A 57,671-nucleotide genomic window follows, 5' to 3' on the forward strand; every position below is an offset into this window, starting at 1 on the left:
AAGATCGGCGTGCCGCCCGACCACCACCTGCCCCTGACCCCCAAGGACGCGGCCGCCGGGCGCGACCCCGCACTGGCCAAGGCCCTGGCCTTGCTGCACAAGTGAAGGGACCTCTCCATGAGACACCTTTTGGCAGTGGCCGCGAGGCTGGCCGCGGGACTGGCCGTCCTGGCCGCGTCCGCCTGCTCCGCGCCCACACCGCCCCGGGCCGACGCCGGCCCGTCGGCCACACCGACCGGCCCCGCCACCCTGCCCGCCCCCGCCGGCCCCCACCCGGTCGGCACCACCGTTCTGTATCCGACCGACACCTCCCGCCCCGATCCCTGGGACCTCGACGCCGGCACCAGACAGCTCAAGGTCACCCTGTGGTATCCGACCGAGCGGCGTGACGGGCGGCGGGCACCCTACATGACACCCACGGAATCGGAACTCCTGCTGAAAGGAGGGAGGATCGCGAGCGCGCCGTACGACACGCTGAGCAAGACGCGCACCAACGCCGTCAAGGACGCCGCTCCCTCCGGGCGCAAGCTCCCGCTGGTGGTGCTCTCTCCCGGCTTCACCAAGCCGGTGAGCACCCTCACCTCCCTGGCCGAGGACCTGGCCGGCCGCGGATATGTCGTGGCCGGAATCGACCACACCCACGAGAGCCACGCCACCACCCTGTCCGACGGCCGGGTCGCCGAATGCCTCGCCTGCGACAGCGACACCGACCCCGGCTTCGGCGCCAGAGTGGTCCAGGGCCGGGCGGCCGACGTCTCCTTCGTCCTGGACCTGCTGGCGTCGGAGTGGAAGCATTCCGGCCTGATCGACCACTCCCGCATCGCGATGGCAGGCCAGTCGATCGGCGGGGCCGCCGCCCTGGCGACCATGGTGAAGGACCCCCGGGTGCGCGCCGGGATCGACATGGACGGCACCACCTACGCCCGGATCCCCAAGAACGGTTTCACCCGGCCGTTCATGTTCGTCGGTACGCCACAGCACGTCCCCGGCGGGCGCGACACCTCCTGGGACCGCGACTGGAAACTGCTGACCGGGTGGAAGCGCTGGCTCACGCTGTCGGGCGCCGAACACCAGTCCTTCACCGACCTGCCGCTGCTGGCGGGCTCACTCGGCATCAGGCCCGCCACCGGCGTCCTGCCCGCGGCCCGAGGCGCGGAGCTCACCCGCACGTACGTGGCCGCCTTCCTCGACCAGCACCTGAAATCACAGCGGCAGCCCCTGCTGGAGGGGCCGTCATCGCGCCACCCCGAGGTCGCGTTCTGCCCCGCGACGTGCGCCACCCCCTGAAAGCCGTACGGCGGAGCGCACGGCACGAGGGCATGTCATCCCGCCACTCGTCACGGCGTCCCCGGTGATCGCTCCTGGTGCGGCGTGCACCGGATCGCCATGCCGGTGGGACGCCGGGACCCGGTCGCGCCTCCGTGACCGGCGGTGCCGGGACGGTGGCGGGGGCCCGCCCTCATCCGGGCAGGGGGCGGTCGCGGAGTTCGGACTTGCGGATCTTGCCCGATCCCGTCTTCGGCAGCGCGTCGACGATCTCGAAACAGACGGGGATCTTGTACTTCGCGAGCCGGGGACGGAGGAAGGCCGTCAGCTCGCCGGAGGTGACGGCGGCACCGGGACGGAGCACGGCGAAAGCGCGGCCCACCTCGCCCCACCTCCGGTCCGGCATCCCCACCACGGCGACCTCCGCCACCGCCGGATGCGCGAAGAGCACGTTCTCGACCTCCGCCGGGTAGACGTTCTCCCCGCCGGAGACGTACATGTCCTTGACCCGGTCGACGATGGTCAGATGGCCCTCCTCGTCCACGATCGCGATGTCGCCGGAGCGGAACCAGCCGTCCTCGCTCAGCGCGGCGGCGGTCGCCTCCGGGTCCCGCCAGTATCCGGGGGTGACGTTCGGCCCCCGGACGAGGACCTCGCCGGGCTCCCCGACCGGTGCCGGAGTGAGATCGGGACGGACCACGCGCACCTCGGAGAAGAAGACCGGGACCCCGGCCGAGCCCATCTTGCGCACGCTCTCGCCCGCCTCGAGGAAGGTCGCGCCGGGTGCGGTCTCGGTCAGTCCGTAGCCCTGGCAGAAGACCAGGCCCCTCTCCTGGTAGGCGCGGATCAGCGTCACGGGGACGGCGGCGCCGCCGGACATGAGAATCCGCACCGACGAGAGGTCGGCGCCGGCCCAGCGCGGCGACCGGACGAGGTCGGCGAACATCGTGGTGACGCCGAACATCCACGTCACGCGGTGCCTCTCGATGAGGTCGTAACAGAGCTCGGCGTCCCAGGACGGCATGATCACCGAGGTGCCGCCCTTGAGGAAGGTCGGCAGCATCGTCTGGTTCAGGGCCGCGACGTGGAAGAGCGGCGCGCTGATCAGCGTCACCTCGGTACTCGTCACGTCCACGCCGATCATCATGTTGAAGCAGTTCCACACCAGGTTGGCGTGGCTGAGCATCGCGCCCTTGGGACGGCCGGTCGTGCCGGAGGTGTAGAGGATCAGGGCGACGTCGTCGAGCGCCACCGGGACGTCGACGGGCTCGGGACCGCCCTGCGACACCCAGGTCTCGAAGTCGTGCTCCCCCGGGGCGGGAGACCGCAGGGCCACGACCGTGTACGGTCCGGGCAGGCCGCGCACCGTCTCCGCGCGGCCGGGGTCGTACACGAGGAGCGAGGCGCCCGAGTGCCGGAGCATGTAGGCGACCTCGGGCGCGGCCAGCCTGAAGTTCAGCGGGACGAAGACACCGCCCAGCATGTGGGTGGCGAACATGGTCTCGGCGAAGGCGACGTGGTTGGGGCCGAGATAGGCGACCCGGTCCCCCGCCCGGATCCCCGCCTCGCGCATCCGCGACGCCAGGCGGGTCGTCCGCTCGTGGACATCGGCGTAACTGACCGACCGGCCCGCGAAGACGAACGCGGTGCGGCCGGGGCTCATCAGGGCCCGGCGGGCGGGCCAGCCTCCGAGCCCGGCGTTACGCATCGGTGGCGGCGGGGACCGCCGGGGCGTCCGAGGCGAGGTCGTCGGCGCTGGTCTCGCGCAGGGCCAGTACGCAGACCACGGTCAGCAGGCAGCAGACGGCGATGATCACCGAGATCGTCGTCGTGCTGCCGCCCCCGGACGACGCGTCCAGCTGGGCGAACAGCAACGGGCCCAGGCCGGCGCCGAGTCCGGCGACCTGGTAGCCGAGCGAGGCGCCGGTGTAGCGGTTTCTCGTGGGGAAGAGCTCGGCGTACAGCGCCGCGAGCGGACCGAACATCAGCGGGTGGATGACCGCCTGGCCCAGCACCAGAGCGATGACGAGCACGGTGACGCTGCCGGTGTTCACCATCGGGAACAGCGCGAAGCCGAACGCGGCCATGAGCAGCGCTCCCGCCAGCACGACCGGGCGGCGTCCGACCCGGTCCGAGAGCGCCGCGCAGGCGACGATGCCCACCACGGCCAGCGCGGAGGAGAGCGTGAGGCCGTTCAGCACGGCCTGCCGGGTGAAACCGGTCCGGACGCCGTAGGCGATGAGGTAGGTGGTCAGCGTGCCCTGGGCCACGAACGCGGACAGCCCGACGCCCACCCCGAGAAGCAGCGCCCGCGGATGGTGGCGGAACACCTCCAGCAGCGGCACCCGGGCGGCGCGGCCGCCGGCCGCCTCGAACACGGGGGTCTCCGCGACCCGCAGCCGGACGAACAGGCCGACCGCCAGGAGGAGGATGCTGAGCAGGAACGGCACCCGCCAGCCCCAGCTCAGGAACGCCTCCTCGCCCAGGACGGCCGCGGTGCCGCTGAGCACCCCGGTGGAGAGCACCATGCCGAACGGGGCGCCGGCGTTGGTGAAGCCCGCCCACAGGCCGCGGCGGCTGGTCGCGTGCTCGGCGGACATCAGCACGGCGCCTCCCCATTCGCCGCCGATCGCGACGCCCTGCAGCACGCGAAGGACGACGAGGGCGACGGGGGCGAGGGCGCCGACCTGCTCGTAGGTGGGGAGCACGCCGATGAGGAAGCTGGCGAGGCCCATCAGGGTCATGGTCAGGACCAGCATGCGCTTGCGGCCGAGCCGGTCGCCGAAGTGACCGAAGATCACTCCGCCGAGCGGCCTGGCGAGATAGCCCGTGGCGAAGGTGCCGAAGCTGGCGACCGTGGCCGTGAGCGGGTCGAGCGAGGAAAAGAAGATCTTGCTGAAGACCACCGCCGAGGCCGTGGCGTACAGCAGGAAGTCGTAGTACTCGATGACGCTGCCCAGGAAGCTGGAGGCCACCGCGCGGCGGAGCTGAACCTGGTTGGGGGGGAGGGCCGACGGGGTCGTCATGACCGAGCTCCTCAGTCCGAGAGCGAACTGCTGCGCTTACCTGCCCGGAGGTTAGGCACACTCATGACGAACGTCAATACTCTGCCCGATATTAGGGGGTGCCGAGCCCGAGCAGGCGGACGGCGTTGTCCTTGAGGATCTTCGGGCGGACCTCGGGCTTGATGTCGAGGGCGTCGAAGTCGGCGAGCCACCGGTCCGGCGTGATCATCGGGTAGTCGGACCCGAAGAGCACCTTGTCCTTCAGCAGCGTGTTGGCGTACCGGACGAGCAGCGGGGGAAAGTACTTCGGCGACCATCCGGACAGGTCGATGTAGACGTACGGCTTGTGCGTGGCGACCGCCAGAGCCTCGTCCTGCCAGGGGAAGGACGGATGGGCGAGGATGATCCGCAGTTCGGGGAAGTCCACGGCGACGTCGTCGACCAGCATCGGGTTGGAGTACTTCAGCCGGATCCCGCCCCCGCCGGGCAGGCCGGCGCCGATGCCGGTCTGGCCGGTGTGGAACAGCGCCGGCACGCCCATCTCCTCGATCGCCTCGTAGAGGGGATAGGCCGCCCGGTCGTCGGGCGCCATGCCCTGGAGGCTCGGATGGAACTTGAAGCCGCGCACCCCGTGCTCGGCCACGAGCCGGCGTGCCTCGCGAACACCGGCCCTGCCCTTCCACGGGTCGACGCTGGCGAAGTGGATCAGCACGTCGGCGTGGGCGGCGCAACTCGCCGCGACCTCCTCGTTCGAGATGCGCGGATGCCCGGTGGCGTGCTCGGCGTCGACGGTGAACACCACCGCCGCCATCCTGCGCTCGCGGTAGTAGGCGGCCATCTCGGGGACGGTGGGCCGGGAGTGCCCCTTGAAGTACTTCGCCGAGGCGCCGGCCAGCTCGTCACCGAGCGAGGCGTGCCCGTCGGCGGAGACCTCCGCGTGCGTGTGCACGTCTATGGCGACCAGCTCGTCGACGTTCATGCGCTCTCCTCGGGCGTATATATGACTTCCGTCAATTATGTGCATGACATCCGGCCCGTCTACGCTTTCGGTGTGACCGTCGGCGGCGAAGACGAACCGGCAGCGCCGGCAGTACCGGCAGCGCCGTCGCCGCGCCCGCAGTCCCTGGTGTTCAGCTTCCTCGGCATCTACGCGCTGGACCGCGGCACCGCCATCTCCTCGGGCAGCATCATCGAGGTGTTCGCCCGCCTCGGCGTCTCCGAGGAGGCCGTCCGGTCCACGCTCGCCCGCATGGTGAAGCGCAACCTCGTGACCCGGTACCGGGTGGGACGCAGGGCGTACATCGAGCTCACCCCGTACGCCGTGGCGGTGCTCAGGGACGGGCGCCGGCGGATCTGGGAGACCGGCGCGGTGAACCGCGACTGGGACGGCACCTGGACGGTCGTCGGGTTCTCCCTGCCGGACAGCCGGCGCAGCACCCGCCACGACCTGCGGTCCCGGCTCGTCTGGGCCGGGTTCGGCCCGCTGCAGAGCGGGCTGTGGATCGCTCCGGGCACGAAGGAGGTCACCGGAGTGTTCGACGCGCTGGACGTGGACGACCACGTCACGGTGCTGACCGCCAGGGCGTTCAGGCCCACCGAGGCCGCCGACCTGGTCGCGAAGGCCTTCGACATCGAGCAGATCGCCCGGCGCTATCGGGCGTTCCTCGCCAGGTGGGACGTCACCCGGCCACTTCCCGACGCGCCGGACGATCTCGTACGGCAGCTGTTGCTGCACACCGACTGGCTGCAGCTCGTCCGGCAGGATCCCCACCTGCCGGCCGAACACCTCCCCGCGGACTGGCCGGCGATCCGGGCCGAGCAGATCTTCCGCGCACGCGCCGAGGAGTACGAACGGCCTGCCCTGAAGGTGGCCGCCGGCCTCCTGGACGGGCTCACCCCATGACGCAGGAGGTCCCGTTCAGCGCGAACCCCGTCGGAGCCGGGTTCGTGCCGCTGTACGTGGCCTGGAACCCGAAACCGGCCCGGGCCTGCGGGGCGATGGTGCCGTTGTAGGAGAGGCTGCGCGCGCTGACCTGGGAGCCCGACTGGGTCACCGTGGCGTTCCAGGCACCGGTGACCCGCTGGTTCCCCGGCCACGTCCAGGTCACGGTCCAGCCGTTGACGGGGGTCGCGCCGGTGTTCGTCACGGTGACGTCGGCGGTGAAGCCGTTGTTCCAGGTGCTGGGAAGGTAGGTGACCCTGCACCCGGTGCCCGGGTCGGGAGTCGGGGTCGGGGTGGGGGTGGGAGTCGGAGTCGGAGTCGGAGTCGGAGTCGGCGACGGGCTCGTCCCGCCGGTGAGGCCGAAGAACTGGATCGCGGCCGCGGCCATCCCGCTCATCGGCAGGCTGTGGCCCGCCCCCTGGATGCTGTACGCCTCGACCCGCACCGTGCCGGAGGCGTCGGCGTAGCGGCGGCGGTTCCAGTTCGGCTGCGGCGTGTCCGAACTGGTGGGCGTCTGGCTCAGGCCGAACACGTTGGTCCACTGGTCGATCGCCTGCTGGTGGGTGGCGTAGTAGACGAGGTTGTCCGTGGTGCCGTGCCAGAGCTGGACGCGCGGCCGGGGACCGCTGTACCCGGGATAGGCGGCGCGGACCAGGTCCCCCCACTGCTGGGGCGTCTTGCTGATCCGCCCGGAGGCGCAGTTGCTCGCGCCGGGCGAGGGAATGTAGTCGGCCTCGTTCGCGAAGCAGCCGAACGGCACCCCCATGAACGCCGCCCCGGCCTTGAAGACGTCGGGATAGTTGCCGAGCATGATGTTGGTCTCCATGCCGCCGGCGGAGCTGCCGGTGACATAGATGCGGTCGGCGTCGCCGTTGTGGCGCTGCCGCGTGTAGGTGATCATCGACATCAGCGAGACCGGGTCGCTGCCCCCGTCGCGTACGTGCGACGCCGCGGACCAGGAGTCGAAGCAGTTGCCCTTCTTGGACGCCGACGGGTAGATGACGATGAAACCGTGCCGGTCGGCGAGAGACCGGAACTCCGAACCCGAGTAGAAGCCCGGGCCCGAACCGCCGCACCCGTGCATGGCGAGCACGATCGCGGGGCTGGGTTGCACGTTGTCCGGCACGTAGAGGTGCATCCGCAGGTTGCCGGGGTTGGCGCCGAAGCCGGTCACCTCGGTCAGGGTGGCCGCGGCGGCGGACTGTCCGGCCACCAGGATCGTGGCGGCGCACAGCACCGCGGAACTGACGCCCGCGAGCACGGCGGTCAATCGCTTCATCGGCTCTCCTCTGCTTGATGTTCGCTCGATGCACGAGGCCGCGGCGCCGCCGACTCGTCCTGACATCAGCCGGTATAGGGCGACACCGACGGACGGTCAAGCCGCACCCTTAATGGATCATGATGCTCCATCCACGGAAAAATGCTGCTTGCGCTGGTTATCAAGTGATTTGTTATCAAGTAGCTTGATATTGAGGGCGCGAAACTTACATCGCCGGTTATGGTCGTCCCGTGACCTCGCGCCGCACCCCCGCAGCCGACCAGACTGCCCCCCGCCTGAGCTACATGGTCTACCGGCTGGAGCGCCGCATCCGCGCCCGGCTCGACGAGGCGCTCGTCCGGTACGGCATCACGACGACCGAGTACATGGCGCTCAGCGAGCTGCGCATGCGCGCCGGGCTCTCCTCGGCCGAACTGGCCCGCATCGCCTTCGTCACGCCACAGGCGATGAACCTGGTCGTCCGCGAGCTGGAACAACGCGGCCTGATCCGCCGTGACGCGCACCCGGACGGCGGCCGGACGCTCCGCACCCATCTCACCCGTGAAGGACAGGCGGCGCTGCGGCACTGCGACCGTTCGCTCGACGGCATCGAGGAGGACATGCTCGCCGAGGTCGACGACACCACGCGCACCACGCTGATGGAGGGTCTCACCCTCTGCACGCGAGCCTTGCGCCCGCCCGCCTCCGGCCCCTGAGGCGGCCCGTGAGGCGGGCCGGTCGCGGGGGTCAGCGGGCGCCGGCCAGGCTGCCCGCGCGCAGCCCTGCCATCTCCAGCACCAGCTCGAACCACACCCTGTTGGACCCGGCCTCCCTGACCACGCCCCAGCGGTGGGCCAGCGTCTCCAGCAGGGGCAGGCCGCGGCCCCCCGTCGCGTCGGCCGAGGCACGGCACACACAGGGGGCCTCGGAGGAGCCCTCGTCCTGAACGGAGACCCGTACCCCCGTCCCCGAGCAGGCCACCGTGACGGTGAAAGCCCCGCCGTCCCCCGACCGGGAGTGGACCACCGCGTTGGTGGCGATCTCGCTGGTCAGCAGTACGCAGTCGTCGTGGAGGGGATGGTCTCGCCCCAGGGTCATCGAGACCAGGCGGCGGGCTCTGACCACCTGGTCCGGGGAACCCGCCAGGCGGAGAACCCATTCACTGCCGTCGTACTCCGACGAGTCCATACCGCCCCCTCCGATACCGTTTCACTGATGGGAAGACGCGGAGCTCGGCGAAGAAGATGTCGCGGAAAAGTAGGAATGCGATCACTTACCGGATAGACAGGTGAGGCTTGCCAGAGGCCGCCTCACCTGCGTGTCCGCACCTGGCGTACCGTGCGGCTCCATCCGTCACACGCGGTGCCAGCGAGCCTCGAAGAAACAGTAGACCGCGAACAGCAGCAGACCGATCGCGACGACACCGAGCAGCCACGGACCGGCCGGGGTCTCGGCCAGCGAGCGCAGCGTCGAGTCGATGCCCTTGGCCTTGTCGGGGTCGTAGGTGACCGCGGCCTGGATGACGAAGACACCGGCGACCGCGGCGATCACGCCACGGGCGATGTATCCCGCCGTGCCGAACTTCTCCGCGAGCTCTCGTGCCCTCGCGGGCATCTCGCCGGTGCGCAGGTCCTTGAGGAACTCCTTCTTCCAGCCCTGGCGGATCCAGTAGGCGCCCAGACCGATCAGGCCCAGACCCAGCAGGCCGACGATGAACTGCCCCAGGGGCAGGTCCATCAGCATGGCCGTGATGTCCTTCGACTGGCTGTCCATCGAGGCCCCGGAGTCACCGCGCAGCAGCACGCCGAGCAGCGTGGCCACGATCAGCGTGTAGACCGCCACCCGCGCGCCCGACTCCACCCGGTCCTTGGTCCGTCCGCGGCCCATGAGGGCCTCCGACAGCTGCCAGACCACCAGCGCGACGAACCCGACGACCATGAGCCAGAGCAGGAACGTACCGAACGGCTGCTCGGCCACCGTCTCGATCGCGCCGGTCTTGTCGGCTTGCTTGCCGCCGCTTCCCCCGCCGAAGGCGATCTGCAGGGCGAGGAAACCGATCAAACCGTAGAGGACACCCCGGCAGGCCAATCCAACCCGCGCCAGCCTGTCGAGCGTCTGACTGTTGGCCGCTCTGCGAGCGGCACCTTCCACGTGAGCCTGAGGGCTGTTCATGACTATGCGCTCTTACCTGTGAACGCTCTGGTAAACCTCACCGTTCAGGCATCGCGTCCAGCCGCCGCAGGATCACTCCCTCGCGCAACGCCCAGGGGCACACCTCCAGCTGGGCCACCCCGAACAGGTCCATCGCGGCGTCGGCGACGATCGCCCCGGCCGGCAGCTGCGGCGCCCGCCCCTCGGAGACCCCGGGCAGCTCGGCCCGCTCCCTGGTGCTCATCTTGATCAGCCGGTCGGTCCAACCGACCAGGTCCGTGTGCCTGAGCACCCGGCGCACGGAAGGGCCCTCGTGCGAGGGCGCCGCCCCGGCGATCCTGGCGAGCTGCCTGAACGTCTTGGACGTCGCCACCGCGTGGTCGGCCTGGCCGTACCGGGCCACGTTTCCCACGGTGCGGGCGATCTCGGCCCGTACGTGCCTGCGCAGCGCCCGCACCTCGTCGGCGGGCGGCGGATCGGCGGTGAAGCAGTCGCGGGTGAGCCGGCCCGCCCCCAGCGGGAGCGACACCGCCGCGTCGGGCTGCTCGTCGATGCCCGAGGCGATCTCCAGCGACCCCCCTCCTATGTCCAGCACCAGCAGCCGCCCGGACGACCATCCGAACCAGCGGCGCACGGCCAGGAACGTCAGCCTCGCCTCGTCCTGGCCGGACAGCACCTCGATGTCGACCTGCGTGTCGGCCTTGATCCCGGCAAGGATCTCCTCGCCGTTCACCGATTCCCTGACCGCGGACGTCGCGAAGGCCATGAGGTCCTCGACGCCCTTGTCCTCGGCGAGCCGCAGCGCCTCCTCGACGAACTCCCGCAGCCGCGCGGCGCCCCGCGCGGACAGGCGGGCGCCGTCCTCCATGTGCTCGGAAAGCCTCAGGTCCACCTTGTGCGAGTACGCCGGCAGCGGCCGGGCCCCCCGGTGCGCGTCCATCACCAGCAGATGAACCGTGTTGGAACCGATGTCGAGAACGCCCAGTCGCATGGGATGAAGTTACTACTCCCCCGAGGCCCGTCAGCCCGCGGTGCGAGTGTGGACGCTCACCGCGTATCCGCCGCCGTCGTAGGGCGCGCCGTCCCAGGTCGCCAGGCGCCGCAGCGGGGTGAGCCCCGACGTTCGGCACCAGTCGTCGTAGTCCGCCAGGGTGACCGTCGCCGAGGCGAGCGGGAGGTGCGCGGCGTCCAGCCCGAACCCGCTCACCAGCAGCCCGCCGGGCCGCAGCAGCGCCGCGAGCCCCGCGACGGTCCGCGCCTCGGTCCCGGGGGCGAGCAGGGGGATGACGTTGCCCGCGGCGACGACCATGTCGAAGCGCCCGCCTCTCCCGCCCTTCTCCGGCCTCTCCGCCTTCTCCGTCGAATCGCCCTGGCCGCCCCGGACGGCCCGGACGGCCCGGCCCGCTCCCGTCACGGGGTCCACGGGGTCGTCGAGCGCGTCAAGCACGTCGAGGTCGCCGAGATCGCTGAGGTCGGCCAGGATCCAGGGCAGCCGTGGCGCGGTCCGCCGGGCGACGTCGAGCATGGACGCGTCGAGATCGACGCCCACGCAGTCGTATCCCAGCTCGGCCAGCCTGATCGCCACCCGCCCGGTGCCGCACCCGGCGTCCAGCACCCGGGCGCCCGGCGGCAGCAGCTCCGCGCACAACCGCGCCTCGCCGTGCATGTCCGCCCCCGACTCGGCCAGCCGGGCGAACCTCTCCGCGTACCGCTCCCCGGCGTCGCCCCCCGCGATGTCCGTCCAGCGACTCCTCGGTTCCTTCATCGGATACCCCCGGTGTGCGGCCCCCGGCCTGAGCCGTGGGGCGGGATCGCGGCGTGGTGCCGCGGGTCGGCGGCGCACCCACCGGCCTTGACCGGTCGTGCGGTGGTCGTGCGGTCGTCCCGCGGTAGGAGGGACGCCGACGCATCAGGGTCTCATTCCCGCGGGAGCCTCCCGCGACGGCCCGGCGCGGGGGCGTCGCGGGGGCATCGCGCACGGCTCGCACCCCGGCGAACGGCAGGGCGACCGGGTCGCCGGGCTCCGGGCGGGTAGCGTGATCCACACCGCTCTCACGGGCGGCGATACCTGCGGGAAGAACGGCGAGAGATCGGGGAGAGTCATCGTGACCCTTATGCGGGCCATCAGCCAGGACACCTTCGGCGGCCCCGAGGTGCTGCGTCCGGTCCGCGTGGAGCGCCCGGAGCCGCTGCCCACCGAGGTGCTGGTGCGGGTCGTCTCGGCGGGGGTGAACCCGGTGGACCTCAAGACCAGGGCGGGCGCGGGTATGGCCGGGGTCCTGGGGGACCCGCCCTTCATCCTGGGCTGGGACGTCTCCGGCGTCGTCGAGGAGACCGGCTTCGGGGTGAGCGGCCTGGAGGTGGGAGACGAGGTGTACGGCATGCCGTGGTTCCCGCGCCAGGCCGGCGCCTACGCCGAGTTCGTGACCGCACCGTCGAGGCAGTTCACCCGCAAGCCGCGCTCCCTGGGACACGACGAGGCCGGCGCCATGCCGCTGGCCTCGCTGACCGCGTGGCAGGTCCTGGTGGACGCCGCGAGGGTCGCTCCGGGACAGCGCGTCCTCGTCCACGCCGCCGCGGGCGGCGTCGGGCACCTCGCCGTCCAGATCGCCAAGCACCTCGGCGCGTACGTGATCGGCACCGCCCGCGCCGGCAAGCACGACTGGCTGCGCGGGCTGGGGGCCGACGAGCTCGTCGACTACACGGCCGTCCGCTTCGAGGACGTGGTGCGCGACGTGGACGTGGTCGTCGACCTGGTCGGGGACGAGCACGACGCGACGAGCACGCGTTCCCTCGATGTCCTCCGCCCCGGCGGGCTGCTCGTCCCGGTGCCCTCGGGCGTCTCCCCCGACCTGCTGCGCGCCGCCGAGGCTCGGGGGTTTCGCACCCGCACGTTCCTGGTGGAGCCGGACGGGTCCGCCCTGGCCCAGCTCACCGAGCTGATAGAGGGCGGGTTGATCGCCCCCGAGGTCGAGGAGGTGTTCCCGCTCGACGAGGCCGCCGCGGCCCACGAGCGGCTCGCCGGCGGCCGCGCCAAGGGAAAGATCGTGCTGCGGGTGGCCCCCTGAACGCCTTTCCGCCTTTCGGCCCTTCCGGCTTTCCCGCTTTCCGCCGCGCGTACGGCGCCACCACAATGCCATCACGACGCCACCACGACGCGGGCGGACGGTGTGCCGCCCCTCGTGGACACGTGGCGGTGCCGGATCCGGGCGGGCGCGAATCCCGGATGAGCCGCGCCGGTTCTGCCGACACCACCGTGCGACCCCTGTCCAGGGATTGTCCGGATCCGGCCACGATAACTAATAGATCTTGTCAGTATGGTCTATTACTGCGAATACTTGCAATTTGTTCTATTCGCGAGGAAGGCCGATAATGAAGCGCGTCATTGTTCACAAGCCTGGCACCATCGCACTCAGTGGCACCGCGAGTCCTAAGCACGTCGGCTGAGACTGAATCACAGAACCGGCGTCCAGTGATGGGCGCCGGCTCCCCGGCATAGCCATATCATCAAATATCAGCTAATCGAGTTAAAGGAGTCCGGTGAGCCGGGGACCGTACCCGCAGGGCGACCCGTCTCGTCCCGCACCGCCGCTGCCCGTGGTGGACGCGGACCGGCGCCTGCGCGGGCCGTACACCGCGGGGGGCGCGATCGTCTCCGCCCTGCTTCCCGCCGCCCGGCCCGAGCTCGTCGCCCGCTATGACATCGAGCTGCGCGCCGTGGCGCCGGACCTGCGCGATCTGATCCCCGCCCGGCGCCGGTCGGTGGCCGCGAGCCTGCCCGGCGCGGAACGGATCCTGGTGCACGCGCCGCGCCGCACGTTGCGCCTGGCCAACGGCCTGGCCGAGTTCGTCCGCGAGCACCTGTCGCAAACCGGCCCCCGCACGCTCGTCGTCGAGAACGTCGACCTGGCCGACCCCACTGATCTGGAGCTCCTGACGGTGCTGCGGCGCCGCGTACCCGGGGAGCTGCTGACCGTGGTGACCCGTGAGCGGGCTGCCGCCCCCGAGGAGCCGCTCGGCGCCGAGCGGCACGACGCCCTCGCCGACGAGCTGGAGGGGGAGGGAACGGTCGGCGCGCGGCTCGGCGCGATCCCGTACCACCGCGAGCGCGGCGGCGACCCGTCGAAGGCGGTGCGGGCGTTCCTGTTCGCGGTGCAGTGGTGCCTGGACGAGGGTTACCACGACGCCGTGGTGGATCTCGGCGAGCGCGCCCTGCGCCTCGCCGGCCCCGAGGACGACCCCGCGACCTGGTGGCGGCTCCTGCACAGCACCGCGACCGCGCTGGCCGCGCTGGGCCGCGAGGACGAGTCGGAGGCGCTGTTCGACCTGGCCAGGCGGGAGAGCCTCTCCCCCACGGTCCACGCCTCGGCCGCCTACGCCACCGGGATGCTGAAGGTGCGCCACCGCGACCGGACCCGGCGCGACCCCGACGCCGCGCTGGCGCTGGTGAACCAGGCGATCGCCATCTCCTCGCTGCTGCCCGACCCGCGCGAGCGGGCGTTCAAGATGGGCTTCGACCTCAACGGCCGGGCACTGGTGGAGGTGCGGCGCGGCCGTCCCGCCAGGGCCCTGGAGCTGGTCGAGGAGGCCGTGGCCCTGGCCGACCGCGACCTGCGGCCCGACGAGCACCCGATACACCGGCTGGTGCTGCTGGCCAACAGGGCACAGCTCGCCGTGATGCTGGGCCGCCCCGAGGAGGCGCTGGAGGACCTGGACGCGGTGATCGCGGCCGATCCCGGCTATCCCGACTACTACATCGACCGGGGCAACCTGCTGCACCGGCTGGGCCGGATGGACGCGGCGGTCGCCGACTACGAGACGGCGATGCGGGTCGGCCCGCCCTTCCCCGAGCCCTACTACAACCGGGCCGAGATCCGCTTCTCCGCGGGTGACCACCGGGGCGCGCTCGCCGACCTGGACCACGCGCTGGAGCTGGACCCGGAGTTCGTGGACGGCCTGGCCAACCGGGCGGGGCTGCTGGCCGCGCTCGGCGAGTACGCCGCGGCCAGGGCGGACGCGGAGACCGGGCTCTCGATCGATCCCGCCAACCCGTACCTGCTGTGCGCGCTGGGCCAGGTGGAGACCGCGGAGGGCCGTTACGACAGGGCTCGCACCGCCTTCGACCGGGCCCTGGAGCTCGCGCCCTCGCTGGCGGCCGCCTGGGCGAACCGGGGGCTCCTGTCGTTCGAGACCGGTGACCCCGAGGGCGCCGTCGCGGACTTCACCCGGGCCCTCGGCTCCGGGGACGACCCGGCCCTGCTGTTCAACCGGGCGATGGCGCTGCGCGCCGCCGGACGCGACGGGGAGGCGGTCGCCGATCTCACCCGCGCGCTGGAACTGGCCCCGGACGACGAGGACATCAGGCGCGAGCTGAAGTCCTGACTCGTCTCGTCCCTGCGGAGGCCGGGCCGCGGGGGCCGGGCCGAGAACGCCGGAGAACATTCCGGATTCGGAAGGACTGCCGGGAAAGTCACGGCCGGTAAGGCGGCGGCTCCGTCCGGGAGAATCCCGTTATCCGAATATCCGTGGCGCACATGGTGATACGTACGACGTCTCGTATTCACCCTCCCCTATCCCCGGGATCTCAGGATTCCCGGGGTCCCAGGCGGATAGGAGTGATTTCCCGATGCGCGGTCACTGTGCGCCACGCCATCGGACGCCCCGGCGCGAATGCCGCGCCCGCCCGGAACGGGCGGAGCCGGAAGGAGACAGGCGGCGGCCGGCGGCGGGCGGCGGCGGGCGGGGTCAGCCGAGCGAGCCGGCGAGATAGCGTTCGGCCAGTTCGCAGCTGCCCTCAGTGTAGCCGGAGCCGAGTTCCGCGGCGATGTCGGCGCCGGTGTGGGTGCCGATCCAGGCGACCAGCAGCAGGCGGCGGAACAGGATGAACGTCCAGATCTCGGCCTCGTCCCCGGCCGGGAGGTCCAGGACGGTCCGGTAGCCCCGCACCCACGCGTCGACCAGCTCGGGAATCTCGGGGCGGTGCTCGACGAAGCTGACCGCCGCGGCCAGGTCGTAGAGATGCCAGCCGAAGCCGCAGTCGTCGAAGTCGATGACCGCGGGCGGGTTCTCGCCCTCCACGAGCAGGTTGGCGGCGCGCAGGTCGGCGTGGATCAGGCCGTATCGTTCCGGGCCGCGGCCGAAGCGGTGCAGCCGCTCGCGCAACTCCTTGTCCAGCCGTCCCAGCACGGATCGCGCCTCGGCCTCCACCCCCAGGCCGTCCTGCCAGCGGCCCCACCGCGACCCGGCGCCGAGAGCGGCCTCGTGGTCCCAGTGGAAACGGGTGAACCCGCCGGGCCGGGACCACCCGCGCGCGTGCCGGTGCATCCGCGCCGTGAGGGCGCCGAGCCGTTCGAAGCCGGGCACCGGGTCGTCGTGGGAGGGCTCGGCGCCGGGCAGGAACTCGAACATCACGCAGTCGCGCGGCTCGGGGCCGGGGACGGTCAGCACCCGGGAGCCGCCGGGAGCCGGGATCACCCTGGGGGTGCGGATCCCGGCCTGCTCGCGGAGCGCCTCCAGCCAGGCCAGCTCGGACAGGATCGCCGGCGTGGTGTGGTAGCCGAGCCGGTGCACCCGCAGGATGGACCGCGTCCCCGTGGCCGGGTCGTCCACCCGGTAGGTGGCGTTCTCGGACACGTTGACCAGGGTGACCTCGGCGTCGGTCAGGCCGTGGATCCGGGTCGCCTCGCGGGCCACGTCGTGCACGCGGTCCAGCACGTCGCCCCCGGCGGACAGGTCGTGGGCCCGCATCTGTTCCTCCAGGTCGGTCGCGCGAAGCGCCAGACTACATCCGGGACTCCTCCGCGAGATCCGGCGTCGCCCGCACCGCTTCGCGGCCGGGGTGTCCCTGATGGCCCGCTCCGGGCCGGACGCGGTCTCTCTCGCCCCCGGAGAGGGCGTGGTCCCGCCCGCTCCCGGACGGGTCGCGGTCCAGCGCGATCTCGGGCCGCCCGTGGTCCGGTACGGCCTCCGCCGGGCGGCCGGCGTCCCGCACGGCGTGCTCCTCGGCGGCCTCCCGCCCCGGGAGGGTGATGCGGATCTTGGACTGCCGGTGGGGAAGCCGCTCCCAGTCGTCCATGAAGGTCGCCTGCAGCCCGCACGCGGCGGCCAGGTCGACCAGCGTCTCGGTGCGGTAGTAGAAGTCCTCGCGCAGGACGTGGTGCTCCCTTCCCTCGGTGCGGTCGAAGGTGAAGTCGAACCAGCCCCCCGGCTTCATGATCCGGCCGACCCCGCGGAAGCACTCCTCGATCACGTGGAGCGGGGAGTGGGAGAAGACGCTGTGTGCGTGGACGACGTCGAACGCCTGGTCGGGCAGGGCGGTGAAGCGCAGGTCCCCGACCGGCAGAAGGTGCGGGAACCTGTCGCGCAGGTCGTAGGAGACCAGGGTGTCCTGGGCGGCGATCAGGATGTCCGGGGAGATGTCGATCCCGTAGTAGTTTCCGGGATCGAGGTAGCCGATGAACAGGCGCCCGGCCCGCAGGTTGCCGCAGCCGATCTCCAGCATGCGGTGCTCGGGCCTCAGCCCGTGCCGCACGAGATAGTCGAACTGCATCTTCCCCATGGCCACCCAGCGCCGGTACGACCTGCTGCCCACGGCCCCCCGGGGACTGCGCGCGGTGTCGGACCTCATGACCGCCCGGTAGTAGGCGACGTGGTCGCGGTGGCCCAGGCGCAGCCACAGGTCCCTGGTCAGCCGTCTCAGGTGCCGGGGGACCCGACCCGGATGGCCGAGGGCGTACCTGAGCTGGTGGACGACGTTCGCGCGGTTGTGACTGTGCATGCCTCTCCCCACGTCCGGACGACACCTCGACGATCCCGCCAGTGACAAGATCATAACTCTAAGGCAGAGAAACATCACTCTTGGTGAGCGTCGTCGGAATGTCGCCTCACGGTGCCACTTCCCTCGCGGGACGACGGTCCCGGCTCGCACCGGTCCTCCGAAGGGCTCGCGCGGGCGTCGCATCGTTATGACATCTCGCATCACCCGGACGGCGGCGCACGCGCACCCGGCCGCCCGTGCCGAAGACCGGCGAAACGGTTTCGAAGCGGTGAGGAGACCGGTGAACCTGGAACTCGCGCTGCGCATGTGTGAGGCCGCGGTGAGGCAGGCCGCGCGGGAGGGCGCGCTCATCTCGGTCGCCGTGGTCGACGCGGGCGGGCACCTGGTCGCGTTCCAGCGGATGGACGGCGCGCGGATCACCGGGCCCGTCCTCGCCCCCGGCAAGGCCTACACCGCGGTGGCCCACCGCATGCCCACCGCCGACCTCGCGCCGCTGGTCCTGCCCGGAGGCGAGCTGTACGGCCTGGCCGGTGACCGGTACGTGTGCTTCGGCGGCGGCGTCCCGCTCGGGGAGCCCGGCGACGAGCGCGGGGTGAGCGAGGTGAGTGAGGTGGCGGGAGCGGTCGGCGTCAGCGGCGGCACCGTTTCCCAGGACGTGGCCTGCGCCGAGGCCGCCGCGGCCCTCTGGGAAGGGGCATAGCCGGATATATCGATAAAAACAGGGTTAGCGGAAATCTCCTTCCGATGAAATCAGGGGTGCGACGTGTTACCTCCGAGGGTCGCGGGGCAGTGAGGGCTTGCCCCAGACGATGATCGCCTGGGGGTGACCCCTTGGAGGATTCTCGTGGACGTTCTCGTGCTGCTCGCCCTGGTCTGTTTCCTGGCCGCCACGATCTGGTCCGCCATCAGCCGGTCCTGGCCGATCGCGCTGCTCGCCGCCGGAGCCTTCCTGCTCACGCTGTCGGAGACCTCCCTGATCAACGGCTAGACGACCTCCGTTCCCGGCGCGCCGATGCCCCTGGGCGAGGGGCATCGCGGCCGCCCACGAACGGGAGATCGGCGTCGAGGGGCCGGGCTCGAGCGGCACCCCGAAGCCGGACGTCTCAGCGGCCGGGGGCCCGGCCGCCCTCGACGCCGAAAGGTGTCGCGCACCCGGTTGCTGTCATTTGTCCCCCGTCAATCACCGTGGGCGGCCCGCTGTCCATGCCGTCGCAGGTCGGCGGCGAACTCCTCGGCCCACTGCAACTGCGTGCGCAACGCCTCGCACCGCTCACGGGCGGCGCGCTCGAAGACCTCCAGCCGGCGCAGGCACGCCTGGCGCTCGGCCTCGGGCAGCGGCCCGGCATCGGTGCGGCCCTCCAGCCGGTCGGTGACCGCCAGCAACTCGCCCATCTGCTCCAGGGTGAACCCGAGCGGCTTCATCCGGCGGATCACCATCAGCCGCGCCACGTCAGCCGCGGTGTAGAGGCGGAAACCGCCCTGGCTGCGGGCCGAGGCCGGCACCAGACCGACCTCCTCGTAGTGCCGGATGGTGCGCAGCGACAGTCCGGTGCGCTCGGCCACCTGGCCGATGTGCATGTGACCTTCACCACTGCGAGGGACAGGCGGGATGGTGGACGCAGCTGCGGTATCGCCCAGAATGTCCATGATCGGGTGGCCTCACTGCTCGAGGGGTGGCTGAGGGACGACCACACCGGATCTCCCCTCACCAATCTCTACTCTAACGTTAAGGTAGAGTTGCCGCCGAGAGGGAGATTCCTGCTGGTTTGCCCCGATCGTCGCGGACACTGCTTCGCGGCCTGCCCGAACACGGCGCACCGGCGCACCGTGTGACGCTCCCGACGTAAAGGACTTCGGCCCGCGCATGCCCGCCTCGCCCGCCGCCTGCTGCCCGCCGTGACACTTCCGCTCCGGTAGCCGCGCCCCGGCCCCTTCGGTGGCTCGCTCGGCGCTCGCGCCCGGGATCGTCGATCTCGCCGACCGCCTGCTTGATGCGGGTGCCGCCCCCTCCGTTTCGCCTGTTGCCGCCCTCATGGGCCCGCATGCGGCCGCGTGCCGCCAGGTGGCTCCCTCATGCCCAAGGACGTTCTTTTGCCACGCTCGTTGTCCGCCGCCCGTCTGCTGCCCGCCTCCCGGCCGGCCTGGCTGTCGCCGAAGGTCGCCCGCACCGAGGTCCTGTCCGGCCTGGTGGTCGCGCTCGCCCTGATCCCCGAGGCGATCTCGTTCTCCATCATCGCCGGGGTCGATCCCAGCATCGGGCTGTTCGCCTCCTTCACCATGGCCGTGGTCATCGCCATCGTCGGCGGCCGCCCCGCGATGATCTCCGCCGCCACCGGCGCGATCGCCCTGGTGGTCGCCCCGCTGGCCCGCGAGCACGGCCTGGCCTACCTCGTCGCCGCGGTCATCCTCGGCGGCCTCGTCCAGATCGCCCTCGGTGCGCTCGGAGTGGCGAAGTTGATGCGGTTCGTGCCGCGCAGCGTGATGGTCGGCTTCGTCAACGCCCTCGCGATCCTGATCTTCATGGCACAGGTGCCCGAACTCCTCGATGTGCCCTGGGTGGTCTACCCGCTGGTGGTCGGCGGCCTGGCCCTGATGGTGTTCTTCCCCCGTATCACCACGGTGGTGCCCGCCCCGCTGGTCTCCATCGCGATCCTGACCGCCATCACCCTCGGCGCCGGCCTGGCCGTGCCGACCGTCGGCGACCGCGGCACCCTCCCCTCCTCGCTGCCGGCCTTCGGCCTGCCCGACGTGCCGTTCACCATGGCCACCCTCACCCTCGTCGCGCCTTATGCCCTGGCACTGGCGCTGGTCGGGCTGATGGAATCGCTGATGACCGCCAAGCTCGTCGACGACCTGACCGACACCCGGTCCGACAAGACGCGCGAGTCCATCGGCCAGGGCGTCGCCAACATCGTCACCGGCCTCTTCGGCGGCATGGGCGGCTGCGCCATGATCGGCCAGACGATGATCAACGTCAAGAACGGCGCTCGCACCCGCCTGTCGACCTTCACCGCCGGCATCTTCCTCATGATCCTGTGCATCGCCTTCGGCCCCTGGGTCTCGCAGATCCCGATGGCCGCCCTGGTCGCCGTCATGATCCTGGTCTCGTTCGCGACCTTCGACTGGCACTCGGTCGCCCCGGCCACCCTCAAGCGCATGCCCTGGGGCGAGACCATCGTCATGACCACCACCGTCGCGGTCGTGGTGGCCACCCACAACCTCGCCATCGGCGTGGTCGTCGGCTCCATCACCGCCATGGTCATCTTCGCCCGCCGGGTCGCCCACCTGACCAACGTCACCGCCGTCATCGACCCCGGCCGCAGGCAGGCCGTCTACGCCGTCACCGGTGAGCTGTTCTTCGCCTCCAGCAACGACCTGGTCTACCGGTTCGACTACGCCGGCGACCCCGACGAGGTCGTCATCGACCTGTCCGGCACCCACATCTGGGACGCCTCCTCGGTGGCGGCGCTGGACGCGGTGCAGACCAGGTACGCCGCCCGGGGCAAGAAGGTCACCGTCACCGGTCTCAACGAGCCCAGCGCCCGCCTGCACGACAGCCTGGCCGGGCAGCTGTCCGGCGGCCACTGACAACCGGCCACCGACAACCGGCCACCGACGACAAGGCCCGGCACTCCCGAAGCGGCGACATGCGCTGGCCCGGCGCCCGGCCTCGGGCAGCGGCCCGGCCCCGGTCGCCCCGGTCTCACCGTTCGGCCGACGGCACGGGAGGGCGGGGCGTGAAGCCCGGATCGCGGGCCTCGACGAGAGTTCCGGCGACGATCTCCTCCCACCCCCGTTATCAGGCGCCTTATACTCAAGTATAAGGCGCCTGATAACGGGGGTGGGTCGTGAAGGTTCTGGTGATCGGGGCGGGGATGGGCGGGCTGACGCTGGCCCAGGCGCTGCGCCGTAGCGGGATCGATGTGGTCGTGCACGAGCGCGATCAGGCCGTGGAGGCCACGGGCGGATACCGGCTCCATCTCAACGATCCGGCCTGCGCGGCACTGCGCCGCCATCTCGCGCCGGGTCACTACCAGGCGCTGCTGGCCAGTTCGGCCGGGCCGCGGACGTTCACGCGGTTCGCGGTCGCCGACCACAGGATGCGACTGCTGTTCGCCGAGCCGAACGAGCGGGCGTCGGAGACGCTGATGATCGGCCGGATCCCGCTGCGGCGGCTGCTGGCCCACGGCCTGGGTGACGCGCTGCGGCTGGGATCGGAGTTCACCGGGCACCGGACCCACCCCGACGGCACGGTCACCGCGCACTTCGCCGGCGGCGGCACCGACCGCGGTGACCTGCTGGTCGGCGCCGACGGTGTGGGGTCGCGCGTCGCGCGGGCGCTGGCCGGGCGTCCGACGTCCTTCCCGGCCGGGGTGAGCGGCATCGCCGGCCGCACTCCCCTGACCGCCGGCACCCGGCTTCTGGTCCCCGCGTTGCTGGCGCGGGGGCCCGCCCTGGCGTTCGGCCCCGGCGGCGTCGGGCTGTTCCTCACCCTCCACGACCCCGGCTCCGGCACCGCGGTCGATCCCGCGGCCTGCACACAGGTCCAGGCGATCATCGAGCCGCCCTCGCTGATCTGGGGCGTGCTGGCGCCGGACAGGGCCTATCCCGGCCGGCCGCGGGAGCTCGACGGAGCCGGGCTGATCCGGCTCACCGACTCACTGCTGCGCGGCTGGAGCACGGCCGTGCGCGCGCTGGTGCGCGCGGCCGATCCCGAGACGGCGGCCTTCTTCGGCTTCCACGCCGCCGACCCCGACGCCGACCTCACCCCCTGGCCTGCCGGAGCCGTCACCGCGCTGGGCGACGCCGTGCACGCCATGCCTCCCACCGGAGGCATGGCCGCGGCCACGGCGATCCGCGACGCCGACGTGCTCGCCGAGGAGCTGGCCCTGGTACAAGACGGGGAGTCCACGATCCCGCTGGCGGTACACCGTTTCCAGAACCGGATGGCCGCCTACGCCGGCGAGGCCGTGCGCACGTCGACGCAGCCGTTGCGATGGGTACACCGGCTCGCCACACCGGCGGGAACCCGGGCCTCCCGGATCGCGCTGCCGGCTTTCGCCGCCGCCGCGCAGCTGGGCCGTACCCTCACCGGGACCCGCGGTGCGTGAGGCGCGGCCCGGCGAGGGGGCATGGGCCGCGGGCGAACCGGACCTGCCGCTCTGGGAGTTGATCCAGACCTCCTACCTCGTCGCCCGGGGCTTCACCGAGGTCTTCGGCGCCGTCGGGCTCACCCCGGTCCAGTTCGGCGTGCTGGCCTCACTCGCCGACGGCGACGACCTCAGCCAGGCCGAGCTCGCCCGAACGATCATGGTGCGGCCGCAGAGTCTCGGCGAGGTGGCCACGTCCCTGATCGAGCGCGGCCTCGTCGAGCGCGACGGGCCGGGCGGCCGCGGACGCCGCGCGGCGCTGCGGATCACCGCGGCGGGCCGGACGCTCCTCGAGCGCGCACTGCCCGGAGTCGAGGCCTTCAACGCCCCGGAGACCATCGGACTGTCGGGCGAGGACGCCGCCGAGCTGGTCCGGATGCTGCGCACCGTCCGCGCCGCCCTGTCCTCAGGGGATGGTTCCTGAGATCGCCGGACACGTCCGCGAGTGGCGACCCAGGCGCTTCGGACGGCCGTGCCCCGGTGGGGCGGCTCGACGCGCGGCCGGCGGCTCTCGCACCCGGCGACGTCGCCGGGGCACGGGCGTCCTCGCGCCGAGGTCAGGCGCCGGCTCCGGAAAGGCTCCGGTCGATCTCGGCGCGGGTGGGCATCGAGGTGCTGGCCCCCGCGCGCTGGACGGACAGGCCCGCGGCCGCGGTGGCGAAGCGGACGGCCCGGTCGGCGGGCTGCCGCTCGACGCGGGCCGCGGCGAGGGCGCCCACGAAGGTGTCGCCCGCGGCCGTGGTGTCCACCACGGGCACCTGGGGGGCCTCGACGTGCACGGCCGGCCCGTCGCCCGAGGCGGTGAGCGCGCCGCGCGACCCCAGCGTGATGATCACCCAGCCGACCGTGCCCCTCAGCTCCTCCAGGGCGCGCTCGTGATCGGCCTGGCCGGTGAGCGCGGCGGCCTCGTGCTCGTTGGCCACCAGGACGTCCACGGCCTCCAGCAGCTCGGCGGGGAGCGGCTGGACGGGCGCGGGAGTGAGGACCACGGCGGTCCCGGCCGCGCGGGCGGCCCTGGCGGCGGCGGTGACGGCCTCGACGGGGAGCTCCAGCTGGAGCAGAAGCATGTCGGAGCGGGAGATGACCTCGATCTCGGCCTCGGAGGGGGCGGTCACGGTCCCGTTGGCGCCGGGGACCACGATGATCGAGTTTCCGCCGTCGCCGTCCACCACGATCTGGGCGATGCCGGAGGGGCCGGGAACCGTGCGCAGGTGCCTCACGTCGACCCCCGCCTCGGCCAGCGTGCGCCGCATCTCGACGCCGAAGGCGTCGTCGCCCACGGCCCCGAGGAAGGCCACCTCGGCGCCCGCCCGTGCGGCGGCGACGGCCTGGTTGGCGCCCTTGCCGCCGGGGACCGTGCGAAAGGCGCGGCCGGTCACGGTCTCGCCGAGCGCGGGGGCGACGTCGACGTAGGCCACGAGGTCCATGTTGGCACTGCCGAAGACCGAGATCACTGTTCCTCCTCGCGGTAGGGAACGCGGGCGTGAGGGCGCGGGTGCGGGAACGCGGGTGCAAAAACGCGAAACGCGGGAGCGCGGGAGCGCGGGTCAGGAACGCAGGTAGGCCAGGACCGCGAGGACGCGGCGGTGCTGGTCTCCGTCCTCGGCGTACAGGCCGAGCTTGGCGAAGATGCTGCGGATGTGCTTCTCCACGGCCCCGTCGCTGACCACCAGCTGGCGGCCGATGGCCGGGTTGGACCTGCCCTCGGCCATCAGGCCCAGCACCTCGCGCTCCCGCGGGGTGAGCTGGGCGAGGGGATCGTCGCGGCGGCGTCGCACCATCAGCTGTGCCACCACCTGGGGGTCGAAGACCGTGCCTCCGGCCGCGACCGTGCGCAGGCCCCCCATGAAGTCGTCCACGTCCACGACGCGGTCCTTGAGCAGGTATCCCACCGCGCCCCTGGCGTCGGCGAGCAGGTCGTCGGCATAGGACACCTCCACGTACTGGGACAGGATCAGCACCGGCGTGCCCGGAACCCTCCGGCGCGCCTCCACCGCCGCCCGCAGCCCCTCGTCGGTGAAGCCGGGCGGCATCCGCACGTCCACCACCGAGACGTCGGGACGGTGCTCGGCGACGGCCGCCACCAGCGCGTCGCCGTCCCCCACCGCGGCGACCACCTGGCAGCCGAACTCCTCCAGGAGCCTGATCAGGCCCTCCCTGATGAGCACCGCGTCGTCGGCCACAACTACCCGCACGGAACCTCCGCCACTATGACCGTCGGCCCTCCGGCCGGTGAGTCGACCACCAGCTCGCCGTCGACCGCCTTGAGGCGATCACCGAGACCCGACAGGCCATGCCCCTTGGCGACATGGGCGCCGCCGACCCCATCATCCCCGATCGTCAGCATGAGGAAGTCCCCCGTCCTGCTCAGCGTCACGGTACAGACCGTGGCGTGGCTGTGCTTGGCGACGTTGGTGAGCGACTCGGCGACGACGAAGTAGACGGTGTTCTCCACCGCGGCGGGGAAGCGCCCCTCGACCTGGACGTCCAGCTCGACGGGGATGGTGCAGCGCCCGGCGAGCGCGGCGAGGGCGGGGGCCAGGCCGCGGTCGCTGAGGATCGGCGGGGCGATGCCGCGCGAGAGGGCGCGCAGCTCGTCCAGGGTCTCGCGGGTGGAGGTGATCGCCTGGCCGAGCATCTGCTCGACGCCCGCCGGGTCGCGCCTGAGCTGGCGCTGGGCCCGCGACAGGTCCATGGCCAGGGAGACCAGGCGCTGCTGCGGCCCGTCGTGGATGTCACGCTCCAGCCGGCGCAGCGCGTTCGCCTCGGCCGACACCGCGGCGGCCCGGCCCTCGGCCAGGTCGTCGATGCGGTCGTGCAACTCGGCGACCCCGGTCAGCATCGCCCGGCCGAGCCCGGCCTGGACGAGCGCGGCACCCCGCACGATCACCGGGAGGGTGAGGGCGAAGAGCACGCCGATGGTGGTGTTGATGATCACTTCGACCCACAGGCTGCCGCCCAGGCCGAGGAGCATGCCCAGTCCCCCGTCGTTGCCGGGGATGGCGTAGACGATCCACCCGTAGAGCGGGTAGGTGAGGCCGGCGATCGATCCGGCCCACCAGACCACCGCCAGCACGAAGGTGATGATGGAGATCGGGAAGGCCACGATGCCGTAGAGCAGGTCGAGCCACGACTGGCCGTTGGTGAACGGATTGATCATCCTGCGGAACCATCCGGCGTTCTCCGGAGCGGGCCGGTACCTCGGCCGGGAGACGGGACGGCCGAGCACCTCGGGCAGCCAGCGCCGCTCGACGTCCGCGAAGCCCCGGGCGACCAGGAGGGTCGTCGCGAGGATGGGCAGCCCCACGAACGCGATGGCTGAACCGGCCCCCGCGGCGAAACCGGCCACCATCAGGACGAACCAGATGATGGACAGCGGGAAGCCCACGACCAGGTAGCGGGTGTCGGTGCCGATGCGGCGCAGGAGGGTTCTCATGCCGCCCACGCTACGAGGACCGGCCACGCCGATCGACCCTGCGTGCCCGCTTACCGGGGTGGGGTCAGCACTACCCGAGACGGTGGGGAGATCGGGCGAGAAGACTGCTGCGCGCGTCACTGCGCCGCCGGGGCCCCGGAGAGAGGCTTCTCCCATCGCCATTCCCGAGATCTTCTCTCTCCCTCCCTGAGAATCGAGCTCCCCTTGACCGCCGTGATCCCCGGCCCGGCAGCGCGGCCCGCAACGACCCCGACAGTGCCTCCGACAGTGCCCCCGACGGTGTTCACGACGGTGTTCACGACAGCCACCCCGGCGGCGATCCCGACCCCCCGCGCGGCGCCTCGCACGGCACCGGCGCCCGCCGGGCGCGACCCGTTCGTCGACGTGCTGCGGGTGTTCGGCATGGTCCTGGTGGTGCTCCAGCACTGGAGCATGCCGCTGCTCTCCTTCGCCGACGGGCGGATATCCACCGGCAACGCGCTGGCCGCCGGGAACGGGTGGATGATCACGTGGATCAGCCAGGTGATGCCGCTGGTGTTCTTCGCGGGCGGCGCGGCCAACGCGATCAGCCGGCGCGGCGCGGCACGGCGCGGTGAGGCGACCCCCGCGTGGCTCGCGGGGCGCCTGCGCCGCCTGGCCTGGCCGGTCGTCCCGCTGGCGGCGGTCTGGCTGCCCCTCCCCCACCTGCTCCTCGCGCTCGGCGTGCCGGAGCAGCCGGTGCTGACCGCCTCGCGGCTGGCCGGGCAGCTGCTCTGGTTCCTGGCGATCTATCTTGTCGCGGTGGCGGCGACCACGCCGATGCTCAGGCTCAACATGGCGTACGGCTGGCGGGTGCCGGCCGCGCTGGCGGCGGGAGCCGTGGCGGTGGACGTCCTGCGCTTCACCAGCGGCCTCGACGTCGCCGGTCTCCCCAACATCGTGCTGGTCTGGCTGGCGGTGCACCAGCTCGGCTTCCTGTACGCCGACGGCCGGCTGGGCCGCCCCTGGGTCCTGGCCCTGGCCGGGTACGGCCTGGGCGCGGCGCTGACGGCCCTCGGCCCCTACCCGCTCAGCATGATCGGGATGCCGGGGGCCTCCGTCTCCAACATGGCGCCGCCCACGGTCGCGCTGCTCGCGATCGGGGCGGGCCAGGTCGGGCTGGCACTGGCGCTGCGCCGGTGGATCGTCTCCTTCGCGGGATGGCCGGGGGTCTCGCGGGCGCTGGGCTGGGCCGGCGCCCGGATGATGACCCTCTACCTGTGGCACATGAGCGCGCTGTTCGTCATCGCCTCGGTGGTCGTGGTGGGCCTGGGCATCTCCACCCCCGAACCGGGCACCCCGGCCTGGCTGTCCGGCTGGCCGCACTGGCTGCTGATGCTCGCCCTGGCGATGTGGCCGCTGCTGCGGGGGTTCGCCCGGTTCGAGACGCCCCCCGCGACCGGGCCGTACACCGGCGGGACGACCAGGGTCCTGGTGGCCGCCGCGCTGGTGGGAGGGGGCCTGCTCACGCTCACGGTGGCCGGTTTCGTCCCGGGGGCGGCACCCCTGCTCGGGGCGGGCGCGATCGTGGCGGGCCTGGCGCTCACCGGCTCCTCCCGTGACACCTCGCCCACCTCGCCCGGCTCGCCGGGCGGGCGCACCGGACGGCCCCGCGTCGCCTCTCCCCTATGACACATGTGGACAGTGTGCTCACATACGTGTATATGTACATAGTGTACACAAAATCGCGGAGGGAGTATCGATCATGAGCACCGCACCGGCTCGCGTCGCCATCGTCACCGGAGGTTCCCGAGGCATCGGCCGCCAGGTCGTGGAGCGGCTCGCCGCCGACGGTTACGCCGTCGTCGTCAACTACGCGAGCAACGACGCCGAGGGCCGGGCCGCGGCCAAGGAGGCCTCCACGGCCGGGGGCGGGGGCCTCGCCGTGCGGGCCGACGTCAGCGACCCCGCCGCGGTCTCCGCGCTCTTCGACACGGCCGAGGAGGCCTTCGGCGGCGTCGACGTCGTCGTCAACGCCGCCGGGATCATGGGCCCGCCCGTCCCGGTCGCCGACCTCGACTTCGAGGCACTGGACCGCATCCTGCGCGTCAACGTACGCGGCACCTTCGCCGTCGCCCAGCAGGCCGCCAGGAGGCTGCGCCGGGGCGGCGCCCTGATCACCTTCTCCACCTCGGTCATCGGGCTCGCCCTTCCCGGCTACGGCGCCTACGTGGCCTCCAAGGGCGCCGTCGAGGGCCTCACGCTCATCCTGGCCCGCGAGCTGCGCGGCAGGGACGTCACCGTCAACACCGTCGCACCCGGCCCCACCGCCACCGCGCTCTTCCTGGACGGCAAGGACGAGGAGACCGTCGCCAGGATGGCCGCCCAGCCGCCGCTCGAACGGCTGGGGCAGCCCTCGGACATCGCCGAGGCCGTGGCGTTCCTCGCCGGTCCCGCCCGCTGGGTCAACGGGCAGGTGCTTCGCGTCAACGGCGGCATCATCTGATTTGATCAGCATTTATGCCGAAAAAAGCAGCCATAACTACACAAAGTCACGCACTTTACCTGGAATGTAAGGTGATCCACGACCACCTCCGGTCCGACCACCTCAAGTTCTTCGGCAGTATTGAACCGTGAGCCTCGTAGACCGCCTGCCAGAAGAGATCGACGCCGACCCCGACGCCATCTTCGACGCCTTCGTCGAATGGAACTCCGAGCGGGGACTGACCCTCTATCCGGCGCAGGAGGAGGCTCTCATCGAGGTGGTGTCGGGAAACAACCTGATCCTCGCCACCCCGACCGGATCGGGCAAGAGCCTGGTCGCCGCCGGAGCCCATTTCACCGCGCTGACCAGGGACGTGCGCACCTTCTACACCGCGCCGATCAAGGCGCTGGTGTCGGAGAAGTTCTTCGACCTGTGCGCGGTGTTCGGCACCGAGAACGTCGGGATGATGACCGGCGACGCGAGCGTGAACCCCGGGGCGCCGATCATCTGCTGCACCGCGGAGATCCTCGCCAACGTCGCGCTGCGCGACGGCGCCGCGGCCGACATCGGCCAGGTGGTGATGGACGAGTTCCACTTCTACTCCGAACCCGACCGCGGCTGGGCCTGGCAGGTGCCGCTCCTGGAGCTGCCGAACGTCCAGTTCATCCTGATGTCGGCGACCCTGGGGGACGTCACCAGGTTCGAGGAGGACCTCACCCGGCGCACCGGCAGGCCCACCGCGGTGGTGAAGAACGCCGAGCGCCCGGTCCCGCTCGTCTACTCCTACCGGCTCACCCCCCTCCACGAGACGCTGGAGGAGATGCTCACCACCAACCAGTACCCCGTCTACGTCGTCCACTTCACCCAGGCCTCGGCCATGGAGCGGGCGCAGGCGCTGATGAGCATCAACATGTCGACCAAGGCCGAGAAGGAGGCGATCGCCTCCATGATCGGCCACTTCCGGTTCACCACCCGGTTCGGCAAGGCGCTCTCCCGCCTGGTGCGGCACGGCATCGGCGTGCACCACGCCGGGATGCTCCCGAAGTACCGCCGCCTGGTCGAGCGCCTCGCCCAGGCGGGCCTGCTGAAGGTCATCTGCGGCACCGACACCCTCGGCGTCGGCGTCAACGTCCCGATCAGGACCGTGCTGTTCACCGCGCTGTCGAAGTACGACGGCAACAAGGTGCGGCGGCTGCGCGCCCGCGAGTTCCACCAGATCGCCGGGCGGGCCGGCCGGGCCGGGTTCGACACCATCGGCTACGTCGTCTGCCAGGCTCCCGACCACGTCGTGGAGAACGAGAAGGCCCTGGCCAAGATCGGCGACGATCCCAAGAGACGGCGCGGGTTCGCCCGCAAGAAGCCGCCGGAGGGCTTCGTCGGCTGGAGCGAGGAGACCTTCGAGAAGCTGCAGGCCGCCGAGCCGGAGCCGCTGAACTCCCGGTTCAAGGTCAGCAACGCCATGCTCCTCGCGGTGATCAACCGTCCCGGCGACTGCTACGCGGCGATGCGCCACCTGCTCACCGACAACCACGAGGACCGCAAGTGGCAGCGGCGGCACATCAGCCAGGCCATCGCGATCTACCGGTCGCTGCTGGCCGGAGGCGTGGTGGAGAAGCTGAGCGAGCCCGACGACCACGGCCGGATGGCCCGCCTCACCGTCGACCTGCAGGAGGACTTCGCGCTGAACCAGGCGCTGTCCACCTTCGCGCTGGCCACCCTCGAACTCCTCGACATGGAGTCGCCCAACTACGCCCTGGACATGGTCTCGATCATCGAGTCCATCCTCGACGACCCCCGCCAGATCCTGTCGGCGCAGCTCAACAAGGCGCGCGGCGAGGCGGTGGCGCTGATGAAGGCCGACGGCATCGAGTACGAGGAGCGGATGGAGCTCCTGGCCGAGGTCACCTACCCGATGCCGATGGCCGACATGCTGCTGGGCGCCTACGAGACCTACCGGCGCGGCCACCCCTGGGTGGGCGACTACACGGTCAGCCCCAAGAGCGTCGTCCGCGACATGTACGAGCGGGCGATGACCTTCGCCGACTACGTGCAGTTCTACGAGCTGACCCGCTCCGAGGGCACCGTGCTGCGCTATCTCGCCGACGCCTACCGCACCCTGTCGCGGACCATCCCCGAGCACCTCAAGACCGAGGACCTGGTCGACCTCATCGAGTGGCTCGGCGAGCTGGTCCGCCAGGTCGACTCCAGCCTCCTGGACGAGTGGGAGCAGTTGCAGAACCCGACCGGGGAGCTGGAGGCGCCCTCCCTGGAGGAGAGCACCAAGCCGGTCACCGCCAACACCCGCGCGTTCCGCGTGCTGGTCCGCAACGCGATGTTCCGCCTGATCGAGCTGGCCTCCCTGGAGAACGAGCAGGAGCTGGAGCAGCTCGCCCCCGACGTCGACTGGGGCGCCGCGCTCGACGCCTACTACGACGACCACGAGGAGATCGGCACCGGCCCGGACGCCCGCGGCCCCGGCCTGCTGCGCATCGAGGAGGAGAAGGAGTTCTGGCGGGTCCGCCAGGTCGTCTCCGACCCGGCGGGCGACGGCGACTGGGGCATCGACGCCCAGGTCGACCTCGCCGCCTCCGACGAGGAGGGCCGCGCGGTGGTCCACGTCATCGGCCTGAACCGCCTCTGACGGCTCCCGGCCGTCCCGGCCGCCGTCCTCCGGGCGCGGAAACATCGGCCGGGACCGGCGAGAATGGCGGGATGAGCGACGACGCGATCAGGCAGGTGCTGGGCCTGCTGTACCAGGAAGACACGTTGAAGGTGCTGGCCGCCCTGGTGCTGGGCGGCAAGCCGGAGGAGGAGTCCGGCCTCGACAGGGAGGCGGTCAGGCGCGCGCTGGACCGCCTGGAACGCGGCGGGCTCGCCGTACGGGCGCAGGGCGGCGAGTGGGAGGTCCGGCGCGAGCGCTTCCGTGAGCTGCTGCACGCCACGGCCAGGCCCGCCACCCCGACCTCCCCCGAGGAGAGGGTGCTGCAGTCCTTCCTCGTCGAGGGACGGCTGCGGGCGATCCCCACCAAGCGCGACAAGCAGCTGGTCGTGCTCGACTACGTGGTCCAGGTCTTCGAGCCGGGCATCCGCTACTCCGAGAAGGAGGTGAACGTCGCGCTGCGCGCCTTCCACGACGACTACGCGGCGCTGCGCCGCTATCTCGTCGACGAGGCCATGCTCAGCAGGGAGAACAACGTCTACTGGCGCAGCGGCGGCTCCGTCGAGGCCTGAAGGCGGGCGGCCAGGGTCCGGGCGTGGTCGATCGGCTCGGGCGGCTCGGGCGGCTCCCCTACGGTGAGGTCCAGGCCGAGCTGCCCGGCGGTGAGCGCCGGCCGCTCCAGCGAGTCGCCGCCGGTGCGCAGCAGGCAGCCGCGCCCGTCCAGCTCCTCCAGCACCCAGCCGGGCCCGGAGAAGCGCTCGGCGACCACGGCCAGGGGCGCGTGCACGACGACCACCGCCCGGTGATCGACTCGGTTGGCGGCTGGTGACACGTTCGTCAACTCAGATCGAGGCCTATCGGTACGCCACCGCGGTCCCGTCTCTGTCCAGCCGTCGGCCGCCGCCGTGATCGCCCACGGCGGCGCCCTCACCCGAGCCTCGGGCGCTCGAGCAACCACAGTTGACTATTCTCGAAATAGTCAACTAGAGTTGCTTGCATGCCGGCACAAGACGCACCCGTACCCCAGGATCCCGCCGACGCGCTCGCGGCGGTCGTGGCGCTGCGGCGCCTGGCCGACCAGCTCGAGGACGCCGCCGTGGAGCAGGCCATGCGCGCCGGGTGGGGCTGGCCGGAGGTCGCCGAGGCGCTCGGCGTCACCCGCCAGGCGGTCCACAAGAAGCACGCCAAGCGGCTCATCGCCGCCGGCGTGACACTGAGGAGACGACAGTGAGCACGATCGACCACTACATCAACGACATCATCGTGCGCGGAGCGGCCGAGGCGCGGGAGGAAGGCTCTGCCGCCACCGAGGCCCACCACCTCCTGCTGGCCATCGCCGCCGTCGAGGGCACCGCCGCGCACCGCGTGCTGACGGCGGCGGGGCTCGGGCGGCAGGCGATCAGGGATGCGCTGGACCGGGAGTTCGAGCACAGCCTCGACGCGGTCGGGGTGTCCCTCGCCTCCCACGACCTTCCGAAGCCCTTCCGCGACCCCAAGGATCATCCGAAGCCCGGCGCCTCCGCCCGGCTCGCGCTCGAACGCGGCTTCGCCGCCGCCAAGGGCAAGAAGGACCTGCGTCCTGCCCATCTGCTGCTCGGTGTCCTGAGCGCCGACGTCGGCACCGTGCCGCGCGCGCTCGCCCTGGCCGGCCTCGACCGGGCCGGCCTGATGGATCGCGTCGAGAAGACGCTCGCGCGCGAAAGCTGGTAACCAGCACCCCTGTCCCCACGCTCCGGCCCGGTTCGGGCCGCGATGCGCCATGCCCTCGTGCCGGGCTTGCGCCGGCACGTGCTCCGGCACGAGGGCATCCGATCACGAAGAGAGGTCATCTCATGACGAAGAGCAACGGCATCGTGCTCGACGTCGATGGACTGCGCATGCGATACGGCTCGCTCGACGTCCTGCACGACGTCACGTTCCAGGCTCGCCACGGCGAGGTTCTGGCCTTGCTGGGGCCGAACGGCGCGGGCAAGACCACCACGATCGAGATACTGGAGGGCTTCCGCGTCCGGTCGCAGGGCCGGGTCTCGGTGCTCGGCGCCGATCCCGCGCATGGCGACGAGCGGTGGCGGGCCAGGCTCGGGATCGTGCTGCAGTCCTGGCGCGACCACGGCAAATGGCGGGTACGCGAGTTCCTCGCCCACCTCGGCACCTACTACGCCCCCTACGCAGTCCCCGGGATCTCGCGGCCCTGGGACCCCGACGAGCTGATCGAGAGAGTCGGCCTGACCGGGCACGCCGGCAAGAAGCTCAAGACACTCTCGGGCGGCCAGCGGCGCAGGCTGGACGTGGCGATCGGCCTCGTGGGGCGCCCCGAGGTGCTGTTCCTCGATGAGCCGACCACCGGCTTCGACCCGCAGGCCAGGTCCGACTTCCACGGTCTCATACGCGACCTGGCCGATGCCCGCGAGACCACCGTCCTGCTCACCACCCACGACCTGGACGAGGCCGAGAAGCTGGCCGACCGCATCCTCGTACTGAACGGCGGCCGGATCGTCGCCGACGGCACCGCCGCCGAGCTGGCACGGCGGATCGCCGGCGAGGACGAGGTGAGCTGGGTGCGCGATAGGCGGCGGTACGTCGAGCGGACGCCCGACTCGACCACGTTCGCCCGCGAGCTGTTCGCCCGCTACGGCGACGACGTCCAGGAGCTGGAGGTCCACCGGGCCTCGCTGGAGCAGACGTACCTGGCGCTGGTGCGCGAGGCCGAGGAGGTGGCCCGATGAAGGCGACCGTACTGCGCGCGGGCTGGTCCCGGGGCCTGATCGAGCTGCGGCAGTCGTTCACCAACGGCGCCGAGCTGTTCTCCCATTTCCTGTGGCCCGCCCTGATGGTGGCCACGCTGTTCTTCATCCGGGACCGGCCGGTCGGCGCTCTCCTGCTCGGCGCCGTGGCCTTACCCGGCATCCTCGGCATGAACGCCGCGACCGGCATGATCGGCATGAGCCAGCAGCTCACCGCCGACCGCGAGGACGGCACGCTGCTGCGTGCCAAGGCGACCCCGCACGGGATGCCCGCCTACCTGATCGGCAAGGTGATCTCGGTGTCCGGCGGCCTGCTCGCCGACCTGGTGATCTTCCTCGTGCCCGCCGTGCTCCTCGTCGAGGGCCTGCGGATCGGCCCGGAATCCTGGCCCGGTCTGGCCTGGGTACTGGCGCTCGGCCTGGTCGCGACCCTGCCCATCGGCGCGGTCCTGGGCTCGATGTTCACCACTGCCCGCGCCCAAGGGCTGATCCAGCTACCGTTCCTCGCTGTGATCGGCATCTCCGGCATCTTCTACCCGATCACCGCGCTGCCCGAGTGGCTGCAGTGGATCGCCCAGATCTTCCCCATTTACTGGATGGGGCTCGGCATGCGCTCGGCCCTGCTGCCGGACGCGGCAGTCGTCGTCGAGATCGGCGCGTCCTGGCGGCACCTGGAGACCGCCGGAGTGCTGGGCGCCTGGGCGCTGCTCGGCCTGCTCATGGCGCCGGTCGTGCTGCGGCGGATGGCACGCGGGGAATCCGGTTCGACAGTGGCGGCACGCCGTGAGCGTGCCCTGCGGCGGATCGGGTGAAGGCCATGACCGTCACGACGGTGACCAGCCGATCCCTGGCGCCGGACCTGGCCCGGGACGTGATGTCACTGGCGATCGCGGTGGCGCACGCGCCGGTGTCGGGGTTCCGTTCCGGGATGTGCCCGGAGTGCGAGGGCGTGGCCGAGCGGTTCGACCGGCTCCACGTCAGGCGGGACGTCGAGGGCAGGGCGGGCCGGGAGGCTATGGCGGCGTTCGCCTCGGCGCGGCGTTGCCCGCTGTGCGCGGGGGCCAGGCTCAACCGGGCCGCGCCGGCCTGCCGGATCAATGGACGCGACATCGCCGAGCCGGCCGCGATGGAGGTCCGGCACCTGGCCGACGCGGTCGCGGAGATCGACGCCCCGGTCGCGGCGACGACGGTCCCGGCGATCCTGGACCGGCTGCGGCACCGTGGTCTTCGAGGGCACGCCGCTGCGCCTCCTCAGGGAACGCAGGTGACGCGGACGCGAGACCACGAGGTGTTGGCGTACCCCTTGGGATTCCACACGTGCCGGGCCGACTCCGGCTGGGTGGCCCCGCAGCTGTCCCAGGCGCGGGCGGTGATCACGGTCTCGCCCTCCCCCAGCCCGGCGGTGGCGTGCCAGTGCCGCCATGCCCAGGGGCCCGCCTGCTCGCCGAGATCCGCCTGGATCCAGCTGTCGCCCCCGTCGAGGGACACGTCGACGCGGGCGACGGTGCGGCCGTCCCCGGCATAGGCGTAGCCGGTGACGCGCGTGAGGCCCGGCCGCGGGCGGGCGCCGTCGGCGGGGCTCAGGATGGCGGTGTTGAGGACGACGGGTCCCAGGGAGATGCCGTCACCGGGTCCCGCCTTGGCGGGGTCGGCCTCGGGGGGCAGGAGGCGGTAGGCGGTGGCCTGGAAGTAGTTGTCCGAGGGCTCCTTCCGCGCGGTGACGCGCTGGAGCCATTTGACGCTGCGGGCGCCGACCCAGCCGGGGACGACGACACGGAGCGGGGCGCCGTGGGCCGGGGGCAGCGGCCGGTCGTTCATGGCCCAGGCCAGCAGGACGTCCCCGCCGGCGGCCTTGGCCACGGGTATCGAGCCGCCGTAGGGCTGGACCGGATCGGCGAGCCGGGAGACGTCGGGAGCGGCGAAGGCGATGTGCGCGGCCTCGGGGAGCAGCCCGGCGCGGGCGAGGACCTCGGCCAGGCCGACACCGCTCCAGCGGGCGGTGGAGGTGGCGCCGGGCCCCCAGGGATCCTCACCGGGGATGTCGCGCACCTCGAGCAGACCGGCCCGGCGGTTGCCCGCGCACTGCAGGGTCGCCACCACGCCGATCTCGGTGAACCCGGAGCGCAGGTCCTCCAGGGACAGCGTCAGCGGGCGCTCGACCAGGCCGTCCACGGTCAGGCGCCAGGACCCCGGATCCAGGTCGGGGACGGGACCGTGGTTGCGGCTGTAGAAGGTGTCGATCGGGGTGAGGATCTGATCGGCCAGGGCGCCGGGCGGGGGCTCGGCATTATACGGATCGGTCCCGTGGACCACCATGTCATCTCTCTTGCCCCACATGTTCACACGCTTCGGAATACCCGGAGACGGGGACACGACACGGCTCCGGCCGAGCCCGACACCGAACCCGGCGTCCACCCGGTCGCCTGCACCGAGAAGCCGGCACGGCTGGGCCAGGCGATCGACCGCTACGAGGCGGCCTCCCACGGCCGTCGCAGCGAAAACCGGGTACCGAAACCCGGGCACAGCAAACCGGGCACCGAGAAACCGGGCACCCCGGCCCGCCGCTCCGGCGGGCCGGGGCCAGGCGACGCCTGTGATCGGGCGGGCGCCGAAAGCCCGTGCGGTCCTGGGACCGTGGGCCGCCGATCAGCCGTAGTACTTCTTCGCGCCGTCGTGCAGGGGCACCGGCTCGGTCTTCTGGGCGTTGTCGCGGGTGATGTCCTTGGCCGCGGGGTGGACCTTCTCCAGGTCCGCCTTGCGGTCGAAGAGCAGCTTCGTCAGGCTCCCGGCCAGGGCGGGGTCCATCTTCTCGTTCACGACGAGCAGGTTGGGCACCGAGATCGTGGACACGTCGGCCGGGGTGCCGTAGACGTCCTTGGCGATCGTTCCCGCGGCGTACACCTGGCCGTGCTCGGCCTGCATCGCGGGCAGCACCCCGTCCAGCGGGACGAAGACGACCTTGTCCTTGAGCGAGGTCAGCAGGTCGGTGAGGCCGGGCGTGGGCAGCCCGCCCGACCAGACCAGCGCGTCGAGGTCGCCGTCCTTGACGGCCTGCACGCTCTCCGGCAGGCCCAGCGACTGCCGGGTGACGTCCTTGTCCGGGTCGAGACCGGCGGCCTTCAGCAGGCGCAGCGCGATCACCTCGGTGCCGGAGTTGGGCGAGCCGGTGGAGACCCTCTTGCCCTTGAGGTCGGCGACGGACTTCACCCCGGAGCCGGCGGTGGCGACCACCTGCGTGTAGTTGTCGTACAGGCGGGCGACGGCGCGGATCGGCTGGGGCGCGGTGAACGCGCCCTTGCCCGTGACGGCGTCGGCGGCGGAGTCGGCCAGGGTGAAGGCGATGTCGGAGTCGCCCCTGACGACCCGCTGGATGTTCTCCACCGAGGCGCCGGTCGCCTCGGCCGTGGCCTGGTAGCCGGGGAGGTTCTTGCCGATCTGGTCGGCCAGCCCCCCGCCGAGGACGTAGTAGACGCCGGTGGTGTTGCCGGTGGCGATCGACAGCCGCTTGCCCGCGGCGCCGCTCTGGCCCGCGCTCTGCTCGGCCGACCGGTCGCCGCCGCACCCGGCGAGGAACAGGACTCCCGCCGCCAGCAGGACGGCCACGCGTTTGACGGTCAATGAACTGCCTCTCGTTTGCGCATCACCAGATGGAGGGAGACGGCCACGATCAGAAGACCCGCCCCGGCGAGGGCGGGCAGCGGGGACAGGAACAGCAGCAGCACCGCCGCCACCGCGCACAGCACCCGCTCGACGGGCCCGGCCGGGCCGAGCAGCCGCCCGCCGGTGGCGGCGGCCAGCGCGGCGACCGCGAGCGCCGAGACCCCCGTGGCCGCCAGGATCTCCCCGAGCGTGCCCTGGGCCAGCAGCCCGGCCCCGCCGGGGGTCAGCACGAAGGCGAACGGCACCAGGAACGCGGGAAGCGTGTACTTCCAGGTCGCCATCATGGTCCGGTAGGCGTTGCCGCCGGTGATGGCCGACGCCGCGAAGGCCGACAGCGCCGTGGGCGGGCTGACCTCCGACAGCACGGCGTAGTAGAAGATGAACATGTACGCCTCGGCCGGGCTGACGCCGAGATCCGTCAGCGCGGGCCTGATGATGACGGCCGCGATGACGAACGACGCGGTCACCGGCACGGCGAGGCCGAGCAGGAGCACCGCGACCGCGCACAGCAGCGCGGTGACGGCCAGGATCCCGCCCGAGGCCCCGACGATCAGCGAGCTGGCCTTGAGTCCGAGACCGGTGAGCGTGACGACGGCGACGATGAGTCCGGCGGCGGCGCAGGTCACCGCGACGGCCAGCACCCCGGTCGTCCCCGCGGCCAGGGCGCTCACCGCCCTGCGGGGGGTGAGGGCGTGCTTCCTGTCGAGGAAGGAGAGCGCGGCGGCCAGCAGCGTGGCGTACACCACGGCGCGGAACGGCGACTGGCCCATCGCCATCAGGACGACGATCACGAAGAGCGAGCTGAAGTGGTAGCCGAACCGCCTGACCAGCGGCCAGAACCTCGGCGCGTCCACCTCGACCGCCCGCGTCCCGTACTTGCGGGCGTCGATCTCGATGGCCAGGAAGATGCCCAGGTAGTACAGGACCGTGGGGATGGTGGCGTACAGCAGCACCGTGAGGTAGCCGACCCCCATGTACTCGGCGATGATGAACGCCGCCGCGCCGAGCGTGGGGGGCGACAGGATCGCCCCGATGCCCGCCGCCGCGAGCACTCCCCCGCCCTGCTCGGGCGGGTATCCCGCCCTGCGCAGGATCGGCCAGGCGACGCTGCCGACGCTCACCGTCGTCGCGACGCCCGAACCGCTCACCGTGCCGAGCAGGAAACCGGCGAGGGTGACCGTACGGCCCGGCGCGGAGCGCGAGCGGCGGAACGCGGCCAGGGAGACGTCCACGAAGAACTTCCCCGCCCCGGAGTGGTCGAGGACCGCGCCGTAGACGGTGAACAGGATGATGTAGGTGGCCGCCACGTCGAGCGGCACCCCGTACACGCCGTCGGTGCCCATCACGAACGAGACGACGATCCGGTCGATGTCGTAGCCGCGGTGCCCGATGCCCCAGCCGAAGGGCAGGTAGCCGCCGTAGTAGGCGTAGAGGACGAACGCGGCGCAGACCGCGGGCAGGATCCAGCCGATGGCGCGGCGGCAGGCCTCCAGAACCAGCAGCACGATGACCGCCCCGGCCACCACGTCGAGGGCCGTCGGGTCGAAGGCGCGCCGGATGAAGTCGTCGAAGACCACCAGCGGGTACAGGCAGGCCGCGAGCGCCAGTGCCGCCAGCGCCCAGTCCACGACGCCGGGCCGGTCGGTGCCCCGCCGCCCCGGCTTGTAGCAGACGAAGGTGAGCGGCAGCACGACCGCGAGGAAGAGCATCCGGTACGGGAGCACGGAGGCGGGCCGGAAGGCGCGGTACAGGACGTACAGCGACAACCCGAGGGCGACCAGCGTGACGGCCCCGGCCACCCAGCCCGACAGCCGCCGGGCGGGCCGTTCCGCGTCGAACTCCGCGATCAGCTCGTCCGCCGACGCGGCGCCCGTCGTCGTGTCGCCCGCCGATCCCGCCGATGTGGTGCCTGTCAAACCGCCGTCTCCACGTGTGAGCCGCGACCTTTGACGGCACATTACATAGATCGCTGACGCCCGTCCGTCAGGGCGCGGTCACATTCGCGTCACACCTGCCGTGCGGGAGGCGTCGGGCCGTACGGAACGCACGAAGAGCGCGGAATGTCCGGAGAGGAGGACCGAAAACCGGGCGGCCGGGAGCGGCCGTCCCGGCGCCGTCAGCCGCCCGAGGTGTCGTTCTCGGCGTCCGCGCTGGGAACCGCGAGGTCGTAGGGGTCGTCCAGCCATCCGGCGGGCAGGTGGACGCGGTCGCGCGGGTTGGTCTTGCCCCGCGGGGTGTCCACGCCGTCGGGCCACGGCTGGGCCGGGTCGAGCTCGGCGAGGCCCGCCCGCAGGACGGCCAGGCTCTCCGCGGTGGCCAGGCGGCGGCGGAGCTCGGCGCCGACGGTGAAGCCCTTGAGGTACCAGCCGACGTGCTTGCGGAAGTCGACCACCGCGTGCCGCTCGCTCTCGAAGCACTCGGCCATCAGGGTGGCGTGCCGGTCCATGGTCGCGGCGACCTCGCCCAGCAGGGGACGGCTCAGCTCCTCGTCGCCCTCGCACATGGCCGCCAGGTCCGCGAACAGCCACGGGCGCCCCAGGCAGCCCCGGCCCACGACGACCCCGTCACACCCGGTCTCGTCCATCATGCGGCGCGCGTCGGCGGCGCTCCAGATGTCGCCGTTCCCCAGCACCGGGATCTCCGTCACGCTCTCCTTGAGCCGCGCGATCGCCTCCCAGTCGGCGGTGCCGCCGTAGTGCTGGATCGCGGTGCGGCCGTGCAGCGCGATCGCGGAGACGCCCTCCTCGACGGCGATCCGCCCGGCGTCCAGGTAGGTCAGGTGGTCGTCGTCGATGCCCTTGCGCATCTTCACGGTCACCGGCAGCGTCCCCGCGTTGCGCACGGCCTCGCGCAGGATCGCCCGGAACAGGTTCCGCTTGTACGGCAGCGCGGAGCCGCCGCCCTTGCGGGTCACCTTGGGCACCGGGCAGCCGAAGTTGAGGTCGACGTGGTCGGCCAGGTCCTCCTCCGCGATCATGCGGACGGCCCTGCCGACGGTCACCGGGTCGATCCCGTACAGCTGGATGCTGCGCGGGCTCTCCTCGGGCTCGAACCTGATCATCTTGAAGGTCTTGGGATTGCGCTCCACCAGCGCCCGCGTCGTGATCATCTCGCAGACGAACAACCCGCCGCCCTGCTCCCGGCAGAGGGTGCGGAACGGCGCGTTGGTGATCCCGGCCATCGGGGCGAGGACGACCGGCGGCCATACCTCCAGTGATCCCAGCTTCAACGACTCCACCTGGCTTTTCTACCGCACAGTGACGAGCAGGACGAATCATCGCTGGGTATGGTGTCCCTGGCGTAGATCAACGTGACACGGGAGGCCGCGGATGCTGCTGCGACTGCGGATCGCACTGCCCGATCAGCCGGGCTCCCTGGGGAAGGTGACCCGTGTCCTCGGTGTCGCGGGCGCGGACATCACCCAGGTGGTCGTCCTCGACCGCGGCGAGGGCCGGGCGCTGGACGACATCACCGTCTACTGGCCGGACTCCGCCCCCAGGGAGAGCCTGGTCGAGGGGCTGGAGAGCGTGCCCGGGGTGACGATCGAGGGCGTCTGGGGCACGCGCGAGGCGCCGGGAACCTACCCGGAGCTGGAGATCCTCAAATACATCACCACCGCGGGCGACCGCGCCCTGGCCACCCTGCTCGACTCCATGCCCGTGCTGTTCAGCGCCGACTGGGCGGCGGCGGCGACCGAGAAGAGCCCTCGCACGATCGTCCACTCCAGCTGGCGCGCCCCCGAGCAGGTGCCCTTCCCCGACGAGACGCCCATCCGCCCGTCGGCCTTCACCCTCGACTCCGGCCTGCACGTGATCGCCGCCCCGCTGCCCCCGCTGGCCCTGACCTTCCTGCTGGCCCGCGCCGACGGCCCCGCCTTCCACCGCATCGAGGTGCACCGCCTCACCCGCATCCTGGAGATCTTCCTCACCCTGCCCGCCGTGGAGCGGGTCGTCGCCCGCCAGCTGCGCCGCCCGCCCGAGCAGGACGGCTGAACGATCACCTGACCGGGCCCTCCGTACGGACGGCCGCGGCCGGGTCCGCGCGGGCGGCCACGAGGCCGGCGGCTGAACGCACGGTTACGCAACCGCCGGGAAAACCCGCTAGAGTTCTCTCGTCGCCACCGGGGGAAACCCGGGGGAAACACGCGGAAGTGGCTCAGTGGTAGAGCATCACCTTGCCAAGGTGAGGGTCGCGGGTTCGAATCCCGTCTTCCGCTCGAAGGGTCTTCGGGCTCTCACTCCGGTGGAGTGGCCGAGAGGCGAGGCAACGGCCTGCAAAGCCGTCTACACGGGTTCAAATCCCGTCTCCACCTCTGGTCCTTCCCCATGCGGACGATTAGCTCAGCGGGAGAGCACTTCCCTGACACGGAAGGGGTCACAGGTTCAATCCCTGTATCGTCCACCACCGCCCGTTCACGGGTTGATCGAAGAACGGCCGTCAGAGTCCTTTCTCAGGGACCTTGGCGGCCTTCTGTTTTTTCTGGTCGGTCGCCTTTCTCCGGTTGATCGCCGCTGATCGGCGCTGTTTCCCGTCCCGCCTTCTTGACCTCTCTCCTGACGCCTCTCCGCACGGCACCGAGTCACCGTTCGCGTCGAGCCCCGGGACCGGCACGCGGAGCGACAGGCCAGGCGGGGAGGGGTCGTCAGGCGTGGAACAGCTGTCGCATATATGGCGATATGACCGAAAAGTAAATGAAATACACCTTTCGGTAACAGCATAGTAATAACAGGCACTTTACAGAGCTTGTTCGGAGGTGATGTCATTCGTCCCGATCGTCGACTATGGAGGTAATGTGAGGGTCCCCGCCCCCAGAAGTATTGCGGCGTCGCTCGCCGCGACCCTGATTACTGTCATGGTCACCCCGGTGACGGCGTACGGCGCCACCTCGCCGCCCACGGTTCCACCGGCCCAGGCCGGCAGCACGCCCGGCGGCGCGCCCGCCACGGTGACGCTGATCACCGGTGACAAGGTGAGGGTGACGCCGAGATCCGACGGACCCCCCTTGGTGGACGTCGTACGCGCGCCGGGCGCCACCGGCTCGGTGCGCGTCGCCACCGAACGCGGGCACACCTACGTGTATCCCGACGAGGCCGTCGCCTATCTCGCGGCCGACCGGCTCGACAAGCAGCTTTTCGACGTGACCCAGCTCATCGACCTGGGCTACGACGACGCGCGCAGCGGCGAACTCCCTTTGATCGTCACGCACACGGAGGACTCGGCCGCCCTCAGGACCGGCCGCCCGCCGCTGCCGGGAGCCGAGACCACGCTGAGTCTTCCCTCCGTGCGCGGTGCGGCCGTCCGCGCCCGCCGGGCGGAGGCCGCGGCCTTCTGGTCGGCCCTCACCGACGCCGGGCAGCGGCCTTCGGCCCGGTCCGAAGGCACGCCGAAGGCCGCGGCGACGCCCCGGTTCGCCGCCGGCATCGACAAGGTCTGGCTCGACGGCAAGGCGAAGGCGACCCTCGCCGACACCACGGCGCAGATCGGCGCCCCCGCGGCCTGGGCCGCGGGCGGCACGGGCGCCGGGGTCCGGGTCGCCATCCTGGACAGCGGGGTCGACCCCACCCATCCGGACCTGGTGGACCGCGTCGTGGCCTCCCGGAGCTTCATTCCCGGCGAGGAGGTCGTCGACCGGAACGGGCACGGCACCCACACCGCCTCCACCCTGTCCGGCACCGGTGCCGCCTCCGGCGGCAAGGAGCGGGGCGTCGCCCCCGGCGCCGACCTGGTGGTGGGCAAGGTCCTCGACGACACCAACTCCGGGCCGATATCCGGCATCATCGCGGGCATGGAGTGGGCGGCGCGCACCCAGCGCGCCAAGGTGATCAGCATGAGCCTGGGGGTCGGCGTCTGGCACACCCAGGACGATCCGCTGAGCCGGGCCGTGAACCTGCTGAGCGCCGAGACGGGCGCGCTCTTCGTCATCGCCGCGGGCAACAGCGGGCAGAGTCCCTACAGCGTCAGCGCGCCCGGGACGGCGGACGCCGCGCTCACCGTCGGCGCGGTGGACGCCTCCGACCATCTCGCCGGCTTCTCCAGCGCCGGGCCACGCACGGGCGACGACGGGCTCAAGCCCGACCTGACCGCTCCCGGCGTGGACGTACTGGCGGCGCGCTCGCAGTACATGAACGGGGGCGAGGGCCACTACCGGCTGGAGAGCGGCACCTCCATGGCGACGCCGCACGTCGCCGGGGCGGCGGTGCTGCTGGCCCAGAAGCACCCGGAGTGGACCGGGCGGCAGATCAAGGACGCTCTGATGAGCACCAGCGTGCCGACCCCCGACTACACCCCCTACCAGGCCGGCACCGGCCGGCTGGACGTGGCCGGCGCCTACCTGCGGGACCAGGTCGTCGCGACCGGATCGGTGGACGCGGGACTCGTCCCGTGGTCGCCCGGTACGCGGCGGCAGCCGATCACGCGGGAGATCACCTACACCAACACCACGGGGAGCCCCCTCACCCTGGAGCTCACCCTCGCCCCCGGCGGTTCCCCCGCGGGGGTGTTCACGCTCGCCGCCGACCACGTCACGGTGCCCGCCCGCGGAACCGCGACGGTCGGCGTCACGGCGAACCCGGACGGGCTCGCGGCGGGTCAGTACGCCGCCCAGGTCAGGGCCCGGCACGCGTCCGGTGACGTGCACACGGCCGTGGGCGTCGCCGTCGAATCCGAGAAGTACGACCTCACCGTGCGTCTGAAGGACCGCGCCGGCCGGCTCGTGAACGGCGATGTCGAGATCAGGGGCGCCGACGGGACCAGCGCCTTCCTGTGGGTCCAGGACGGGACGGTCACCAGCCGCCTCGCGCCCGGCTCCTACACGCTCCTGTCCTTCCCGGACGTGACGGGCCGGCACGGACCGAACTCCCTCGGTCTCGCGGTGCTGGCCGCTCCCGAGGTCGACCTGACGGCCGACCGGGAGGTGGTGCTCGACGCCTCGCAGGCACGTCAGGTGAAGGTGGCGACATCCCTGCCGAGCGCCGTGGCCGACAGCCGGCTCGACATCTACCGCTCCTTCACCTCGCAGGAACCCACGCCCTCCGACTGGGCCGCCCTGCGAGAGACGATCATGCCGTCCGCCGTGTACGACAGCCTGTGGGCCCTCCCGACGAAGGAGAAGGTGAAGCGGGGCAGCTTCGTCCTCACCACCAGGATCCGCGCCGAGCAGACCCCGATGCGGATCACCTACCCCGGCCACCGTCTCGACGACCCTCTCGTCCAGCCCGGTTCCCGGCCGCTGCCGGACGGCACCTCACGGCTGGACGCCGTCTTCGCCGGCACCGGCTCACCGGCCGACTACGCCCGCCTGTCCGCCCGCGGCAAGGCCGTGGTCATCCGCGACGGCGCCGTGGCCCCGGCGGACCAGGCGAAGGCGGCGCACGCCGCCGGCGCGGCGCTGCTCCTGGTGGTCAACGACGGCGCCGGCCGCGGGAGCGGCTGGTACGGCGCCCCCGACGCCGTCTCGACCGGCCCGCTCCCGGTCGCCTCGCTGACCATGGACGAGGGGAAGACGCTGATCGACGGGCTCGCCGCCGCGGGCAGGCACGGGATCCGGCTGACGGTCGAGGCCCACCCCGCGCCGAAGTACCTGTACGACCTGGTCGACTACCACATCGGACAGGTGCCCGGGGATCCCTCCGCCAGGACGGGTCCGCGTGACCTGGCCCGGATCGATCTCGACTTCACCCCGCCGCCGGGGAACCGGGTCACCGAGGCGCGGGTGGACTACCCGCCCTACGAGTACTACTCGGGCATCCCCTTCGCCCTGAAGCCGGTCGCGCCGGGGCGGCGTACCGACTGGGTCTCCGCCGGGGACGGGGTCAAGTGGCAGCAGAACACCATCCTGGACGGCTGGGGGACGTCGAAGACCGACGTGCTGTCCTACCGGCCGGGCAGCGTCCAGCAGGACCGCTGGTACGGACCCATCTACCGGCCGCGCCTGATCGGCACGGACATCCCCTACCGCGGCGGGAACGGGCTCAGCGCCTACATCCAGGGGTTCGGCGACGCGGGAGCCGCGCACAGCGGCGGGTCCGGCCAGTCGCAGCGGGTCACCATGTACCAGGGCGACAGGCAGCTGGTCCAGATCGAGGGCTGGCCCAAGCTCAACGTCGGTGAGCTGGCACCGCAGCGGCTGCCGTACCGGCTGGTGGTCGAGACCGGGAACGACGGAAGGGTCAACCCCTACTCCACCGCCACCCGGACCGAGTGGCGCTTCACCTCCGGCGCCCCCGAGGAGGGGGTGGCGGCCATCCCGCTGGTCCAGCTGGACTACGGGACGGACCTGGACGCCGCGGGCCGGGCGGAGCGCACCTCGGACCTCTCCATCACACCGGTGGTCGTCGGCGGCGACTCCACCCAGGACGCGGTCTCCACGGTCGAGCTCGAGGTCTCCTACGACGGCGTCGTCTGGCGGCGGCAGAGCCTGAAGGAGAGGAAGGGTACCTGGCAGGCGTCCCTGAACGCCCCGCACCGGGCCGAACACGTGTCCATCCGCGTCACCGCCGAGCAGCGCGACGGCGGCGGCGTCACCCAGACCGTCACCCGCGCCTTCGGCCTCAAGTAGGCCCGGCCGCGGGACGAGGCGTCGCCGGCGACCGACCGGCGGCGCCCAGGTCATGAAGGATCCGGGGGCCGGTCCGCCGCACCACGAGCGGGACCGGCCCCCGTTCCGTACGAACGCCCTGTCCGTTCAGGGTGAACACGGTGGCCTTGACTCCGGCGCCGCGCCGACGCCGCCGACCGCCCGCGGGACGCGCTCGCCTCGGGTTGAACCACCCGCGAATGGTGACATATGCGGTGTCGCTCGGCTGGAATGGGCTTGTTCTCCAAGGACCGCATCGATCCCGGACGGCGGAGGACGCGGCATCCGGTCGCGGGCACCGGCCGGAGCGCGGCGGAAGACGTCGAGGAGAGGCTGACCCCCATGGACATCACCGAGTACGCCGACACCGTGTGGCGGGGCGAGGTCCCCGACAGCATCGTGCACACCGGCCTCGCCGGGCAGGGCTTCGTGGAGGTCGCCGACGGCGTGGGCTTCCGCAGCGGCTTCGGCAACGTGATCGCGCTGCGGCACGGCGGGGAGGTGACCCTGTTCGACACGGGCAACCCCTTCGACGCGGACCGGCTCCACACCGACCTGCACGCCTGGACCGACGACCCGGTGACCGCCGCGGTCTACTCCCACGGGCACATCGACCACGTCTCGGGCGTCGGCCCGTTCGACGCCGAGGCCGACACCGCGCGACGGCCCCGGCCGACGGTGGTGGGGCACGAGGCGGTCGCCGTCCGCTTCGAGCGCTACGTGCTGACGGGAGGCTACAACGCCGTCGTCAACCGGCGGCAGTTCCAGGCTCCCGATCTGACCTGGCCCACCGAGTACCGCTATCCCGACGTGGCCTACCGCGACGTGATGTCACTCGGCCACGTCGACCTCTTCCACGCCATGGGCGAGACCGACGACGCGAGCGTCGGCTGGGTGCCCTCGCACCGCATCCTGCTGCCGGGGGACCTGTTCATCTGGGTGACCCCCAACTGCGGCAACCCGCAGAAGGCGCAGCGCTACCCGCGCGAGTGGGCGATCGCGCTGCGCAGGATGGTCGAGCTGCGGCCGGAGATCATGCTGCCCGGCCACGGCGCCCCGGTCCTCGGCGCCGACCGGGTCGAGCAGGCGCTGACCGAGACGGCCGAGTGGCTGGAGTTCATGGTCGAGCGCACCCTGGAGATGCTCAACGAGGGCGCCAGGCTGGAGGAGACCGTGCGTGCCGTGCGACCCCCCGCGCGGCTGGCGGAGCGACCCTACCTGCGCCCGCACTACGACGAGCCGGAGTTCGTGGTGCGCAACATCTGGCGGCTGTACGGCGGCTGGTACGACGGCAACCCGGCCAACCTCAAGCCCGCGCCCGAGGCCGCTCTGGCCGCGGCGGTGGCGGAGCTGGCCGGAGGCGCGGGGAGGCTGGGCGAGGCCGCGCTCGGAGCACTGGCCGCGGGAGACCAGCGGCTGGCGGGGCACCTGGCCGAGATGGCCGTGCAGGCCGCACCGGGCGACGCGGCGCTGCACAGGGTGCGGGCCGAGGTGTTCGCCGCCAGGGCGGAGTCGGAGGCGTCGCTGATGGCGAGGGGCGTGTTCACCTGGGCGGCCGAGGAGTCGCGCAGGGCCGCGGGAGACGCCCCGGCCTGACCTCCTGCCTCCTGCCCTCTTGCCCTCTTGCCTTCTGCCCCTGCCCCGGCTCGGGCGGCGCAGGGCGTGCCCTCGCGCCGCCCGCCCTCCGAGCTCCGCCGTGAACGTTCAGCTCGCCATGGGAAGCGCCGAGCCGTCCATCGGGCCGCCGGGACTGTAGACCACGCACATGACGTCGCGGTCGCCGCCGGCCCAGGTCTCCCGGGTCGGCAGGACCGGGTAGAAGTTCAGCCCCGAGGCCGATTCGCCGCTCCAGTGACTGTCGAACCCCCGCCGGCAGCCCTGCCACGCGAACGCGCTCAGCGCGGCCGGATCCCATTCGCCGTCGGGAGCGTGCACGAAGCCGTACGCCTGGTTGGCCGCCCGCTCGTGGCAGGGCGTGTACAGCACGACGACCTCTGCCGCCTCCCCGGAGTACTCCGGGTCGGTGAAGCACTCCCCCGCCTCGATGTGCAGGATCCCGCTCGTCCCCGCGGTGACGAAGGTCTCGTCCTTGATCGTCGGCACGGTCGTCCCCGCCGTCCCCGTCGCGGTCGGCGGCGGGAGCAGCGTCCCGAGCGCCACGAGACCGAGAAGCAGGGCCCATCGGCGGGCGGGCCGCCGGATGGCGGCCTGGCGGGTGACGGTCAACGGGACATCCTGTTCCTCGGGAAGCGGCTCTTCACCCGGGGAGCGATTCCGCTGTTCGACGGCTGGTCGGCCACACCATAGGCGTGGTCCGCGGAACGCCCGGGCAACGGAGGGTGGCGAGCGCGCGGACTTCCGGCGACATCGGCGGTACGGCCGGGATCACAGGTTCCAGAGGGAACATGTTCATCGGGACGCAATACTCAATACAGGCATTTGATGATCTTTTCTGGATCAATACGGACGTCCACCGCACTCCCTCGGTGGAATGCGATTCCTCCCCCGGAAAAGAGCTCATGATGGGCGAAGTCAACATGCCCCGGCCCACCGGATCCCGGCGAACGAAGCTGACGACGGCGGGCGCGGGCGTGCTGCTCCTCGGCGGCCTGGCGTTCGGCCCGGTGGCGTTCGGCGCGGCCGCGCCGCCGAAACATCCCGCCGCCGACATCCACAAGCCCTCCCCCATGCCCGACCGGGTCATCCTGACCCCGACCACCACCCCGTCGACCAGCCAGAAGGTCACCTGGCGGGCCGTGGCCGACGCCGAGTCGGCGCAGGCGGAGATCCTCGAGGCCCCGCGGGCGCTCGGCGAGGTCGCGCCCGCCGCGGGCTCGGTCGTCAACGTCAAGGCGGCCGTCAGCACCCCGGTCAACACCACCCTGGGGTACGCCTCCACCTACCACACGGTGGAGTTCACCGGCCTGAAGCCGAACACCCGGTACACCTACCGGGTCGGCGACGGCACCAACTGGGCCGAGTGGAGCGACTTCACCACCGCGGCGGCCGACCTGCAGCCGTTCTCGTTCATCTACTACGGCGACGCGCAGAACTACATCGACTCGGCGGTGCCGCGCGTCTTCCGCCAGGCGTTCGCCGACCGCCCGCGGGCCAAGATGATCGTCAACGCCGGTGACCTCATCGACTCCGCGAACAGCGAGGAGCAGTGGGGCCAGTGGTACAAGGCCGCCGGCTTCATCGACAGCCAGGTCAACAACATCTCGATTCCCGGCAACCACGAGTACAGCGGCGGGCTGTCCGCCTTCTGGCGGCCGCAGTTCCCCTATCCGGACAACGGGCCGGGCAACCCCGAGCTGAAGCAGACCGCCTACACCGTCGACTACCAGGGCGTGCGCTTCATCGGCCTGGACTCCAACGTGCAGGGCAACCCGGTCCTGATGGCCGCGCAGGCCACCTGGCTGGAGGGCCTGCTCAAGGACAACCCGAACAGGTGGACGGTGGTGACCTTCCACCACCCCGTCTACTCCACCACCGGCACCCGCAACAACCCCGCCGTCCGTGACCAGTGGGGCCCGCTGCTCGAGAAGTACGGTGTGGACCTGGTCCTGCAGGGCCACGACCACTCCTACGGCCGGGGCAACGTGGCGACCGCCCGCAAGTCGGTCACGGTCAACAACGGCGTCGCCTACGTCGTGTCGGTCTCCGGCGGCAAGATGTACGACCTCAACAACGGCGAGAACTGGACCGGCAACGGCGCCGAGGTCGTCAGCAAGAGCCAGAACACCCAGCTCTACCAGCTGATCGACGTCGAGGCCGACCACATCACGTTCGAGGCCCGCTACGCCAACGGCGAGCACCACGACGGCTTCGTCATCCGCAAGAACAAGGCGGGCGAGCGCACGGTCAACGAGATCCGCACCCCGGAGAACACCGTCGGCGAGCAGGTCACCGTTGACAGAACCACCGTCGGGACGCGCGGCGAGCTCAAGATCTCCGCGTACGGCTACGACCCGGACGAGCGCGTGTCCGTCTACCTGAGGGAGGCCGGCGACCGCGACAGGGGGAACGGGCACGACAGGGACGACTCGATCGGCGTCCGGACCGCCGACGAGCTGGGCCGCCTGACCTACACCTTCAGGCTGCCGAGCAGGGCGAAGAAGGGTGACACCTACGTGGTGTACCTGGACAGCGCCAACCAGAAGATCACCAGTCCGGTCGTCACGGTCACGAGGTAGTGACCTCTCCGGGCGCGGGGCGGCCGTGACGGCGGCCCCGCGCCCGGAGACACCGGCGCCGCGCCCAAGCCGAACCCGAGCCATGCCGGCGCCGTGCCCGAGCCGAGCCGGCGCCATACCCGAGCCATGCCGGCGCCGCGCCGAAGCCGTGCGAACAGGAGATCCGTTGAGAATCCACACCCGCGTGCTGGCGGGCGTGCTGCTCGTCTGCGCCCTGGGCGGCTGGACCACACCGGCCGCCGCCCACCCCTTCGGGCCGCCGTCCACCGCGCGGATCGGGGCCGACGGCTCGCGCGTGACCATCTCGTGGTTCGCGGCCGAGGACGACTGGGTCGCCCTCGGCCAGTCGATCGGGGCGTTCGAGGACCCGGCCACCGGTACCGTGTCGACGGAACTGACCGGTGAACAGAAACTGGAGCGGTCACCGGCCCTGCGTGACTACCTGCTGGACCGGGTCACGGTCGCCCAGGGCGGCCGGCGGTGCGAGAGCCGGCTGGAGGAGCTCCGGGCGCTGGTCACCGACGGCGCCCGCTTCGTCTTCGACTGCCGGAGCCCGGTCACGCAGGTGGACGTCACCGTCGCCGCCCTGACCGACCTCAACAAGGCGTACCGGACGATGCTCGTCGCCGAGACCCCCGCGATCCCCGGGCGGACGCTTCTCACCGAGGCCGAGAGCACCCGGCGCCTGACCTTCTCCGGCGCGGGCGGCGCCGGCCTGCCCCCGGGGACGGCCGTCGTCGTCTGGGCCGCCGTGCTGCTGGCCGGAGCGGGGGTGTTCGCCGCGTTGTGGAGGCGGCGCGGGACGGGCGGGCGGTCGTGACGGAGTTCAGCGGCTTCGAGAGCCGGTTCGTCTCGCTCTTCGACGACAGGGGCGTCTTCTGGGCGATCCTCGCCGTCGCGCTCGTCGCCGGAGCCCTGCACGCGGTCGCCCCCGGCCACGGCAAGAGCGTCACGGCGGCCTATCTGGTGGGCACCCGGGGCGGCTACCGCGACGCGCTGCGCCTGGGGGTCATCGTGGCGCTGATGCACACCTTCTCGGTGCTGGTGCTGGCGTTCGCCTGGGTGGGGCTGAGCGGCGCCGCGAGTTTCGGCACGGAGAACGTCACCGCCTGGATGCAGGTCGCGGCCGGACTGGTCACGATCGGCGTCGGAGCCCATCTCACCTACCGCCACCTGCGGGAACGGAACCGGCACCGGTCACAGATCCACCACGGACATGGGCACGGGCACGGACACGGCCACGGGCACCAGGTCGGGGCCGGGACGGACCCCTGGTCGCGCCGGGGTCTGCTCGCGCTCGCTCTCTCCGGCGGGTTGCTGCCCTCGCCGTCGGCCTTCGTCGTCCTGATGAGCGGGCTGCTCACCGGCCGGGCCCTCGACGCCGTCGTGGTCGTCGCCGCCTTCGGCGTGGGGATGGCCCTCACCCTGACCGGCGTGGGCGTCGCGACCATCCGTGGCTACGCACTGCTGACCCGGAGGACCCTCGGCTGGTCCCGGGCCTCCACGGCACTGGCCTGGGCTCCCGCCGCCGCCGGGGTCGTGGTCTCCTTCGCGGGAGGCCTCTATCTCGTCGCGGCGCTCGGCGCCGTGACCGGCTGACCGGAGAGACGGCGGCCCCCCGGAGGGCGGACCCCGGCCGCGCGCCCGTCACCGCCGGGGTCCGCCCTCTTTCACCGGCCCTCCTTGCACCCCTTCGGGGAGGAAGGCGGCGGCCCGGTCCATCCCGACTCGGGGCCGCGGGCGCTGTAGTTCACGACCTCGCCCTTGGTCACCCCCGAAGCCGTGCGGGACGCGTAGGTGACGGAGGAGAGCGTCCTTCCCGTCCCCGGGTCGAGGATCTGCCTGGAGTAGGCCGGCAGCTCGCCGTAGTCTCCCCTCTCCCCGAAGTCCACGGACAGGCCCTTTCTGCCCAGCGGATCCGTCACCGTGCCCACGACCTTGACGGTCGGCAGGCCGGCCAGGACGCGGATGACGGCGGCGCGCTGGGCGGGGGTGAGCGACGTGCCCAGGAGGTACCTGGCGGTGATGGGCAGGGACTTCTCGAAAGGCTGCTCCATCAGACCAGGGCCTTTCCGGCTCTCGTGGTAGGCGCGAAGCCGCTCCACGAGCCCGGCCGGATCGGTGGGGAGCGCCGCCAGCTCCGCCATGGTGAGCGTGCCGGCTTTTTTCTCGGGGTGAACATCCTTGGAATCCACCTTCAAGGAATACTGGCAGCCCTTCGGCTCATCGACGATCGGAATCCAGCTGCACCTCCCGCCGTTCCGGCAGAAGGCCTTGGCCCGGGCGGGAGCTCCCGCCGCCCGCCAGGCGCGCTCGTCCCTGGCCGTGGCCGGACGGGCACCGGGCGCCCACAGCTTCGTGAGCACCGGATCGGCGGGGTCGCGCGGCTGCCAGATCTCGATGCGTTCGACCAGCATGATCCCGTAGCCGTCACTGGACACGTGGCCGCCGTGGATCGTCGCCTCTCGCCAGTAGGCGCCGCTCTCCGCGGGGAGCTTCCCGACCCTGTCGGCCAGGTCGAACAGCTCCTGGTTGGTCCTCGGCGGATCGAGCACGGCGGGGGCCGATGCCAGGTTCGTCACCAGCGTGAAGACCAGGGCCACGACCGCCGCCGTGGCCAGCGGCGCCCACAGCGCCCACAGCCGGGGCCGGGGCCGCGACGGGGCCGGCTCCGGGCGCGACGGCCCGCGCGAGGATTCTCCTGGCGCCTGGGCGGTGGCCATGAGCAGCATGTCGTCGGCGGAGACGCGTGATCCGCGGTCCAGCGAAGCCGGGCGGGCCATGGCGAGCAGGTCCATCGCGTCGGGCTTGCGGCTCATCGCGGTTTCCTTCCTGGAGCGGTCACGGGCTTCTGGAATGTGCCGGTGCCGGTGGCTTCGATCGCCGACCGCAGCCGGCGGCGCGCTCGATGCAGGCGGACGAAGAAGACGGCCTTGGTACAGCCGAGCACCTTGGCCGCTTCCACGGTGGACAGGCCATGCCAGGCGGTCAGGGTCAGGAGCTCCTTGTCGGCTTCGGACAGGCCGGCCAGGGCACGGAGGACGGCGACGCGCTCGGTGGCGTGTTCGCCCACGTCGGCGACGGCCTCCTCCACCCACGTTCTCAGTTCGGCTTCCAGGGCGTCGCGCCGGGCGGCCCGCCGGAAGTTGTCGCGCAGGATGTTGCGGGCGACGCGGAGGAGCCATGGCAACTGCGCGTGGTCGGGAATGCCGTCCAGACGCCGCCAGGCCACCAGGAAGGTCTCGCTGACCACTTCCTCCGCGAGTTGATGTCCGGCGCGACTTGCCGCATAGCCGTACACCCGCGCTTGGTAGGTGTTGTAGAGCGCGGTGAAGCGCTCATGGGGGGTTGGCACGCCGGTTCCTTCGGTCGGGGACAAACGTTCATAGAGCAAGTGGTCCGAAGGAAGGCTTACTTACATCTCGATTCCGCGTTTTTTCCACCGGTCGGCTTCGGGCCCCTGCCGGGGCCCGCCCCCGAGCGGGCCGGCCTGCCGACACCGCGTCCCGTCTACGGGCCCTCCGGGGCCTTGCCACCTTGCGGCCGGTGGCGCGGACCCGAGGGCGGGGTCTCGTAGGCGCGCGGGCGGGGCCACCAGCCGGGCACCGCCGCGCGGTATCTCTCGTAGTCGGCGCCGAACGTGCGGCGCAGGGTCGGCTCCTCGTACCAGCGGACGAACGCGACGACCGGCACGGCCACGGCGACGGCGTACAGCAGGAGGACCGGGCGGCCCAGCAGGAGCGCCTGCCCGACGATGATCGCGAGGACCGCCACGTACATCGGGTTGCGGACGTGCCCGTACAGCCCGCCGACGACCAGGTGCTCGGTGGGGGCGATCGGGGCGGGGGTGCCGAGGCCCTCCACGACGAACCGGACGAACGCCCTGACCAGCACCGCGGCCCCGGCGAGGACGAGTGCCGCGCCGACGAGGCGCAGCGACACCGTGATCCAGGCGGGTGCCGCGGGCAGGAGGTCCCCCGCCTCCCAGCGGGTGATCCACCAGGGCAGGAGCCCGGCGACGGTGCCCGGCGCCAGTGCGAAGAAGATCGTGGTCCCGACGGCGGCGGGCGTCCTGCGCATCGCGTCACACTCCCCTGTCATGGCCGCCGGAGGCGTACGGCCGTCGCCGGAGGCCATTAATTCATTGTTCGTTGAGTTTAGGTTCGAGCCGGAGGGGCGTCAACGGCGGGACGCCCCTGCGTGGCCATCCGGGTGAAAGGTGCCCGAAAGGGAAGATTCACGGGGGGTATGACGGCACGGGCGAATCGCGTTAACCCTGTGCACGTAGGCTGTCCCGGGCTCACAGGGGCGCCGTACGCAGCCGTACACATGGGGGAGACAGTGGTTCCGTTACCAGCCGACACCGGCACGCCGTCGCGAGCACTCCTGCCGGGAGGTCCCGCGCCGCAGGCCAGGACGTTGCTGGACATTCTCGATCAGACCACGCGACGTCATCCTCACGCACTCGCCCTGGACGACGGGCGGACCCGTCTCGACTACACCGGCCTGCGGGCCGAGGCGGGCCGGATGGCCCTGGAGCTGCGCGCGGCCGGGGTCGGACGCGGCGACCGGGTCGGGGTGCGGATCCCCTCCGGCACCGTCGGCCTGTACGTCGCGATCGTCGCCGTGCTCACCGCCGGGGCCGCCTACGTCCCGGTGGACGCCGACGACCCCGACGAGCGGGCCGAGCTGGTCTTCGACGAGGCACGGGTCCGCGCCGTCATCGGCGACGGCGGGAAGATCATCCCCTACGGCGACCCGTACGAGCACCTGGGCACCTCCTCGCCCGGCGACGAGACGGCACGCGGGACCGGCCACGGCGGGCATCCCGGCGACCACGACGCCGAACGTGAGATTCACCACTCCGAAACCCCGGACCCCGGCCCCGGACGTCCCGTCTCGGAGCCCCCGCCCACCGGCGGGTCGGAGCTCGACTACGCGGCGGAGCTGCACGGCGCGGGCCGGCGCGACGGGCGCGGCGGCGTCCCCGTGAGCACCTTCACGGCGGTCTCCCCCGCGGCCCGTGGCGGGGAGGCCCGGGACAGGGAGCGGGAGCGGAACCGGGGCAGTGGCCGGCCGGGTCCCGAGGACGACGCGTGGATCATCTTCACCTCCGGGTCCACCGGCAGGCCCAAGGGCGTCGCGGTGACCCACCGCAACGCGGCGGCGTTCGTGGACGCCGAGGCGCGGCTGTTCCTCGCCGGGGAGCCCATCGGGCCCGGTGACCGGGTGCTGGCGGGGCTGTCGGTGGCGTTCGACGCCTCCTGCGAGGAGATGTGGCTGGCCTGGCGGCACGGCGGCTGCCTGGTGGCGGCGCCGCGCGCGCTGGTGCGGACCGGCATGGACCTGGGGCCGTGGCTGCTGGACATGGGCATCACGGTCGTGTCGACCGTGCCGACCCTGGCGGCGCTCTGGCCGGTCGAGACGCTCGACGACGTACGGCTGCTGATCTTCGGCGGCGAGGCGTGCCCGCCGGAGCTGGCCGAGCGGCTGGCCGTGCCGGGGCGCGAGGTGTGGAACACCTACGGACCGACCGAGGCGACGGTGGTGGCGTGCGCGGCGCCGCTGACCGGGGAGGGCCCGGTGCGGATCGGGCTGCCGCTGGCGGGCTGGGACCTGGCCGTCGTCGGCAAGGACGGCGAGCCGGTGGCCATGGGTGAGACCGGCGAGCTGGTCATCGGCGGGGTCGGGCTCGCCAGGTACCTGGACCCGGCCAAGGACGCCGAGAAGTACGCGCCGCTCGGCTCGCTCGGCTGGGAGCGCGCCTACCGCAGCGGCGACCTGGTGCGGGCGGAACCCGAGGGATTGATCTTCGTCGGGCGGGCCGACGAGCAGATCAAACTCGGCGGGCGCAGGATCGAGCTGGGCGAGGTGGACGCGGCGCTGCAGGCGCTGCCCGGGGTCGCCGGGGCGGCGTCGGCGGTCCGCACGACCGGCGGCGGCCACCAGTTGCTCGTCGGCTACGTCGTGCCCGGTGAGGGGTTCGACCAGGAGGACGCCAGGGACCGCCTCCGCCACTCCCTGCCCGCCGCGCTGGTCCCCAGGATCGCCCTGGTGGACGAGCTCCCGACGCGCACCTCCGGGAAGATCGACAGGGACGCGCTGCCCTGGCCGCTGCCCAAGAAGGCCGGGACGCCCGACGCCGGGGTGCCGGACGTCGACCCGTGGGTGGCCGAGTGCTGGCTGGACATCCTGGGCGGCGTCGAGGGCGACTTCTTCGCCGAGGGCGGCACCAGCCTCGCGGCGGCACGGCTGGTCTCGGCGCTGCGGACCCGCTACCCGGCGGTCACCGTCGGCGACGTCTACGACAACCCGACGCTGCCCCGGCTCGGCAGGCACCTGGCGGCGCTCGACGCGCCGGAGATCGTGACCACCGACCGGGTCGTCACGCCGGTGCCGCGCCGCGCCGCGATCGCGCAGGCGGCGCTCACCGTGCCGCTGCTCAGTGTCGGCGCGCTGCGCTGGGTGGTGGCGCTGGCCGCGCTGAACAACCTGGCAGGCCTGCCGTGGGCGCCGGTCGTCTCGTGGTGGTGGGTGCTCGCGGGCGCGCTGCTGTTCGTCAGCCCGGCGGGGCGGATCGCGCTGGCCGCCGGCGGCGCCCGGCTGCTGCTGCGCGGCCTGAGACCGGGCACCTACCCCCGGGGCGGCGGCACGCACCTGCGGCTGTGGTTCGCCGAGCAGCTCTCCGAGCGGCTCGGAGTGGGCGAGGTGTCCACCGCCCCGTGGCTCACCCACTACGCGCGGGCGCTCGGCGCCCAGGTCGGCGACGACGCGGACCTGCACTCGATGCCGCCGATCACCGGGATGCTCAAGCTGGGCCGGTACGCGGCCGTCGAGCCCGAGGTCGACCTGAACGGTTACTGGATCGACGGCGACCAGGTGCGCGTCGGCGAGATCAAGATCGGCGCCTCCGCCACGGTCGGCGCCAGGACGACCCTCTTCCCCGGCGCGAAGGTCGGCAAGAACGCCCAGGTCGCGCCCGGTTCGGCGGTGGCGGGCTCGGTGCCGTCCGGGGAGCGCTGGGCGGGCGTGCCCGCGAGCCGGATGGGCAAGGCCCGTCCCCCGTCCGCCGACCGGCCGCCGCGCTCGTGGCACTGGGCGGCGGGCTACGGGCTGTCCGCGCTGGTCCTGAGCGCCTTCCCGGTGATCGCCGCGCTGCCCGGCCTCGCCGTCCTGCTGCGCGACGGCGCGCCCTCCCTGGCCTCCGTCCTGTACGGGGTGCCGCTCGCCACCGTCGCCTCGACGGCCACCCTGGCCCTGCTGACCGTGGTCTCGGTGCGGCTGCTGTCGGCCGGCCTGCACGCAGGGCAGCACCCGGTGCACAGCCGCCAGGCCTGGCAGGCGTGGGCGACGGGCCTGCTGATGTCGATGGCGCGGGTCTGGCTGTTCCCGCTGTACGCGAGCATGGT

The 57,671-nt window shown here is 72.0% G+C and carries 47 protein-coding genes, 3 tRNA genes and 1 pseudogene (1 of these 51 running past the window's edge); 28 read left to right on the forward strand and 23 right to left on the reverse strand.

Annotated features, from left to right (window positions below; all coding sequences use genetic code 11):
• The first annotated feature begins 117 nt into the window (after positions 1-117).
• On the forward strand, positions 118-1,287 hold the full coding sequence (locus tag AB0G15_RS23155) for an alpha/beta hydrolase (RefSeq protein ID WP_362843187.1): 1,170 nt from the start codon (positions 118-120) through the stop codon (positions 1,285-1,287).
• A gap of 172 nt (positions 1,288-1,459) precedes the next feature.
• Here the strand turns inward: AB0G15_RS23155 and AB0G15_RS23160 are convergent, their stop codons facing one another.
• The 3 genes from AB0G15_RS23160 to AB0G15_RS23170 all read right to left on the reverse strand — a co-directional run bounded on the left by AB0G15_RS23160 (position 1,460) and on the right by AB0G15_RS23170 (position 5,250).
• Positions 1,460-2,974, reverse strand: coding sequence for a long-chain fatty acid--CoA ligase (locus tag AB0G15_RS23160; protein ID WP_362843190.1), 1,515 nt, complete (start codon positions 2,972-2,974; stop codon positions 1,460-1,462).
• Positions 2,967-4,292, reverse strand: coding sequence for an MFS transporter (locus AB0G15_RS23165; protein WP_362843193.1), 1,326 nt, complete (start codon positions 4,290-4,292; stop codon positions 2,967-2,969). Before AB0G15_RS23165 ends, AB0G15_RS23160 begins: the two co-directional genes overlap by 8 nt.
• 91 nt (positions 4,293-4,383) lie before the next feature.
• Complete coding sequence (locus AB0G15_RS23170) at positions 4,384-5,250, reverse strand: amidohydrolase family protein (RefSeq protein ID WP_362843196.1); 867 nt, start codon at positions 5,248-5,250, stop codon at positions 4,384-4,386.
• Positions 5,251-5,322: 72 nt separating this feature from the next.
• Here AB0G15_RS23170 and AB0G15_RS23175 point away from each other — a divergent pair, with 72 nt between their 5' ends.
• Positions 5,323-6,174 (forward strand): PaaX family transcriptional regulator C-terminal domain-containing protein, encoded by an 852-nt coding sequence (locus tag AB0G15_RS23175; RefSeq protein WP_362843199.1) that lies wholly within the window; start codon positions 5,323-5,325, stop codon positions 6,172-6,174.
• Here AB0G15_RS23175 and AB0G15_RS23180 read toward each other — a convergent pair.
• Entirely contained in the window at positions 6,164-7,492 is a 1,329-nt protein-coding gene (locus AB0G15_RS23180; RefSeq protein ID WP_362843202.1) for a PHB depolymerase family esterase, read from the reverse strand. The two genes, AB0G15_RS23175 and AB0G15_RS23180, sit on opposite strands and share 11 nt — an antisense overlap.
• Before the next feature lie 230 nt (positions 7,493-7,722).
• Between AB0G15_RS23180 and AB0G15_RS23185 the strand changes: the two genes are divergently transcribed.
• Complete coding sequence (locus AB0G15_RS23185) at positions 7,723-8,187, forward strand: MarR family transcriptional regulator (protein ID WP_362843206.1); 465 nt, start codon at positions 7,723-7,725, stop codon at positions 8,185-8,187.
• Between the two features lie 31 nt (positions 8,188-8,218).
• Here the strand turns inward: AB0G15_RS23185 and AB0G15_RS23190 are convergent, their stop codons facing one another.
• The 4 genes from AB0G15_RS23190 to AB0G15_RS23205 form a co-directional block, all read right to left on the reverse strand.
• Entirely contained in the window at positions 8,219-8,659 is a 441-nt protein-coding gene (locus AB0G15_RS23190; RefSeq protein ID WP_362843209.1) for an ATP-binding protein, read from the reverse strand.
• A gap of 165 nt (positions 8,660-8,824) precedes the next feature.
• A complete protein-coding gene (locus AB0G15_RS23195; RefSeq protein WP_362843211.1) occupies positions 8,825-9,643 on the reverse strand; it encodes a DUF1206 domain-containing protein in 819 nt (272 codons plus the stop codon).
• Between the two features lie 37 nt (positions 9,644-9,680).
• Positions 9,681-10,613 (reverse strand): Ppx/GppA phosphatase family protein, encoded by a 933-nt coding sequence (locus tag AB0G15_RS23200; protein ID WP_362843214.1) that lies wholly within the window; start codon positions 10,611-10,613, stop codon positions 9,681-9,683.
• Positions 10,614-10,643: 30 nt separating this feature from the next.
• Positions 10,644-11,387 (reverse strand): methyltransferase domain-containing protein, encoded by a 744-nt coding sequence (locus AB0G15_RS23205; protein ID WP_362843216.1) that lies wholly within the window; start codon positions 11,385-11,387, stop codon positions 10,644-10,646.
• A 349-nt stretch (positions 11,388-11,736) separates the two neighbouring features.
• Here AB0G15_RS23205 and AB0G15_RS23210 point away from each other — a divergent pair, with 349 nt between their 5' ends.
• Together AB0G15_RS23210 and AB0G15_RS23215 are read left to right on the forward strand one after the other, a co-directional pair.
• The gene (locus AB0G15_RS23210) at positions 11,737-12,690 is read left to right on the forward strand and encodes an NADP-dependent oxidoreductase (RefSeq protein ID WP_362843408.1); all 954 of its coding nucleotides are present in this window, start codon (positions 11,737-11,739) and stop codon (positions 12,688-12,690) included.
• A gap of 472 nt (positions 12,691-13,162) precedes the next feature.
• The gene (locus AB0G15_RS23215; RefSeq protein ID WP_362843219.1) at positions 13,163-15,004 is read left to right on the forward strand and encodes a tetratricopeptide repeat protein; all 1,842 of its coding nucleotides are present in this window, start codon (positions 13,163-13,165) and stop codon (positions 15,002-15,004) included.
• Between the two features lie 363 nt (positions 15,005-15,367).
• Here the strand turns inward: AB0G15_RS23215 and AB0G15_RS23220 are convergent, their stop codons facing one another.
• Together AB0G15_RS23220 and AB0G15_RS23225 are read right to left on the reverse strand one after the other, a co-directional pair.
• Positions 15,368-16,369, reverse strand: coding sequence for a phosphotransferase (locus AB0G15_RS23220; RefSeq protein WP_362843221.1), 1,002 nt, complete (start codon positions 16,367-16,369; stop codon positions 15,368-15,370).
• Positions 16,370-16,637: 268 nt separating this feature from the next.
• Positions 16,638-17,399: pseudogene (locus AB0G15_RS23225) on the reverse strand (class I SAM-dependent methyltransferase); the annotation flags it as partial.
• A 280-nt stretch (positions 17,400-17,679) separates the two neighbouring features.
• Here AB0G15_RS23225 and AB0G15_RS23230 point away from each other — a divergent pair.
• Positions 17,680-18,099 (forward strand): heme-binding protein, encoded by a 420-nt coding sequence (locus tag AB0G15_RS23230; RefSeq protein WP_362683482.1) that lies wholly within the window; start codon positions 17,680-17,682, stop codon positions 18,097-18,099.
• A 144-nt stretch (positions 18,100-18,243) separates the two neighbouring features.
• Positions 18,244-18,387: a hypothetical protein gene (locus tag AB0G15_RS23235; protein WP_329083413.1), complete on the forward strand. Its 144-nt coding sequence runs from the start codon at positions 18,244-18,246 to the stop codon at positions 18,385-18,387.
• A gap of 188 nt (positions 18,388-18,575) precedes the next feature.
• Here AB0G15_RS23235 and AB0G15_RS23240 read toward each other — a convergent pair whose 3' ends face one another.
• The gene (locus AB0G15_RS23240; protein WP_362843224.1) at positions 18,576-18,977 is read right to left on the reverse strand and encodes a MerR family transcriptional regulator; all 402 of its coding nucleotides are present in this window, start codon (positions 18,975-18,977) and stop codon (positions 18,576-18,578) included.
• 495 nt (positions 18,978-19,472) lie between these two features.
• Between AB0G15_RS23240 and AB0G15_RS23245 the strand changes: the two genes are divergently transcribed.
• From AB0G15_RS23245 to AB0G15_RS23255, 3 genes are all read left to right on the forward strand, one after another.
• Positions 19,473-20,987: a SulP family inorganic anion transporter gene (locus AB0G15_RS23245; RefSeq protein WP_362843227.1), complete on the forward strand. Its 1,515-nt coding sequence runs from the start codon at positions 19,473-19,475 to the stop codon at positions 20,985-20,987.
• A 260-nt stretch (positions 20,988-21,247) separates the two neighbouring features.
• Positions 21,248-22,510: an NAD(P)/FAD-dependent oxidoreductase gene (locus AB0G15_RS23250; protein WP_362843230.1), complete on the forward strand. Its 1,263-nt coding sequence runs from the start codon at positions 21,248-21,250 to the stop codon at positions 22,508-22,510.
• Positions 22,503-22,973: a MarR family winged helix-turn-helix transcriptional regulator gene (locus tag AB0G15_RS23255; RefSeq protein WP_362843233.1), complete on the forward strand. Its 471-nt coding sequence runs from the start codon at positions 22,503-22,505 to the stop codon at positions 22,971-22,973. The genes AB0G15_RS23250 and AB0G15_RS23255 overlap by 8 nt, the downstream gene beginning before the upstream one ends.
• Before the next feature lie 133 nt (positions 22,974-23,106).
• On the opposite strand, the gene rbsK is transcribed toward AB0G15_RS23255, so the two are convergent.
• The 3 genes from rbsK to AB0G15_RS23270 all read right to left on the reverse strand — a co-directional run bounded on the left by rbsK (position 23,107) and on the right by AB0G15_RS23270 (position 25,985).
• On the reverse strand, positions 23,107-24,003 hold the full coding sequence (rbsK, locus tag AB0G15_RS23260) for a ribokinase (RefSeq protein WP_362843235.1): 897 nt from the start codon (positions 24,001-24,003) through the stop codon (positions 23,107-23,109).
• Positions 24,004-24,096: 93 nt separating this feature from the next.
• Complete coding sequence (locus AB0G15_RS23265; RefSeq protein WP_362801494.1) at positions 24,097-24,744, reverse strand: response regulator transcription factor; 648 nt, start codon at positions 24,742-24,744, stop codon at positions 24,097-24,099.
• Complete coding sequence (locus AB0G15_RS23270) at positions 24,735-25,985, reverse strand: sensor domain-containing protein (protein ID WP_362843238.1); 1,251 nt, start codon at positions 25,983-25,985, stop codon at positions 24,735-24,737. The genes AB0G15_RS23265 and AB0G15_RS23270 overlap by 10 nt, the downstream gene beginning before the upstream one ends.
• A gap of 291 nt (positions 25,986-26,276) precedes the next feature.
• On the opposite strand from AB0G15_RS23270, the gene AB0G15_RS23275 reads away from it, so the two are divergent.
• The 4 genes from AB0G15_RS23275 to AB0G15_RS23290 all read left to right on the forward strand — a co-directional run bounded on the left by AB0G15_RS23275 (position 26,277) and on the right by AB0G15_RS23290 (position 31,659).
• Positions 26,277-27,635 (forward strand): acyltransferase, encoded by a 1,359-nt coding sequence (locus AB0G15_RS23275; protein ID WP_362843241.1) that lies wholly within the window; start codon positions 26,277-26,279, stop codon positions 27,633-27,635.
• A gap of 73 nt (positions 27,636-27,708) precedes the next feature.
• On the forward strand, positions 27,709-28,449 hold the full coding sequence (locus AB0G15_RS23280; RefSeq protein WP_362843243.1) for an SDR family oxidoreductase: 741 nt from the start codon (positions 27,709-27,711) through the stop codon (positions 28,447-28,449).
• A 127-nt stretch (positions 28,450-28,576) separates the two neighbouring features.
• Positions 28,577-31,069: a DUF3516 domain-containing protein gene (locus AB0G15_RS23285; RefSeq protein WP_362843246.1), complete on the forward strand. Its 2,493-nt coding sequence runs from the start codon at positions 28,577-28,579 to the stop codon at positions 31,067-31,069.
• A 71-nt stretch (positions 31,070-31,140) separates the two neighbouring features.
• Positions 31,141-31,659, forward strand: a complete 519-nt coding sequence (locus AB0G15_RS23290) for a DUF2087 domain-containing protein (protein WP_362843249.1) — start codon at positions 31,141-31,143, stop codon at positions 31,657-31,659.
• Here AB0G15_RS23290 and AB0G15_RS23295 read toward each other — a convergent pair.
• Positions 31,626-31,883, reverse strand: a complete 258-nt coding sequence (locus tag AB0G15_RS23295; protein ID WP_362843252.1) for a hypothetical protein — start codon at positions 31,881-31,883, stop codon at positions 31,626-31,628. The two genes, AB0G15_RS23290 and AB0G15_RS23295, sit on opposite strands and share 34 nt — an antisense overlap.
• 201 nt (positions 31,884-32,084) lie before the next feature.
• Between AB0G15_RS23295 and AB0G15_RS23300 the strand changes: the two genes are divergently transcribed.
• The 4 genes from AB0G15_RS23300 to AB0G15_RS23315 all read left to right on the forward strand — a co-directional run bounded on the left by AB0G15_RS23300 (position 32,085) and on the right by AB0G15_RS23315 (position 34,643).
• Positions 32,085-32,318: a hypothetical protein gene (locus AB0G15_RS23300; protein ID WP_362843255.1), complete on the forward strand. Its 234-nt coding sequence runs from the start codon at positions 32,085-32,087 to the stop codon at positions 32,316-32,318.
• Positions 32,315-32,797, forward strand: coding sequence for a Clp protease N-terminal domain-containing protein (locus AB0G15_RS23305; protein ID WP_362843258.1), 483 nt, complete (start codon positions 32,315-32,317; stop codon positions 32,795-32,797). The genes AB0G15_RS23300 and AB0G15_RS23305 overlap by 4 nt, the downstream gene beginning before the upstream one ends.
• A gap of 122 nt (positions 32,798-32,919) precedes the next feature.
• A complete protein-coding gene (locus AB0G15_RS23310; protein ID WP_362843261.1) occupies positions 32,920-33,813 on the forward strand; it encodes an ABC transporter ATP-binding protein in 894 nt (297 codons plus the stop codon).
• Positions 33,810-34,643 (forward strand): ABC transporter permease, encoded by an 834-nt coding sequence (locus tag AB0G15_RS23315; protein ID WP_362843264.1) that lies wholly within the window; start codon positions 33,810-33,812, stop codon positions 34,641-34,643. Before AB0G15_RS23310 ends, AB0G15_RS23315 begins: the two co-directional genes overlap by 4 nt.
• 439 nt (positions 34,644-35,082) lie before the next feature.
• On the opposite strand, the gene AB0G15_RS23320 is transcribed toward AB0G15_RS23315, so the two are convergent.
• The 4 genes from AB0G15_RS23320 to dusB all read right to left on the reverse strand — a co-directional run bounded on the left by AB0G15_RS23320 (position 35,083) and on the right by dusB (position 40,729).
• Positions 35,083-36,147 (reverse strand): sulfite oxidase, encoded by a 1,065-nt coding sequence (locus AB0G15_RS23320; protein WP_362843267.1) that lies wholly within the window; start codon positions 36,145-36,147, stop codon positions 35,083-35,085.
• A gap of 330 nt (positions 36,148-36,477) precedes the next feature.
• Positions 36,478-37,449, reverse strand: coding sequence for a TAXI family TRAP transporter solute-binding subunit (locus AB0G15_RS23325; protein ID WP_362843270.1), 972 nt, complete (start codon positions 37,447-37,449; stop codon positions 36,478-36,480).
• Entirely contained in the window at positions 37,446-39,407 is a 1,962-nt protein-coding gene (locus AB0G15_RS23330) for a TRAP transporter fused permease subunit (RefSeq protein WP_362843273.1), read from the reverse strand. The genes AB0G15_RS23325 and AB0G15_RS23330 overlap by 4 nt, the downstream gene beginning before the upstream one ends.
• Positions 39,408-39,607: 200 nt before the next feature.
• Positions 39,608-40,729: a tRNA dihydrouridine synthase DusB gene (gene dusB, locus AB0G15_RS23335; protein WP_362843276.1), complete on the reverse strand. Its 1,122-nt coding sequence runs from the start codon at positions 40,727-40,729 to the stop codon at positions 39,608-39,610.
• A 91-nt stretch (positions 40,730-40,820) separates the two neighbouring features.
• Here dusB and AB0G15_RS23340 point away from each other — a divergent pair, with 91 nt between their 5' ends.
• The 6 genes from AB0G15_RS23340 (at position 40,821) to AB0G15_RS23365 (ending at position 47,662) form a co-directional block, all read left to right on the forward strand.
• Positions 40,821-41,483 (forward strand): amino acid-binding protein, encoded by a 663-nt coding sequence (locus AB0G15_RS23340; protein WP_362843278.1) that lies wholly within the window; start codon positions 40,821-40,823, stop codon positions 41,481-41,483.
• 152 nt (positions 41,484-41,635) lie between these two features.
• Positions 41,636-41,707 (forward strand) — tRNA-Gly (locus AB0G15_RS23345).
• A gap of 25 nt (positions 41,708-41,732) precedes the next feature.
• A tRNA-Cys gene (locus AB0G15_RS23350) sits at positions 41,733-41,803 on the forward strand.
• A gap of 17 nt (positions 41,804-41,820) precedes the next feature.
• Positions 41,821-41,895: transfer RNA gene (locus tag AB0G15_RS23355), tRNA-Val, on the forward strand.
• Positions 41,896-42,283: 388 nt separating this feature from the next.
• Positions 42,284-46,048 (forward strand): S8 family serine peptidase, encoded by a 3,765-nt coding sequence (locus tag AB0G15_RS23360; RefSeq protein WP_362843280.1) that lies wholly within the window; start codon positions 42,284-42,286, stop codon positions 46,046-46,048.
• Between the two features lie 255 nt (positions 46,049-46,303).
• A complete protein-coding gene (locus tag AB0G15_RS23365) occupies positions 46,304-47,662 on the forward strand; it encodes an alkyl sulfatase dimerization domain-containing protein (protein WP_362843282.1) in 1,359 nt (452 codons plus the stop codon).
• Between the two features lie 108 nt (positions 47,663-47,770).
• Here AB0G15_RS23365 and AB0G15_RS23370 read toward each other — a convergent pair whose 3' ends face one another.
• Entirely contained in the window at positions 47,771-48,292 is a 522-nt protein-coding gene (locus AB0G15_RS23370) for a hypothetical protein (protein WP_362843285.1), read from the reverse strand.
• 296 nt (positions 48,293-48,588) lie between these two features.
• On the opposite strand from AB0G15_RS23370, the gene AB0G15_RS23375 reads away from it, so the two are divergent.
• The 3 genes from AB0G15_RS23375 to AB0G15_RS23385 all read left to right on the forward strand — a co-directional run bounded on the left by AB0G15_RS23375 (position 48,589) and on the right by AB0G15_RS23385 (position 51,861).
• Positions 48,589-50,262: a metallophosphoesterase family protein gene (locus AB0G15_RS23375; protein WP_362843287.1), complete on the forward strand. Its 1,674-nt coding sequence runs from the start codon at positions 48,589-48,591 to the stop codon at positions 50,260-50,262.
• 166 nt (positions 50,263-50,428) lie between these two features.
• The gene (locus tag AB0G15_RS23380; protein WP_362843289.1) at positions 50,429-51,082 is read left to right on the forward strand and encodes a hypothetical protein; all 654 of its coding nucleotides are present in this window, start codon (positions 50,429-50,431) and stop codon (positions 51,080-51,082) included.
• Complete coding sequence (locus AB0G15_RS23385) at positions 51,079-51,861, forward strand: hypothetical protein (RefSeq protein ID WP_362843291.1); 783 nt, start codon at positions 51,079-51,081, stop codon at positions 51,859-51,861. The genes AB0G15_RS23380 and AB0G15_RS23385 overlap by 4 nt, the downstream gene beginning before the upstream one ends.
• Positions 51,862-51,932: 71 nt before the next feature.
• On the opposite strand, the gene AB0G15_RS23390 is transcribed toward AB0G15_RS23385, so the two are convergent.
• The 3 genes from AB0G15_RS23390 to AB0G15_RS23400 form a co-directional block, all read right to left on the reverse strand.
• Positions 51,933-53,081, reverse strand: a complete 1,149-nt coding sequence (locus tag AB0G15_RS23390) for a CU044_5270 family protein (protein WP_362843294.1) — start codon at positions 53,079-53,081, stop codon at positions 51,933-51,935.
• Positions 53,078-53,617, reverse strand: coding sequence for an RNA polymerase sigma factor (locus AB0G15_RS23395; protein ID WP_362843297.1), 540 nt, complete (start codon positions 53,615-53,617; stop codon positions 53,078-53,080). The genes AB0G15_RS23390 and AB0G15_RS23395 overlap by 4 nt, the downstream gene beginning before the upstream one ends.
• A 155-nt stretch (positions 53,618-53,772) precedes the next feature.
• A complete protein-coding gene (locus AB0G15_RS23400) occupies positions 53,773-54,399 on the reverse strand; it encodes a methyltransferase (RefSeq protein WP_362843300.1) in 627 nt (208 codons plus the stop codon).
• A 204-nt stretch (positions 54,400-54,603) separates the two neighbouring features.
• Here AB0G15_RS23400 and AB0G15_RS23405 point away from each other — a divergent pair, with 204 nt between their 5' ends.
• Positions 54,604-57,671: the 5' portion of a Pls/PosA family non-ribosomal peptide synthetase gene (locus AB0G15_RS23405; protein ID WP_362843302.1), read on the forward strand. The gene runs 1,054 nt beyond the window's last position; only the first 3,068 of its 4,122 coding nucleotides appear in the window; the start codon lies at positions 54,604-54,606; its stop codon lies off the right edge, out of view.

It is taken from the genome of Streptosporangium sp. NPDC023825 (assembly GCF_040639575.1).
GTDB lineage: Bacteria > Actinomycetota > Actinomycetes > Streptosporangiales > Streptosporangiaceae > Streptosporangium.

What these genes read in the sequence shown, in the direction of transcription:
- AB0G15_RS23310 (WP_362843261.1), top strand. Translation starts at nt 32,920, where the DNA reads ATGACGAAGAGCAACGGCATCGTGCTCGACGTCGATGGACTGCGCATG.
- AB0G15_RS23155 (WP_362843187.1), top strand. Translation starts at nt 118, where the DNA reads ATGAGACACCTTTTGGCAGTGGCCGCGAGGCTGGCCGCGGGACTGGCC.
- AB0G15_RS23270 (WP_362843238.1), bottom strand. Translation starts at nt 25,985, where the DNA reads ATGAGAACCCTCCTGCGCCGCATCGGCACCGACACCCGCTACCTGGTC.
- AB0G15_RS23195 (WP_362843211.1), bottom strand. Translation starts at nt 9,643, where the DNA reads ATGAACAGCCCTCAGGCTCACGTGGAAGGTGCCGCTCGCAGAGCGGCC.
- AB0G15_RS23210 (WP_362843408.1), top strand. Translation starts at nt 11,737, where the DNA reads ATGCGGGCCATCAGCCAGGACACCTTCGGCGGCCCCGAGGTGCTGCGT.
- AB0G15_RS23315 (WP_362843264.1), top strand. Translation starts at nt 33,810, where the DNA reads ATGAAGGCGACCGTACTGCGCGCGGGCTGGTCCCGGGGCCTGATCGAG.
- AB0G15_RS23390 (WP_362843294.1), bottom strand. Translation starts at nt 53,081, where the DNA reads ATGAGCCGCAAGCCCGACGCGATGGACCTGCTCGCCATGGCCCGCCCG.
- AB0G15_RS23190 (WP_362843209.1), bottom strand. Translation starts at nt 8,659, where the DNA reads ATGGACTCGTCGGAGTACGACGGCAGTGAATGGGTTCTCCGCCTGGCG.
- AB0G15_RS23400 (WP_362843300.1), bottom strand. Translation starts at nt 54,399, where the DNA reads ATGGCCTCCGGCGACGGCCGTACGCCTCCGGCGGCCATGACAGGGGAG.
- AB0G15_RS23300 (WP_362843255.1), top strand. Translation starts at nt 32,085, where the DNA reads ATGCCGGCACAAGACGCACCCGTACCCCAGGATCCCGCCGACGCGCTC.
- AB0G15_RS23180 (WP_362843202.1), bottom strand. Translation starts at nt 7,492, where the DNA reads ATGAAGCGATTGACCGCCGTGCTCGCGGGCGTCAGTTCCGCGGTGCTG.
- AB0G15_RS23220 (WP_362843221.1), bottom strand. Translation starts at nt 16,369, where the DNA reads ATGCGGGCCCACGACCTGTCCGCCGGGGGCGACGTGCTGGACCGCGTG.
- AB0G15_RS23165 (WP_362843193.1), bottom strand. Translation starts at nt 4,292, where the DNA reads ATGACGACCCCGTCGGCCCTCCCCCCCAACCAGGTTCAGCTCCGCCGC.
- AB0G15_RS23205 (WP_362843216.1), bottom strand. Translation starts at nt 11,387, where the DNA reads ATGAAGGAACCGAGGAGTCGCTGGACGGACATCGCGGGGGGCGACGCC.
- AB0G15_RS23290 (WP_362843249.1), top strand. Translation starts at nt 31,141, where the DNA reads ATGAGCGACGACGCGATCAGGCAGGTGCTGGGCCTGCTGTACCAGGAA.
- AB0G15_RS23320 (WP_362843267.1), bottom strand. Translation starts at nt 36,147, where the DNA reads ATGGTGGTCCACGGGACCGATCCGTATAATGCCGAGCCCCCGCCCGGC.
- AB0G15_RS23245 (WP_362843227.1), top strand. Translation starts at nt 19,473, where the DNA reads ATGCCCAAGGACGTTCTTTTGCCACGCTCGTTGTCCGCCGCCCGTCTG.
- AB0G15_RS23160 (WP_362843190.1), bottom strand. Translation starts at nt 2,974, where the DNA reads ATGCGTAACGCCGGGCTCGGAGGCTGGCCCGCCCGCCGGGCCCTGATG.
- AB0G15_RS23170 (WP_362843196.1), bottom strand. Translation starts at nt 5,250, where the DNA reads ATGAACGTCGACGAGCTGGTCGCCATAGACGTGCACACGCACGCGGAG.
- AB0G15_RS23200 (WP_362843214.1), bottom strand. Translation starts at nt 10,613, where the DNA reads ATGCGACTGGGCGTTCTCGACATCGGTTCCAACACGGTTCATCTGCTG.
- AB0G15_RS23340 (WP_362843278.1), top strand. Translation starts at nt 40,821, where the DNA reads ATGCTGCTGCGACTGCGGATCGCACTGCCCGATCAGCCGGGCTCCCTG.
- AB0G15_RS23375 (WP_362843287.1), top strand. Translation starts at nt 48,589, where the DNA reads ATGGGCGAAGTCAACATGCCCCGGCCCACCGGATCCCGGCGAACGAAG.
- AB0G15_RS23280 (WP_362843243.1), top strand. Translation starts at nt 27,709, where the DNA reads ATGAGCACCGCACCGGCTCGCGTCGCCATCGTCACCGGAGGTTCCCGA.
- AB0G15_RS23240 (WP_362843224.1), bottom strand. Translation starts at nt 18,977, where the DNA reads ATGCACATCGGCCAGGTGGCCGAGCGCACCGGACTGTCGCTGCGCACC.